The sequence below is a fragment of the Paraburkholderia sp. DHOC27 genome, from assembly GCF_003429005.1.
In the GTDB taxonomy this organism is placed as follows: Bacteria; Pseudomonadota; Gammaproteobacteria; order Burkholderiales; family Burkholderiaceae; genus Paraburkholderia.
Window position 1 is genome coordinate 229,191 of sequence record NZ_QVQV01000009.1, and the last position, 57,671, is coordinate 286,861.

The 57,671-nt window shown below is 63.7% G+C and carries 49 protein-coding genes and 1 pseudogene (2 of these 50 cut by a window edge); 27 read left to right on the forward strand and 23 right to left on the reverse strand.

The window, feature by feature from the left end:
• On the forward strand, positions 1-610 hold the 3' portion of the coding sequence (locus tag D0B32_RS26975; protein ID WP_117337478.1) for a CDP-diacylglycerol diphosphatase. The gene continues 131 nt to the left of window position 1, outside the view; the window shows 610 of its 741 coding nt (coding positions 132-741); its start codon lies off the left edge, out of view; its stop codon occupies positions 608-610.
• 43 nt (positions 611-653) lie between these two features.
• On the opposite strand, the gene D0B32_RS26980 is transcribed toward D0B32_RS26975, so the two are convergent.
• The gene (locus D0B32_RS26980) at positions 654-1,166 is read right to left on the reverse strand and encodes a MarR family winged helix-turn-helix transcriptional regulator (protein ID WP_117337376.1); all 513 of its coding nucleotides are present in this window, start codon (positions 1,164-1,166) and stop codon (positions 654-656) included.
• Between the two features lie 196 nt (positions 1,167-1,362).
• On the opposite strand from D0B32_RS26980, the gene D0B32_RS26985 reads away from it, so the two are divergent.
• A complete protein-coding gene (locus tag D0B32_RS26985) occupies positions 1,363-2,424 on the forward strand; it encodes a fatty acid desaturase (protein ID WP_117337377.1) in 1,062 nt (353 codons plus the stop codon).
• Positions 2,425-2,429: 5 nt separating this feature from the next.
• Here D0B32_RS26985 and D0B32_RS26990 read toward each other — a convergent pair whose 3' ends face one another.
• Complete coding sequence (locus D0B32_RS26990; protein ID WP_117337378.1) at positions 2,430-3,350, reverse strand: CHAD domain-containing protein; 921 nt, start codon at positions 3,348-3,350, stop codon at positions 2,430-2,432.
• 242 nt (positions 3,351-3,592) lie between these two features.
• On the opposite strand from D0B32_RS26990, the gene D0B32_RS26995 reads away from it, so the two are divergent.
• Positions 3,593-3,961 (forward strand): NUDIX hydrolase, encoded by a 369-nt coding sequence (locus tag D0B32_RS26995; RefSeq protein WP_117337479.1) that lies wholly within the window; start codon positions 3,593-3,595, stop codon positions 3,959-3,961.
• 68 nt (positions 3,962-4,029) lie between these two features.
• Here the strand turns inward: D0B32_RS26995 and D0B32_RS27000 are convergent, their stop codons facing one another.
• The 4 genes from D0B32_RS27000 to D0B32_RS27015 all read right to left on the reverse strand — a co-directional run bounded on the left by D0B32_RS27000 (position 4,030) and on the right by D0B32_RS27015 (position 7,358).
• Positions 4,030-5,577: a methyl-accepting chemotaxis protein gene (locus tag D0B32_RS27000; RefSeq protein WP_117337379.1), complete on the reverse strand. Its 1,548-nt coding sequence runs from the start codon at positions 5,575-5,577 to the stop codon at positions 4,030-4,032.
• A 185-nt stretch (positions 5,578-5,762) separates the two neighbouring features.
• Complete coding sequence (locus D0B32_RS27005) at positions 5,763-6,296, reverse strand: cupin domain-containing protein (protein ID WP_117337380.1); 534 nt, start codon at positions 6,294-6,296, stop codon at positions 5,763-5,765.
• A gap of 64 nt (positions 6,297-6,360) precedes the next feature.
• Positions 6,361-6,675 carry a cyclic-phosphate processing receiver domain-containing protein gene (locus D0B32_RS27010; RefSeq protein WP_117337381.1) on the reverse strand — a complete coding sequence of 105 codons (315 nt, stop codon included), beginning with the start codon at positions 6,673-6,675 and terminating at the stop codon, positions 6,361-6,363.
• Between the two features lie 38 nt (positions 6,676-6,713).
• Positions 6,714-7,358, reverse strand: a complete 645-nt coding sequence (locus D0B32_RS27015; protein WP_117337382.1) for a hypothetical protein — start codon at positions 7,356-7,358, stop codon at positions 6,714-6,716.
• Between the two features lie 248 nt (positions 7,359-7,606).
• On the opposite strand from D0B32_RS27015, the gene D0B32_RS27020 reads away from it, so the two are divergent.
• Positions 7,607-8,749, forward strand: a complete 1,143-nt coding sequence (locus tag D0B32_RS27020) for a LysR substrate-binding domain-containing protein (protein ID WP_117337383.1) — start codon at positions 7,607-7,609, stop codon at positions 8,747-8,749.
• Here D0B32_RS27020 and D0B32_RS27025 read toward each other — a convergent pair.
• From D0B32_RS27025 to D0B32_RS27035, 3 genes are all read right to left on the reverse strand, one after another.
• Positions 8,636-9,940: an Nramp family divalent metal transporter gene (locus D0B32_RS27025; RefSeq protein ID WP_117337384.1), complete on the reverse strand. Its 1,305-nt coding sequence runs from the start codon at positions 9,938-9,940 to the stop codon at positions 8,636-8,638. The two genes, D0B32_RS27020 and D0B32_RS27025, sit on opposite strands and share 114 nt — an antisense overlap.
• Positions 9,941-10,110: 170 nt before the next feature.
• On the reverse strand, positions 10,111-11,367 hold the full coding sequence (locus tag D0B32_RS27030; protein ID WP_117337385.1) for a cupin domain-containing protein: 1,257 nt from the start codon (positions 11,365-11,367) through the stop codon (positions 10,111-10,113).
• 180 nt (positions 11,368-11,547) lie between these two features.
• Entirely contained in the window at positions 11,548-12,471 is a 924-nt protein-coding gene (locus D0B32_RS27035) for a LysR family transcriptional regulator (RefSeq protein WP_117337386.1), read from the reverse strand.
• A gap of 244 nt (positions 12,472-12,715) precedes the next feature.
• On the opposite strand from D0B32_RS27035, the gene D0B32_RS27040 reads away from it, so the two are divergent.
• From D0B32_RS27040 to D0B32_RS27060, 5 genes and pseudogenes are all read left to right on the forward strand, one after another.
• Positions 12,716-13,846, forward strand: a complete 1,131-nt coding sequence (locus D0B32_RS27040) for an alkene reductase (RefSeq protein ID WP_117337387.1) — start codon at positions 12,716-12,718, stop codon at positions 13,844-13,846.
• Between the two features lie 98 nt (positions 13,847-13,944).
• Entirely contained in the window at positions 13,945-14,655 is a 711-nt protein-coding gene (locus tag D0B32_RS27045; protein ID WP_117337388.1) for an SDR family NAD(P)-dependent oxidoreductase, read from the forward strand.
• Between the two features lie 75 nt (positions 14,656-14,730).
• A complete protein-coding gene (locus D0B32_RS27050; protein ID WP_117337389.1) occupies positions 14,731-15,447 on the forward strand; it encodes a carboxymuconolactone decarboxylase family protein in 717 nt (238 codons plus the stop codon).
• 50 nt (positions 15,448-15,497) lie between these two features.
• A pseudogene (locus D0B32_RS27055) lies at positions 15,498-15,668 on the forward strand (aldehyde dehydrogenase family protein); the annotation flags it as partial.
• A gap of 149 nt (positions 15,669-15,817) precedes the next feature.
• The gene (locus tag D0B32_RS27060) at positions 15,818-16,780 is read left to right on the forward strand and encodes a LysR family transcriptional regulator (RefSeq protein WP_117337390.1); all 963 of its coding nucleotides are present in this window, start codon (positions 15,818-15,820) and stop codon (positions 16,778-16,780) included.
• Between the two features lie 43 nt (positions 16,781-16,823).
• On the opposite strand, the gene D0B32_RS27065 is transcribed toward D0B32_RS27060, so the two are convergent.
• The 3 genes from D0B32_RS27065 to D0B32_RS27075 are packed head-to-tail and all read right to left on the reverse strand — an operon-like array spanning position 16,824 to position 18,702.
• Positions 16,824-17,183: a putative quinol monooxygenase gene (locus D0B32_RS27065; protein WP_117337391.1), complete on the reverse strand. Its 360-nt coding sequence runs from the start codon at positions 17,181-17,183 to the stop codon at positions 16,824-16,826.
• On the reverse strand, positions 17,180-18,106 hold the full coding sequence (locus D0B32_RS27070; protein WP_117337392.1) for a dioxygenase: 927 nt from the start codon (positions 18,104-18,106) through the stop codon (positions 17,180-17,182). The genes D0B32_RS27065 and D0B32_RS27070 overlap by 4 nt, the downstream gene beginning before the upstream one ends.
• A gap of 56 nt (positions 18,107-18,162) precedes the next feature.
• On the reverse strand, positions 18,163-18,702 hold the full coding sequence (locus D0B32_RS27075) for a cupin domain-containing protein (RefSeq protein WP_117337393.1): 540 nt from the start codon (positions 18,700-18,702) through the stop codon (positions 18,163-18,165).
• Between the two features lie 298 nt (positions 18,703-19,000).
• On the opposite strand from D0B32_RS27075, the gene D0B32_RS27080 reads away from it, so the two are divergent.
• From D0B32_RS27080 to D0B32_RS27095, 4 genes are all read left to right on the forward strand, one after another.
• Positions 19,001-19,939 carry an NAD(P)-dependent oxidoreductase gene (locus tag D0B32_RS27080; protein ID WP_117337394.1) on the forward strand — a complete coding sequence of 313 codons (939 nt, stop codon included), beginning with the start codon at positions 19,001-19,003 and terminating at the stop codon, positions 19,937-19,939.
• Positions 19,940-19,951: 12 nt separating this feature from the next.
• On the forward strand, positions 19,952-21,295 hold the full coding sequence (fucP, locus tag D0B32_RS27085) for an L-fucose:H+ symporter permease (RefSeq protein ID WP_117337395.1): 1,344 nt from the start codon (positions 19,952-19,954) through the stop codon (positions 21,293-21,295).
• Between the two features lie 70 nt (positions 21,296-21,365).
• Positions 21,366-21,737 carry a YciI family protein gene (locus tag D0B32_RS27090; RefSeq protein ID WP_181969917.1) on the forward strand — a complete coding sequence of 124 codons (372 nt, stop codon included), beginning with the start codon at positions 21,366-21,368 and terminating at the stop codon, positions 21,735-21,737.
• Positions 21,738-21,801: 64 nt separating this feature from the next.
• Positions 21,802-22,341, forward strand: a complete 540-nt coding sequence (locus D0B32_RS27095) for a VOC family protein (protein ID WP_181969918.1) — start codon at positions 21,802-21,804, stop codon at positions 22,339-22,341.
• 33 nt (positions 22,342-22,374) lie between these two features.
• Here D0B32_RS27095 and D0B32_RS27100 read toward each other — a convergent pair whose 3' ends face one another.
• Both D0B32_RS27100 and D0B32_RS27105 read right to left on the reverse strand, forming a co-directional pair.
• A complete protein-coding gene (locus D0B32_RS27100) occupies positions 22,375-23,679 on the reverse strand; it encodes an MFS transporter (RefSeq protein ID WP_117337398.1) in 1,305 nt (434 codons plus the stop codon).
• 419 nt (positions 23,680-24,098) lie between these two features.
• Complete coding sequence (locus D0B32_RS27105; RefSeq protein ID WP_117337399.1) at positions 24,099-25,673, reverse strand: UxaA family hydrolase; 1,575 nt, start codon at positions 25,671-25,673, stop codon at positions 24,099-24,101.
• Between the two features lie 194 nt (positions 25,674-25,867).
• Between D0B32_RS27105 and D0B32_RS27110 the strand changes: the two genes are divergently transcribed.
• Positions 25,868-26,887, forward strand: coding sequence for a LysR family transcriptional regulator (locus tag D0B32_RS27110; protein WP_117337400.1), 1,020 nt, complete (start codon positions 25,868-25,870; stop codon positions 26,885-26,887).
• Between the two features lie 28 nt (positions 26,888-26,915).
• On the opposite strand, the gene D0B32_RS27115 is transcribed toward D0B32_RS27110, so the two are convergent.
• The 5 genes from D0B32_RS27115 to D0B32_RS27135 form a co-directional block, all read right to left on the reverse strand.
• Positions 26,916-27,821, reverse strand: coding sequence for an SMP-30/gluconolactonase/LRE family protein (locus D0B32_RS27115; protein ID WP_117337401.1), 906 nt, complete (start codon positions 27,819-27,821; stop codon positions 26,916-26,918).
• 78 nt (positions 27,822-27,899) lie between these two features.
• Complete coding sequence (locus tag D0B32_RS27120; RefSeq protein WP_117337402.1) at positions 27,900-28,898, reverse strand: ABC transporter permease; 999 nt, start codon at positions 28,896-28,898, stop codon at positions 27,900-27,902.
• Entirely contained in the window at positions 28,895-29,851 is a 957-nt protein-coding gene (locus D0B32_RS27125) for an ABC transporter permease (protein WP_117337403.1), read from the reverse strand. Before D0B32_RS27125 ends, D0B32_RS27120 begins: the two co-directional genes overlap by 4 nt.
• A complete protein-coding gene (locus tag D0B32_RS27130; protein ID WP_117337404.1) occupies positions 29,848-31,350 on the reverse strand; it encodes a sugar ABC transporter ATP-binding protein in 1,503 nt (500 codons plus the stop codon). Before D0B32_RS27130 ends, D0B32_RS27125 begins: the two co-directional genes overlap by 4 nt.
• A gap of 69 nt (positions 31,351-31,419) precedes the next feature.
• A complete protein-coding gene (locus D0B32_RS27135; RefSeq protein WP_117337480.1) occupies positions 31,420-32,349 on the reverse strand; it encodes an ABC transporter substrate-binding protein in 930 nt (309 codons plus the stop codon).
• A 507-nt stretch (positions 32,350-32,856) separates the two neighbouring features.
• On the opposite strand from D0B32_RS27135, the gene D0B32_RS27140 reads away from it, so the two are divergent.
• From D0B32_RS27140 to D0B32_RS27165, 5 genes are all read left to right on the forward strand, one after another.
• Positions 32,857-33,384: a hypothetical protein gene (locus D0B32_RS27140; protein WP_117337405.1), complete on the forward strand. Its 528-nt coding sequence runs from the start codon at positions 32,857-32,859 to the stop codon at positions 33,382-33,384.
• Between the two features lie 108 nt (positions 33,385-33,492).
• Positions 33,493-34,083 carry a YSC84-related protein gene (locus tag D0B32_RS27145; protein WP_117337406.1) on the forward strand — a complete coding sequence of 197 codons (591 nt, stop codon included), beginning with the start codon at positions 33,493-33,495 and terminating at the stop codon, positions 34,081-34,083.
• Between the two features lie 145 nt (positions 34,084-34,228).
• On the forward strand, positions 34,229-35,020 hold the full coding sequence (locus D0B32_RS27150) for a DUF2092 domain-containing protein (protein WP_117337407.1): 792 nt from the start codon (positions 34,229-34,231) through the stop codon (positions 35,018-35,020).
• A gap of 3 nt (positions 35,021-35,023) precedes the next feature.
• Positions 35,024-35,605, forward strand: a complete 582-nt coding sequence (locus D0B32_RS32680) for a hypothetical protein (protein WP_181969919.1) — start codon at positions 35,024-35,026, stop codon at positions 35,603-35,605.
• A gap of 27 nt (positions 35,606-35,632) precedes the next feature.
• Complete coding sequence (locus D0B32_RS27165) at positions 35,633-36,403, forward strand: hypothetical protein (RefSeq protein ID WP_117337408.1); 771 nt, start codon at positions 35,633-35,635, stop codon at positions 36,401-36,403.
• A gap of 134 nt (positions 36,404-36,537) precedes the next feature.
• On the opposite strand, the gene D0B32_RS32365 is transcribed toward D0B32_RS27165, so the two are convergent.
• Complete coding sequence (locus D0B32_RS32365) at positions 36,538-36,855, reverse strand: hypothetical protein (RefSeq protein ID WP_147329567.1); 318 nt, start codon at positions 36,853-36,855, stop codon at positions 36,538-36,540.
• A 90-nt stretch (positions 36,856-36,945) separates the two neighbouring features.
• Here D0B32_RS32365 and D0B32_RS27170 point away from each other — a divergent pair, with 90 nt between their 5' ends.
• The 7 genes from D0B32_RS27170 (at position 36,946) to D0B32_RS27200 (ending at position 53,290) form a co-directional block, all read left to right on the forward strand.
• Positions 36,946-37,899 (forward strand): sensor histidine kinase, encoded by a 954-nt coding sequence (locus tag D0B32_RS27170; protein WP_117337409.1) that lies wholly within the window; start codon positions 36,946-36,948, stop codon positions 37,897-37,899.
• Positions 37,896-38,519 (forward strand): response regulator transcription factor, encoded by a 624-nt coding sequence (locus tag D0B32_RS27175; RefSeq protein ID WP_117337410.1) that lies wholly within the window; start codon positions 37,896-37,898, stop codon positions 38,517-38,519. The genes D0B32_RS27170 and D0B32_RS27175 overlap by 4 nt, the downstream gene beginning before the upstream one ends.
• A 98-nt stretch (positions 38,520-38,617) precedes the next feature.
• Positions 38,618-38,995 (forward strand): response regulator transcription factor, encoded by a 378-nt coding sequence (locus D0B32_RS27180; RefSeq protein WP_117337411.1) that lies wholly within the window; start codon positions 38,618-38,620, stop codon positions 38,993-38,995.
• A gap of 85 nt (positions 38,996-39,080) precedes the next feature.
• Positions 39,081-40,493: a DUF2252 domain-containing protein gene (locus D0B32_RS27185; protein WP_117337412.1), complete on the forward strand. Its 1,413-nt coding sequence runs from the start codon at positions 39,081-39,083 to the stop codon at positions 40,491-40,493.
• A 106-nt stretch (positions 40,494-40,599) separates the two neighbouring features.
• On the forward strand, positions 40,600-41,691 hold the full coding sequence (locus D0B32_RS27190; protein WP_181969920.1) for a transporter substrate-binding domain-containing protein: 1,092 nt from the start codon (positions 40,600-40,602) through the stop codon (positions 41,689-41,691).
• Positions 41,692-41,927: 236 nt separating this feature from the next.
• On the forward strand, positions 41,928-51,503 hold the full coding sequence (locus tag D0B32_RS27195) for a YDG domain-containing protein (protein ID WP_181969921.1): 9,576 nt from the start codon (positions 41,928-41,930) through the stop codon (positions 51,501-51,503).
• 80 nt (positions 51,504-51,583) lie between these two features.
• The gene (locus tag D0B32_RS27200) at positions 51,584-53,290 is read left to right on the forward strand and encodes a ShlB/FhaC/HecB family hemolysin secretion/activation protein (RefSeq protein ID WP_117337414.1); all 1,707 of its coding nucleotides are present in this window, start codon (positions 51,584-51,586) and stop codon (positions 53,288-53,290) included.
• An 80-nt stretch (positions 53,291-53,370) separates the two neighbouring features.
• On the opposite strand, the gene D0B32_RS27205 is transcribed toward D0B32_RS27200, so the two are convergent.
• On the reverse strand, positions 53,371-54,147 hold the full coding sequence (locus D0B32_RS27205; protein ID WP_259295164.1) for a MipA/OmpV family protein: 777 nt from the start codon (positions 54,145-54,147) through the stop codon (positions 53,371-53,373).
• 248 nt (positions 54,148-54,395) lie between these two features.
• On the opposite strand from D0B32_RS27205, the gene D0B32_RS27210 reads away from it, so the two are divergent.
• A complete protein-coding gene (locus tag D0B32_RS27210) occupies positions 54,396-55,049 on the forward strand; it encodes a VIT1/CCC1 transporter family protein (RefSeq protein ID WP_117337416.1) in 654 nt (217 codons plus the stop codon).
• Positions 55,050-55,151: 102 nt separating this feature from the next.
• On the opposite strand, the gene D0B32_RS27215 is transcribed toward D0B32_RS27210, so the two are convergent.
• Positions 55,152-56,600, reverse strand: a complete 1,449-nt coding sequence (locus tag D0B32_RS27215; protein ID WP_117337417.1) for an efflux transporter outer membrane subunit — start codon at positions 56,598-56,600, stop codon at positions 55,152-55,154.
• Positions 56,597-57,671, reverse strand: partial view of an HlyD family secretion protein gene (locus D0B32_RS27220; RefSeq protein ID WP_117337418.1) — the 3' portion only. 59 nt of this gene lie beyond the right edge of the window; the window shows 1,075 of its 1,134 coding nt (coding positions 60-1,134); its start codon lies off the right edge, out of view — the gene reads right to left on this strand; the stop codon is at positions 56,597-56,599. The genes D0B32_RS27215 and D0B32_RS27220 overlap by 4 nt, the downstream gene beginning before the upstream one ends.

A 57,671-nucleotide genomic window follows, 5' to 3' on the forward strand; every position in this document is an offset into this window, starting at 1 on the left:
CCGGCCAGGGCAATGCACGCTCGTCAATCTGAGCGAACACTATGCGATTCTGAAAGACATCAGCGGCGTCACGCAGCATCTGTTGATTCCGACCGACCGGATCACGGGCATCGAAAGTCCCGCCATCCTCACGCCGAATGCGCCGGACTATTGGGTCGATGGCTGGAACGAGCGCAAGGTGGTGTCGGATTCACTGGGCGAACCGCTCGCCGACAATCAGTTCGGACTGGAAATCAATTCGAAGTATCGCCGCACGCAGCAGCAATTGCACATCCACATGGACTGCATGCGCGCGGACGTCACGCAGACGCTGGCAGCATTTCGCCATGCACCGCCTGGCACGTGGCAGTGGGATACGCTCGACGGCGCGCGTTACCGCATCATGCGGGTGACGAGCCTCACGCAGAACGACAATCCCTTCCGGATCGTCGCGCGCGACCATCCTGATGCGCAGGCAATGGCAACCCAAACCATTCTGGTGACGGGCGCAGGACCTTCGACCGCGCAGGACGGCTGGCTCGTCGTCAACAGCGGCATGGATGTGGATGGCGGCAGCGGCACGGCCGAAGGGCTGCTCGATCACAAGTGCCGGCTCTTCGAGGCGCATTGAGGTGGCGCATTGAGGTGGCCCACCGAAGTGGCGCACTGAAGCGCTACTCCGCTGTGCCCGGCGCCCCCGCTTCGCCCGACGGTCTCTCCAGCGCCACGCTCACCAGCCAGCGGCGGATCACGTTCTCTTCTTCTGCGTCGAAGCCCGCCAGCATCTGCTGCTCGATAGCCTTGACGCGCGAGCGGCACTGCTTGAGCAGCGTCTTGCCCTGCTCCGTCACGTCGATATGCTGAATCCGGCCATGCACCGCGTGCGGCCGCCGCGCAATCGCGCCGGAGCGCAGCAGGTTCGCCACGATCACGCTGACGGTCTGCGGCGTCAGCATGGTGAGCCGTGCCACGTCGGCATTGGATAGCCCTGGATACGCGTTGAGCATGGTGAGCACCATGAATTGCGGCGGCGTCACGTTGAGATCCGTGAGCGCGCGTTCCAGACGCAACCGGTGCGCCGCACTCGCCTGACGCAGCAGATAGCCGACGTGCCCTTCCTCACCGCGCTTGCCTTCGCCGATGTTCGGGATGTCCGTGCGTTCCGGCGCGGTTGAAGTCGTGGGCATGTGTCAGAGGTCGGAGCAGGCGCCCGATGAATGTTCGTCCTCTGATATTAACCGCTAAGTCCACGGCTTTGCGCTTTTTCGACAATGCTTTGCGCAACAAATTGGTTCGCGCGGCAGAAGGCTTTCCGTAGTCTTGACAACAACCCACCTACGGCGCCAACGCGCCCTTTAATCCGCTCTGCCTGTGTAACGATTGATGGCGATCTACCTCGACGACACGCAACGCAAAGCCCTGGCCCGCCTCAGCGCGAGCTGGACCTGGCGCTCCGAATGGCCGACATGGGTGCTGATCGCCACGCTCTATAGCGGATGGTTCGGCGTCGCGACGCATGCCCGCCTGCTGGGCTTGCCGCTCACCATCGCGCTGCTCGCGCTGCTCAGTACGTGGTATCTGTCGTTGCAGCACGAACTGCTGCATGGGCATCCCACGCGGTCGCGCTTCATCAACGGACTGCTCGGCTTCGCGCCGCTCGCGTTCTGGTTCCCGTATGGCATCTATCGCGCGTCGCATTTGCGGCACCACGAGGACGAACATCTCACGCGCCCCGTCGCCGACCCCGAGAGCTATTTCGTCACGCACGCTATCTGGCAACGCGCAGGAACCGCGACGCGTGCGCTGCTGACGCTACGCAATACCTTCGTGGGCCGTCTGCTGCTCGGCCCCGCGTTTGCGATCGCCGCCACCACCTTCGACGCCGTGCGCAAACTCGCGCAAGGCGACTGGCGTGAACTGCCCGTGTGGCTCGCGCATTTCGCGGCCGTGGCCGCGCTGACGTGGTGGCTCGACAGCGCGTGCGGCATCCCCGCGTGGTGCTTCGTGCTGGGGGTGGGCTATACGGCGCTGTCGCTAAGTTCGATCCGTTCGTTTCATGAACATCGCGCCGTGGATACGGTCGAGCACCGCACGGTGCTGAACGAAGCTGGATGGTTCTGGCGACTACTGTTCCTGAACAACAACTACCACCTGGTGCATCACGATCTGCCGCATGTGCCGTGGTTCGCGCTGCGACAGGTCTACGAGGCGTCGCGCCAGCAGTACATCGAGCGCTCGGGGGGCTTTCTGGTGAGGGGTTACGGCGAATGGATGAAGCGCTATGCCTTCTCGGCGGTGACCGATCCGGTTCATGGGCACACTGCGGGACTCAAGCCGCTCACGTCGCCAGGTTCGCTTGAGCCACATGAGCCACATGAGCCACATGAGCCGCCAGCCGCAGTGAATCGCTTTGCGGCGAACCTGCGCTCTGCCAAGCGCGCCTGATCGCCTCAGTCCGCGCCGGCCATCGCGCGAACCTGGCGCGACGCCGCCAGCATGCGCCGATGCTTCTGCTGTTCCAGCCACTTCAGCGATTCGTGCACGACGCCCGCCGGCACATCGTTGAATGAAGCGTTGCGAATCAGCGTCTCGCTGGCTGCGATATCGTTGAAGGTGCCCAGCTTGTTTTGCACCGTCGTCAGATCCTTGATGGCGCGCTCGTGTCCGTTCTTGAGGACAGGCTGAAAGAACTCGAGCAGGTAGCGCAGTTTCTTGCCGGCCTTGCGAACGTCGTGCAGCGCTTCTTCGTGAGTGGCCTCGCTGCGTGCCGCGCGTCTGCTGCGCTTGCGCAATGCGCGCTGCGCGAGGCGCACGCGCTCACGTGCAAAGGCACGGATGGGCAGATCGCTGCAACTCGACTGCAATGTGGCTTGTGCGCGCAGCGAGACCTCCGTCAGGAACGTCTCGACATCCGCGCTCTGGATCACGGTCTGGCTATCCACGACGGCTGCCGCGCGCTTGCCTTCCACGGCTGCCACCAGCGGCGCGATGGATGCGTCCGATTCCTGCGCCGCTCTCAGCAGATCGCCGGCGATGTCCCAGTCGCGCGTCCCGCCGGCCGCGGCGGCGAGGCGCCGGAATTCCTCCGTTGCCTGCGTGGCCACTTCGTCGCCGAGGTAAGGCGCGTAGGCCCAGTAGAGCGCGCGCAGCTTTCGAAAGGCGACCCTGAGCTGGTGGTAGCCCTCGGCGTCGCTTTGTGTGGAGAGTGCCTTGACCCGTGACACCGCCTCGTCCACCAGCGGTGTGGCGAGGGAGGAGAACGTAGCGGCAATGGAGCTGGTCTTGAAGAGTGAGGCACCGGTCAGTTGCCGGTCGACGACCTTGAAACGAGTGTTTGGCCGTGGCAAGGGCCAGTCACCATCCAGATTCATTTCATCCCCTGGTCAGACGAAAATATGGTTCCGCCCAAGACCTTATCACACTGCACCTGACACACTCCGTTCTTTGTGACGATTTGATGAAGCGCCGCCAACTTGTCGCGCTCACACCGCTCTTATGCGCAAGATCACCGGATGCCGGCGGTTCTGTATTACGATGCAGGCTACGTCTATCGCAGACTGACATGCCGCCGCGTCAGCGCGTGTCGAACATATCTTTTGTGTTGGAGTGCGATTTGAAAAAACGCGCCACCGTGATCTGTCGCAGGGGTAAGCGAATCCTCCTGGTCACACGCCGTCAGTCGAAGTGGGCTCTGCCGGGCGGCATTCTGAAGCGCGGAGAACATCTGTCGGATGCCGCGCTTCGGGAACTCAAGGAAGAAACGCAGCTTTCCGGAAAATCGGCCAAGTATCTCTTCGATCTGCGTGGCAAGCAGAAACACCATCACGTGTTCACCTGCGAAATCCCCAACCGCGCCAAAGCTCGCCCGAGCAATGAAATCGCCAAATGCCGCTGGGTTCACCTCGACGACATTCCCGATCTGCTCACCAGCCGGCCGACCACCGACATCGTCAAGCTGATGAACCAGCGTCGCCGGAAGTAGCACGAACAGTAGCGGGACGACGCGAGCTTGACGCGCGCAGCGTTACGTCTGCGCGTCGGGGGCTACGTTCAGAGCTGGAAGGCCCGCACTGCCGCGCGCAGTGACTGCGCCTGCGTTTCGAGCGCACTCGCCGCCTGCACGCCGTCCTGGGCAAACGAGGCGTTTTTCTGCGTCGTGTGATCCATCGTGGTGACGGCGGCATTGACCTGGTCGATGCCGACGCTTTGCTCACTCGACGCGCTCGCAATCGATTCGACCAGTTTCGACACACCGTTGACGGTCTCGATCAACTCGACGATGCTCACCCCTGCCTTGTTGACCGCGACGCCGCTCAGGTCGACCTCGGCCGTCATACCCTTGATCAGCCCGTCAATCTCGCGTGCCGCGCGCGAACTGCGTTCCGCCAGCGCACGAACCTCCTGCGCGACCACCGCAAAGCCACGGCCATGCGAACCTGCTCGCGCGGCTTCCACGGCAGCGTTCAGCGCCAGCAGGTTGGTCTGAAACGAGATGCCCTCGATGACGGAGGTGATTTCGCGCACACGGCCGGAGCGCTGCGTCAGCTCGCTCATGCGCTCCACGGCGTCCCGGGTTGCACGATTGCCGTCTTCGGCTTTGCTGGAGGCGACGCGCACGAGCGCGTGAGCCTGCTCGGCACGCTCGGCGTTTGCCTTGACGGTGGAAGCGAGCTGCTCCATCGTCGCGGAAGTCTGCTGGATGCCGGCCGCCTGGTCCTGGGTTCGCCCTGCCAGCAAGGTATTGCCCGCAGCGATGCCCGCCGAGGCCTCCGTGATGCTTTCGGTAGATGAGCGGATGTCGCCGATCATCGCCGCGAGCCGCTCCCGCATGGCTGCCATTGCGGACAGCACGCTGCGTTTGTCGTCGGGCGCGATCGGTACACGGATGGAGAGATCGCCGCCGGCCACGCGTCGCGCGACCTCCGCGGCCACGTGCGGCTCGCCGCCGAGTTCGCGGAAGAGACCACGGGCCAGCGCCGCGCAGATCAGCGCAACCACACCGAGTCCGCCCACCACGAAGAGCGCGATCACCACCTGCGCCACGTGACCGGATGCGCGGGCGTCGTCGTATTCCTGCTGCGCAACCGACAGTTCCAGATTGCGTAGCGCCGCGCCCTGCGCGCGCACCGATCTGGTCGCCGCTTCGATGGTCTGCGTCTCGACCCACTGGGCTTCGGAGAGGTTGTTCGCCGTCAGCAATTGCACAGCCGGACGGAGGCCCTTGTCGCGCAAGGCCGCCCAACTCGAAGAAAACTGCGTCGCCAGCCTGCTCTCATTACCATTCGATGTGTTGGCGAGGTATTGCGCCATCAGCGCATCCACCTGCTGCACGCGGCTCGCGGTGGCTTCGGTGACGAGCCGGGTTTTCTGCTCGGAAGGATCGAGAATCGCATCGCTGACGGAGAAGCGCGTGTCGGCCACCAGTTCGTCGATGGACGAGATGACCTGCAGGTCTTTCGCGCGACCTTCGAACATGCGTTGCAGTGCGTCGGTTCCCCGGGTTACGCCGATAAAGGCGGCGGCGCCGGTTACGAGCAGCACGAAGCCGACCGCTGCGGTGACAAAAACGAGGCGGCTTCTAACCGTGAGATTGCTCATCGAGGACCTACCAAAACCGAGCTCACACCACAACCCAAGGCTTGCAGAATGGCATCTATCAGGAACAAAACGCCGCGCATATCGCACAGCAAGGCGACTGGATTACGGCATCCTGAGCGGATTATTTAATGAAGGTTTTGTGACGGTGGGGTGTGGGTGGGGGTCCGCCCACCCTAGGCACGAAACTAAGCACGAAACCGCCGCGCCATCTGCAGCACCTTCGGCTCGTCCCCTTCCCCGTCCATATAAGGCACTTCAGCAATCCGCCCCACCGCTTGCAAACTGCGGATCAGGACCTTGCCGCTGTCCGGATACGTGCACACCTCATGTGGGTCGTTCAAGCCAACCGCGAAAAAGACCAGATCCTCATCGAACGGATTGGCCAGTTGATGGGCCACGCCCGTGCCCGCCGGGCACGAAATGCAGTCACCGGCACGAATCTCCTGAATGGTGTCACCGTAGCGAAACACGCCTCGCCCAGAGAGCACAAAGAAAATCTCGTCTTCGCGCGCATGCGTGTGAAACGGGCACGCCGTCCGCCCGGGCGGCACCCGCGAAACGTTGGCGCCGAGCCGGCCGGGCATGCCGTCCATGAGTGGCGTCAAGGGCTTCCACGCGCTGCCCCAATGCTCGCCATTCAGACGCTCGATTTCCTGCACGCTGTCCACGTTCACGACGTTGGGTGCAATGTCTTTTTCGGCTTTCTCCTCACGCTCCATGTTCGCTCCTCCGTGATCTGTTCATGAACAAGTACAACGCGTTTGATGTGCGCTGCCCAACCTGTTATGTCCGGCCGCGCACGACCAGATACTGATCGAGCAGTCCGCGAATGTTCTCACGCCCAACCGGATTCGCACTGTGAATCGAGTAGATGAAGTTGGGTGGGATAAAGCGGCCGCCCGAATCCAGATCCCTATCAATCAGCCACCTCACCACCACCATCGCCGTGTCGTCGCCTCCCAGATCATGATCAAAGGAGATTTCTCGTGGGCACCCGAGCTTCTCCAGCAAACCAATCGCTTCCGCCGACGTCCGTGCGATCTGCCAGTCGTCGCTCACAGGATCGCGGATGTCGTCGATGAACAGTCGATAAGGCATCAGATTCTTTCCCCACTCATAAGGGCCCTCAGGATCGTCTAGCTTTGCGCCGCGATGCAAGCCTTCGCCGCGTCCATCCAGTCCTTCCAGCGGCTCGAAGCGAAACGCCGGCTCGACGGATGCGCAACCGGAAAACAAGTAAATTCGTGCGACTCACTGGCATGTTGAGCGCGACCTGTCCAGAGGCTCAACTTTCGCGCGTTGGTTGGCATCGAGAGCGCCAGTTCGGGGCCCTTCGTCCATCCGTCACGCTCACCGGGCAGCACATCCCACAGCCTGATGCCCAGCACGAGCACGACCGTCGGCCTGAGTCTGCACACCACCTCGTTGAACGCTGCAAGAGACTGTCTGAACTGCAAGGTGGTCGGCCGGGCCTTCGCCCCCGCCATGCTATCCCGCACGTAGTTGTAGAAGGCGACCGTCTGCCAGAAATGCACCGGTGCAGGATCTTCACAGCCGGTGATCAGTCGCTCCGCCGCCGCACATACCCTGTACCGGCCTGTTTCGAATGTGCTGGTGGAGTCCCCGCAGTGCGCCCTGATCATGTGGGTGACAGCGTGCGTCTCGGTCAACTGCAATTCGTAGCTCGATTCGCCGAGAACCAGCCAGCGCTGTTGCTGTTTCGAATAGTGGTCCCCGACCCACGGGTAATAACGTACCTCGTCCGAATATCCCGTCGCCATCGTGCAGGTTCAGCCGTCTTCTTGATTGTGATTGGCAGCTAGTCTAACGGATACGAAAAACGCTGGTTCAACAGATCTACGCTCGACCCTCGACGCCCGCACCGTCAGCAATCCGTAACATCGCAGCCGCCAACGCCGATGATGCAGTGCACAGTATCGGCGACTGAAAAGCCACTACACTGCGACGAGGCGCTCTCCAAAGTTTGCGGACGCGCCACGGCGGTCCAACCCAGGAGACGCGACATCATATGAAAAATATAACGATTCGCCAGTTAAAGGCTTTTGAAAGCGTGGCGCGCAATTTGAGTTTCTCGCGCGCCGCCGAGGATCTGCACCTCACACAGCCGGCCGTATCCATGCAGGTAAAGCAAATGGAGGATCAGGCGGGCTTGCCGCTGTTTAGCCACATCGGCAGACGCATTCTGCTCACCGAAGCCGGCAAGCTGCTGCTGCGTCACAGCATGGTGATTCTGGCGGATCTAAAAGCTGCCGAGCAATCCATCGCGAACCTGCGCAGCGGCGAGGCACAACGTCTGCGCGTCGGGCTGATTACCTCCGGCAGCTATTTCTTTCCGCGTCTGATCAGCGCGTTCATGCACGACAGAAATCAGATCGACCTCGACATGACGGTGCGCAGTCGCGATCAGCTCATCGGCCTCTTGCGCAGCGACCAGATCGATCTCGCAGTGATGGTCCACGCGCCGGATGATCCCACGATCGTCGCCGAGACGTTCGCACCCAACGCGTTCGTGCTGGTCGCCGCCCCCACCCATCCGCTCGCTGACGAAGCGGACATCCCCTATGCGCGCATCGCGCTCGAATGCCTGCTCGTCAGAGAGAGCGGCACCGACACGCGCAGCGCGGCCAACGATACCTTCTGCAGCCGCGAATCCACACCGCGCTTCATGGAGATCGGCTGCTCCGAAGCCATCAAGCAATCGGTCATGGCCGGTATGGGTATCAGTCTGCTCGCGGCGCACACGGTTCAGTCCGAGGTGCGTGCGGGTCTGCTCAAGGTACTCGACGTGCAGGGTTTTCCGCTCAAACGCCACTGGTGCGTGGTCCATTGCGCGGACCGCCATCTGCCACCGGCAGCCCTTGATTTCCGGCAATTTCTTCTCACCGAGGGCGGCGCGCGGCTCGAACACTTCACGGGAATCGACAGCGTGCAGACGGGCATGATGGATTTTCCGGTTCCTGAGCACGCGGCGCGGGAAACGCAAGCCTTTGCTGCCCTCAGCGCGCGCCACGAAGTCGCCCTGCGCACTCGCGCACTGTTACGAAGCGACGGATTGCCAGATCAGCAGCACGTTCAGCACCAGAATCACAGCGGTGGCGACGACAGCGACGCCGATCAGCTTGCGGCTCGCCATAAAGCGGCCCATCACTGAACGTCGCGACGACAGGACGACGAGGGCGACGAGCGGTACCGGCAAGATGATGCTGAGCACGATCTGGCTATCGATCATGGCGGTCATTGGATTGCAGGTCATGCAGACAATGACCGCCGGTACCATCGTGATGAGGCGCCGCAACAGCACCGGCGTCCTGAAGCCGACAAAGCCCTGCATGATGTTCTGGCCCGCCATCGTGCCCACCACCGAACTGGAGATGCCCGAAGCCAGCAGCGACACCAGAAACAACGCGGCCGCGCCGGCACCCAGCACGGGCGTCAGCGTGTGATACGCCACCGCGATGTCCGAGATGCCTGGCGCTTTCTTGCTGAACACTGAAGCCGACATCGTCACCATCGCCAGATTCACGAGGCCGGCGAAGCCCAGTGCGATCACCACTTCGCGGTTCGAAAACCGCACCAGCCTGCTGCGTTGATAGTCGTTGCGGGCTGGCGCACGATTCTGTGTCAGGCCCGAGTGCAGATAAATCGTGTGCGGCATGATGGTGGCGCCCACGATGCCCACCGCGAGCATCAACGCGTCGTTGCCGTGCAGATGCGGCACGAAGGTATGAAAGAGCGCGGCGTGCCAGTTTGGCGGCGCGATGAAAAGCTCGCAGAGATAACTCAGACCGATTACCGTGATGAGCACGGCGATCACGATTTCCAGTGGACGGAAGCCCTTTTTGTCGAGCGTCAGGATGCCGATCGTCACCACCCCGGTGATCAGCAGACCCCAGCCCATCGCCAGATGGAACAGGAGCGAGATGCCGAGCGCCGCGCCCATGAATTCGGCCAGGTCGGTTGCCACAGCGGCGATTTCCGAACCGATCCACATGGCCACCACGACCGGACGCGGAAACTCGTCGCGGCACAGCTCCGCGAGACTGCGGCCGGTGACGATCCCGACTTTCGCGGACATGGCCTGAAACAGCATCGCCACGAGGCTCGCGAGCAGCACCACCCAGAGCAGTTCGTATCCATAGGTCGAACCCGCCTGGATGTTGGTCACGAAGTTGCCGGGGTCCATGTAGCCGACCGAGGCGATCACCGCAGGTCCGGCGAACGGAAGTAGCGCACGTATGCCACGGCGGTTGTTGTCGAGCGTGTCGCGCATCGCCGTTACGGTGTCGGCGGTCGCGTCCCCGGAAAGCGCGTAGCCAGCGGTTCGTTTAATTGCCATCAACATGATGAACGCCTCTTCTCAGTGTTGCGTGGTATCGGTGGGACTCGATACCCTGCTCCGTTACCGGCGCAGACAGCATCGAATCCTCTACGCGCCGTGGCCCGGCAGTTCTGATCGAACCCGCGGGCCCACGGCACCCGTTGCTACACGACGGTCGTGCTCATGCAGGCACGTTATGCCAGCACGTCCTGGCGCTGCTTCAGTTTATGGATCGCGTCCAGCGTTTCCTCATCGACGCGCAAATGTTCCTTGAGCATCTGACGCGGCACATTGGCAAGCCATTGCGACAGCGTCACTTCCGAGAAGTGGTCCGACTTGAATATCTCCAGAAACACGAGATCATCCTTGCCGGTGTTCTTGATGTAGTGACCGAGGTTTTTCTCGACGTAACCCACGTCACCCGGATTGAAGTCCACCGTCTGCGCCGCCGGCCCCGTGTTGAACACCGTCATGCGGCCGCTGCCCTTGATGTAGTACTGCCACTCGTCGTTGTCCGGGTGCCAGTGCAATTCGCGCAGACCACCTGGCCGGACTGTCACGAGCGCGGCTGCCACGGTTTTCGAAACCGGGAAGTTGTGACTGTCGACAATGCGCACTTCGCCGCCCGCGCTCGAGACGGTCGGCGTCATGGCACTCATGCGGAAAATGAACGGGTGATCCGGACGACCCGCCGGCGACGCGCAGTACGCCTGGTCCGCTACCAGTGGACCCGCCTTGGCGCCCTGATAGATCCACAACTGGTCGAGCGGGATGTCCTTGAATTTCTCGGCCGGCACGCCGAAGTTTTGCGCCAGAATTTCAGGCGGCGTATGCGCGAACCAGTCCGTCACCATCAGCGTGTTGAATTCACCCGCCGCGCCGTTATCGAAGGCCAGCACGAATTCGCCGCCGTTGTCGCCCACGCCCTGCAGCGAGTGCGGCAGCCCCGGCGGGAAATACCAGATGTCGCCGGACTGCACATCGGCAACCTCCGCGCGGCCTTTCGTATCAATGGTCGTGATACGAACGTCGCCGCTCACCATGATGGCCCACTCGGCCTGCTGGTGCCAGTGCAACTCCCGCACACCACCCGGCCCGAGGCGCATGTTCACGCCGGCAATATCCTTCGATACGGGAAACGCCTTGGTCGTGACTTCGCGCGCCCAGCCGCCCGACTGAATGCGCTTGTGCGCTTCGTTGAACGAGGCCCAGGGAATCGGCATACCGCCGACATCGGTAGCCGGTGGGTTGTTGAACGAGGGCAACACGTCTCGCAGTTGCGGATTCTGCGGCCCCGGCTCGGACAGCGCCGCGGGCGTCGAGTTGATGCTGCCTTGCGGCGGACTGTCGGGATTGCCGAACTCCGCAGCCTTGGCGACGGCCGAAGCGCCGAGCGCGACGACTCCGGCCGCGGCGCCGACCAATACGTTACGACGAGTCAGATCAGTCATGTCTACGTTCTCCTGATTAGTTTTTCTGCCGGGGTGTGGACCGCAGCCGCAGGACGGTATCCCGTTGCCGTGCCACACATGGTAGGAAGGCGGGACGCGAATGACTAATCAGGATTTATTGCGCAAACTATAAGAACGTTTGATACAGGCGCGACGCGAATGCCACTACGATAGACATCCCTACAGATCGTCCCAGTACGGCGGTGAGCCAATCGCATCGACGAGGAAAGCCGACACCTCGCGCACCTTGTGCGAGCGCAGGCGGTTCTCCGGTGAAAGGAGCTGGATGTACAACGCTTCGGCCGACGCGGAGATATCCCAGTCGGTCAGCAGGCTCACGAGTTGCCCCTGTCTGAAACTCTGCGGCGCGAACAGCCAGCTTGGAAACAGCACGATGCCCCGCCCTGCCAGGGTCGCCGACACCAGCACCTCCGCATTGTTGCTTCGCAAGGAGCCGCTCACGTCGAGCCACTCGAAGTGCTCCGCGGACGAGCGCCTGAAATACCATCGCTGCGACCCTTGCTGCCCCTTGTACAGCAGGCAGTTGTGCTGCATGAGGTCTGCGGGGTTCTGTGGAATGCCGCACCGCGCGAGGTATTCCGGACTCGCGGCAAGCCGGTAGCTGTGCGCACTGACCACCTTGCCGATCAGCCCGGAGTCCACCAGCCGCCCGACGCGAATCGTCACATCGGTGCCTTCCTGCACGGGATCGATGAACGCATCCGTCAGCGTGAGTTCAACCGACACGTCGGGGTACTGGTCCTGCAACTGGTTGACCAGCCGGGCAATGTGCAGCCTGCCGAGTGCTTCCGGCGCATTGATCCTGACCAGTCCGCGAATGCCGGCCGCGCCACTCGTAAGTTGTTCGGCAGCGCTATCGAGCAACTCGATTGCTTCACGCACCTGCGAGTAGTAGCGCTGTCCCTCTTCGGTGAGCCTGACCGCTCGCGTGCTCCGATAAAACAACTGCTGTCCCAGCTCTTTTTCCAATGAGGCAACAAAGCGCGACACTGATGACGCAGGGACTTCAAAGTGACGGGCCGTCGCGAGAAAACTGCCGGTCGTCACGACCATCAAAAAGTAGCGTAAGGCCTGGATGTTCATGGTTGTCTCCCCGGCCATGAGGCGGCCCGCGCGCTGAACACGCCTGCCGGGCGCAGCGGCAGCACCCGTCGTTGCGCGAGTTCGTGACATTCATGCGCGGGTGAAGCGCCGGGCAAATTGGAGCGGAATGCTGTTTCGACAAAATTGATTTGCTGCGCCAATGAATTGTTGCAGATAACACCTTCGCCTACCATCCTCTTCGTCGGCGTTCACGCCATCCAGCTCACCCGTTTCTCCCCATACGATGACCACCCTCTTCGAAACCTTCGACCTCCAGGGCATGACGCTCAGGAATCGCGTTGTCATGGCGCCGCTGACACGCTCGCGCGCTCCTGACGACATCGCGGACGAGCGCACCGCGCTCTACTACACGCAGCGCGCCACCGCCGGCCTGATCATTAGCGAGGGCACGCCCATCTCTCACGAGGGTCAAGGCTATCTGTTCAATCCCGGCATTTTCAGTGCGGAGCAGATCGCCGGATGGCGGCTGACCACGCAGTCCGTTCACGCAGTGGGCGGCAAGATCTTTGCGCAGATCTGGCATGTTGGCCGGGTCTCGCATCCGTCGATCTATAAGGACGGCCGCCTGCCCGTGAGTGGCTCGTCGAAGCGCCCGGTAGGTGCCGCCGCGTTCGGCTACGACGAAACCGGCAAGCCCGGTTTCGTGGAACCACCAGCGCCGCGTCAACTGGAAACCAGCGAGATTGCGCTCGTCGTGGAGGACTTTGCGCAGGCTGCCGACAACGCCGTCGAAGCCGGCTTCGACGGTGTCGAGATTCACGGTGCCAATGGCTATTTGCTGGAGCAGTTCATCAATCCGCTCGTCAATGACCGCACTGATCACTATGACGCCGGGACCGTCGAAAGCCGCTTGCGTTTCGTGCTCGAAGTGGTCGACGCCGTGGTGCAAAGGATCGGTGCGAAGCGCACAGGCATTCGCATCTCGCCGTATGGAAAGCTGTTCGACATGCCCCTCTATGACGAGATCGACACGACTTACACGGAACTCGCGAGGCAACTCGGGCAGCGGCAACTGGCCTATGTGCACGTCATGAATCAGTCGGGCTTCGCGCGGCTGGACAACGTCATCGAAACCGAGGGCGAAGCGGGATTCAATGGACTCCTGCGGAAAATGAAAGCGCATCTTCCACGTACCGCGCTCATGCTGGCGGGTGGCATGACGCGCGAACACGCCGAGCAGATGATCGAGAGTAATCTCATCGACCTCGCCGCGTTCGGTGCAAGTTTCGTTAGCAATCCCGATCTTGTCGCGCGGCTGCAAAACCGCTGGCCGCTGACGCCGCCCGATCCCGCGACGTTTTACGGCGGTGGTGCGGCAGGCTACATCGACTACACGCCCTATAGCGCGAGTTAGATTGCGCACGGGGCATCCCGTTTCTTCTTTCAACCGACGCCACCACGCATTGGTGCGAACGGCGTCAAAACCAGAGCCCTATTTTTTGGAGTAGCAGCATGAGCGCAGCACAAAAGGTTGTCATCGTAACTGGCGCGTCGCAAGGCATCGGCGCCGAAGTCGTCAAGGCGTTCCGCAAACTCGACTATCGCGTCGTGGCGACTTCACGTTCCATCAAGCCGTCGGAAGACCCCAACATCCTGACCGTCGCCGGCGATATTGGCGATCCTGGCACCGCCCGCCGCGTCATTTCGGAAGGTCTCGCGAAGTTCGGCCGCATCGACACGCTGGTGAACAACGCCGGCATTTACATCGGCAAACCGTTCACGGAGAACTCGCGTGAAGACTATGAAGCCGTGACGAACGTGAACATGGCGGGCTTCTACTACATTACGCAACTCGCCATCGCCGAAATGGAAAAGCAGGCGGGCGGTCACGTGGTGAGTGTGACCGCGAGCGTCGTGGATCAGGCCATCAGCGGCGTCTATTCGGTGCTGGCCGCGCTCACGAAAGGTGGCCTGAACGCCGCCACGAAATCACTCGCTATCGAGTACGCAAAGAAAGGCATTCGCGTCAACGCCGTAGCGCCTGGCGTGATCAAGACGCCGATGCACCCGGTGGAGTATCACGACATGCTGGATGGTCTGCACCCGCTGGGCCGTATGGGCGAAATGAGCGATATCACCAACGCCATCCTGTTCCTCGATTCGGCACCGTTCATTACCGGCGAGATTCTGCACGTCGACGGCGGGCAGAGCGCAGGCCGTTAAGCAGCACGATGCGCGCGGCGGTCGCGACATTCCCTTGTTGCTTCACCGCCGCGTGTCAATCGAATCAGGACAGGTATGAAACTCCCCTCTCGCGCCCCCTTTTTCGATGCGCTCGACGATGTCCGCGCCGTCTCGCCCGCACTCGAACGCTATACGACCGAGGTTCTGCTCGGCGGCCTGTGGAAGCGCCCGCAATTGTCGCCACGCGACCGCAGCATCGTGACGCTGTCGGTGATGATTGCGCGCCATCAGAGCACTGAGTTGCCGTATTACGTCGAACTCGCGCTCGATAGCGGCCTCGAACCTGGTGAGATTTCCGAGCTTATCGCGCACCTCGCGTTTTACTCGGGCTGGGGCAATGCGCTCGCAGCCGCGCAGGCAACGAGACCCGTGTTCGAACGACGCTCGATCGACGCCTCCCAACTGGCGCCTGCTTCCGTGGATCTGCTTCCCATCGACGCGGCAGCCGTCGCGCAACTCGAAACTGCCGCGGAGCATTTCGGCGCGGTGGCGCCCGGACTCGTGCAGTTTTCCACCGACACCCTCTTCGGCGACCTGTGGCTGCGTCCCGGCCTCGCGACGCGCGATCGCAGTCTTGCGACGGTGAGTACGGTGGTGGCCACCGGGCAGTTTCCGCAACTGGCCGGCTACGTCAGACGCGCACTCGACAACGGCGTGAGCCGCGAACAGATGTCGGAAGTGATGACGCAACTGGCGTTTTATGTGGGCTGGTCCAGTGCGTTTACGGCGCTGCCCATCGTGAAAGAGGTGTTGGAGCAGCGGTACAAATGAGTGCCCGGGACGACTTGCGCGTGAGATCAGCGTAACGCCGAAGAGCCACGGCCGTAGCCGCACAGATCCAGGCGGGCACCGTGTGGATCAACCAGCATGGCGCCATTCATCCAATGGTGCCGTTCGGCGGCGTGAAGCGCTCGGGATGGGGTGTCGAGTTCGGCATTGATGGCCTGAAGTCAGTGACGCAGCCGCATGTGCTCAGTATTGCCAAGGGTTGAGCGGGCGCCTCAAGAGCGCACCGCGGGAACGCAAAGCGTTTTCGAGCATTTTTGCGGCGCCACGCAGGGTTCTCGACTAAGATAGCTGCACCTTCCCAATCGCCAACCCGACGAGCGCCGGTGTCCACCACCCGGCCTCGCATACCGTGATGGATCTACGTCAACTGCGCTATTTCACCGTGCTCGCCGCCCATCAGCATTTTGGGCGGGCCGCTGCCGTGCTGCACATCGCGCAGCCGGCGCTCAGCCGTCAGGTGCAGTTGCTCGAAGCCGAACTCGGTGTGAAGCTCGTCGAACGTCATTCGCGTGGCGCATCGCTCACGCGCGAAGGCGAACTGCTGCTGGATCGCGCAACCTTTCTGCTGCGCTACGCGGACCAGATCCGCGTCGACATCATGGATCTTCAAGGCACGCCGCGCGGCACCGTCGCGCTCGGTTTGCCGCCCGCGTTCGCCGCGTTTTTCGTGGTGCCGCTCACACGTGTGCTGCGCGACCGTTATCCGGAAGTGCGGCTGCGCGTCAACGAAAGTTTTTCGCCCTCGCTCTCGGATGCGCTCGAACGCGGCACGCTGGACGTCGCCCTGCTCACCGGCCCGATCGCCGCGCCCGCACAGATTCATGCGGAGCCTTTGCTTATCGAAAAGCTGTGCGCAATCGGGCCTGCGAGCGACGCGCGGCTTGCAGGAGCGTCGCTGCCTGTCGAGGCGCTCGGCAACGTGCCGCTGGTGCTCGCCGGCCTGCAAAAATCCGGTGTGCGGCTCGCGGTCGAGCGTGGTGCCGCGAACGCGAACCTCGTGCTAAACGACGTGATGGAAGTCGAATCCGCCGACGTCGCCGCGCAACTCGTCGTGGACGGTGCCGGCTGGACGGTGCATGTCGCCTCCGCCGTGCGGCGCGAGATTCAGGCGGGACAACTGCGCGCGGTGCCCATCGACGGTCTGGTGCTGGAGCGTTTTCTCGCGCACGCGCGTCAGCGGCCGCCTTCGAGCGCGACCATCGCGCTGATGAGCACGATCCGCGCGCTCGTGGCGATGATGATCAGCGCCGGCGACTGGCCGATGGCGCAGGCGCATGAAACGCCCGTCGAGGAAACGGGTACACGTGACGAATAAAACGTGAGATGACGAGGTGCGGGGCGCGCACCTCGTCACTCGTTTACGGCATGTCCACGTGGCTCGCCGCATCGAGTGGCGCCATCGTCACCACGACGGGCGCCAATTCCAGCAACGGCATCACGGTCGCGCGATACGCGCGGTAATGGCCGGTCTCGCGATGCGCGTCCAGCGCCTGCTGGCTCGCAAAGATCTCGAACATCCGGAATGTCATGTCGGGTCCGCGGCCCACGTATAGATCGAAGCGCAGGCAGCCCGGCTCATCGCGCGTAGGCGGCACCACTGCCTGCAACGCGTGCTGCACCTCGGCTTCGCAACCTGGCTTCGGCACGAACGTGGCGAAGATCGTGATGGCCGTGACGACGGCCTCCTCGCCCTTAGCAGGCGCGAACGATGATGTCATGGCAGCGGACACATCGGCACGCGCATCGTGCCCGCTTCGAGTTTCAGATCGAGGTCGAGCCTGAAGCTCCCATCCGACTGCCGTTCGAACCGATGCAGCAGCGAACCGACCGCACCGAACACGACATCGCGATAGGCATTCGGATCGTCGGCATCGAAAATCTGCGTGGCGAGCGTCTTGTAGCCTTCCGCCATCACGATGAAATGCAGATGCGCGGGCCGCATGATCGCCCGTTGCTGCGCGTCGAGCAGTTCGCCGCACGGACCGTCGACGGGCACCGCATAGCCCGAAGGCCGCACGCTGTGAAACGAGAAGCGCCCATCGGCATCGGTCTGAAAACGGCCACGCAGATTCATTTCCTCCTGATGCGGGTCCTGGTTCTCGTAGAGGCCGCCAGGCGACGCCTGCCAGGTTTCGACCCGTGCATTGGCGATCGGCTCGCCATCGAGCGACAAAATCCGGCCACTCACGAACAGCCGCTCACCCGGCGTGCCCTCGGCGGCGATCGGCGCGCCATTCTCGCGCAGCGGTTGAGCGGCGCGCCAGAATGGGCCGATCAGCGCCGGCTCGGTGCCGCCCGCGGCGAGCGAACGCTTCGCGTCGATCAGACCCACGAGCGTGGCGAGGCCAAGAATGTCCGCGAGCAGAATGCCCTCGTGTTTTTCAGGGCCGGTCGCCTTGCCGATGCGCACGAGGAAGTCGAGCCCGACTTCCAGTTCCTGGTAGCTGAGATCGACTTCGACGGCGAACGCATGCAGATGACGAAGCAACGCGTCGAGTATCTGCTTGAGACGTGGATTCGTCGTGCCGCGGTTAGCGGCCAGCACGGCGTCGAGCAAAGCCTCGGGCGTGGCGGGGAGCGCCTCGCGGTGTTGCGCCGCTAACGGCGTCGCCGTTGCGGCGGCTTGTGCGGATGATTTCATAGGTACTTCGTCTCCTGCATGGGTTCGCGCGCAGGGTCTGGCTTCGTGAGTCCGCGTTAGCGGTCGGCCAGTTGCGCTTCGTTCTTCAGATAGCCGGTATCGTCATATTGAAGGCCGGTGCTTTCGGCGGCCTTCAATACGTCAGGGTGCCATTCGATTCGCCCCACTTCTTCATCCGTGCCGCCCACCACCGAATAGATCACGAGAGCGTGGTCGTTCGGATTGCGAAAGCCGCGCATGACGCCGGTTGGCATCGAGATGCAATCCCACTGGTTCAACTCGATCTGATGCTCGCCGTGCTCACCCCAGATCACGATCATCCTCCCATTGAGCGGAAAGAACACTTCTTCCGTCTTATGGGAATGCAGATTCGCGCCCTGGCCAACCGGCACTTCGATCAAGGTGACGCCGAAGCGATGCGCGCCTTCGATAGCGGGTTGCACGCCTTTGTTTTCGAGCACGCCACGGTTGATGATCTTGTAGAGGCGCTTTTCGAAGCCCGGCAGTCTGCTTTCGATGAAGGTCTCGCCGTACGGTTCGACCTTGCCCCAGCGCGCGATGCGCGTCGCTTCCATCTGCTCCGGTGTGATGTCCATGATCGGTGTTTCTCCATGAGTAGTGATTGAGCGTGACTGGCGTGTTGCCAGCCCACAACCCGATCGTATTCAGCGCGTCTCGCGAAATCCAACACCATTTTCTGACCGGCTCGATAACTTGCCGGCATCGGCGCTGCGCATTCGGCAGAGTCAGGCGCCGGGCCGTCGATAACAAACGGTTATCGGCTTCAGAAAGAATCGGTGTTGGACGCGAGCACGCGCCGCCGCCTACGATCGCTTCACAACGTCGGCATTCACACTCATGGCCGGCGGGATTCATGCGAACCAGGAGACATTCATGGACGACACCGCTTGCGCCTCGGTAGAACGCGATACGCGTTCTGCTAACGAGGACCTTCTCTTCGACATCGGCTTCGTGGGCGTCGGCAAGCTCGGCCTGCCGATGGCCGAGCATCTGCACCGGCATGGCCACCGTGTGTCAGCCTTCGACGCCAGCAGCGAACGCGCAGCGCTGGCGCGCGCAGCCGGCCTGCCCGTGCTGGACACGCTGGAGGCCGTGACCGATACGGCTGCGATCCTGATCACGTCGCTACCGCACGATGCCGCGTTCGAAGCGGTAGCTGGCGAGCTGGCCACGTGCGTCCGACCCGGCCAGCTCTACATCGACACCAGTACCGTCTCGACGAAGGTCTCGGCCCGCGTGGCACAGGTCTTCGCCGAAGCGGGCATCGACTATCTGCGGGTCACTGTGTCGGGCAATGCGCGGATGGCCGAGCACGCACAACTGACCACCATCGCGTCTGGCCCCTTCGCCCTTTATCAGCGCGTGCTGCCGCTGCTGCGCTTGCTGGGGCCGTCGCAGTTCTATGTGGGCGAGGCGGAGCAGGCCCGCGTGATGAAGCTCGTGATCAATTCGATGGTGGCAAACACAGTCGGCATGCTCGCTGAAGCGCTCGCCATCGGCAAGCAGGGCGGCCTCGACTGGAGCGACATGTGGCAGGTGCTGTGCGCGAGCGCGGTGGCCTCACCAATCGTGAAGGCCAAGGCGCAACAACTGGTTTCGCACGACTACTCGCCGACCTTCACCGTCGATCAGATGCGCAAGGACGTCGGGCTGATTCTGCAAGCCGGTGCCGACTCCCAAACGCCGTTGCCGATCACCTCCGTGGTCGCGCAGGCGCTGGAACATGCGGCGGCATTCGGCTTGGGCAGCGAGGATTACGCCGCGATGATCAAACTTTCGCTGCGGACCGCGCGTCCGCAGCACGACGCCTGAGCGAGGTGCGACATGCCTGCTTCCACTACCACGTCCCCGGATCTCGCAGCTTCCCCCGCTACGCTCGCGCCCGCTGCAACGGTGCGCCATGGCATCGCGCTCGCGCTGGTGATCAGCCTGTTCTTTGTGTGGGGTCTCACGTATGGTCTGCTCGATGTGCTGAACAAGCATTTCCAGCAGACCCTCGACGTCACGCGCATGCAGTCGGCGCTGCTGCAAACCTGCTACTTCGGCGCGTACTTCCTCGTGGCGATTCCGTCTGGCCTGTTCGTCAATCGTTATGGCTACAAGCGCGGCATCCTGCTCGGCCTCGTCGTCTTCGCGTTTGGCGCGCTGCTGTTCGCACCGGCTACCGCGCTGCATCGCTTCTATCCGTTCCTGATGGCGCTGTTCGTGCTCGCGTGTGGCGCGGCCTGCCTGGAGAGCGCAGCGAATCCGTACGTGACCGTGCTGGGCCGTCCGGATGGCGGCGCACGCCGGCTCAATCTCGCGCAGGCGTTCACCGGCTTCGGCGCGTTCGCGGGGCCGCTGATCGGTGGTCTGTTCTTCTTCCGGCATGGTGCGCCGGCCAGCGTGAATGCGGCATCGAATGCGGCCGTGAATGCAGCAACTACCGCAGCAACTACGGCGGCATCCAACGCGGCATCAGTGCGATCGACCTATATCGTGATCGCGGCAGTCGTCCTGCTGCTGGCACTGGTGTTCTGGCGCATCGCGTTGCCCGAACCGGGCAGAGAGGCCGCTGCAGAACCCCTTGCGCGCGCCGCGGACACGACGCCGCTGCGACACGAACGGCGCTTCGTGTTCAGCGTCGTCGCGCAGTTTTTCTATTTCTCCGCTCAGGTCGGCATCGCAGCGTTCTTCATCAACTTCGCCACCGAGCACTGGACGGCATTGCCTGTGAGCCAGGCGGCGTTCATGCTGTCGGGAGCGATGATCGCGTTCACCGGCGGGCGCTTCATTTCCACCGCGCTGATGCAGCGGTTCGACGCGGCGGCGATGCTCGCGGTGTACGCGGTCGTCTCGCTGGTGCTGTGCATCACCGCCTGTGTCACCGAAGGTCCGCTTGCGGTGCTCGCGCTGAGCGCGGTGTTCCTGTTCGAGTCGATCATGTTTCCGACCATCTTCGCGCTCGGCGTCAAAGGGCTCGGCGTGCGTACGGGGCGCGCCGGCTCGTTCCACGTCATGGCGCTATTTGGCGGCGCGGTCGCGCCGTTGCTGATGGGTGCGATTGCAGACCGTTTCACCACCGGCGCAGCCTACTGGGTGCCCGTGCTCTGCTTCGCCATCGTGCTGGGCTTCGCGCTGTTCATTCGCGGTGAGGAGCGTCGCGTGCCAGCGCGGGTGTTGGAATGAATCTCTGGAATGCTCATCAGCCCTGAAAACAGGCTTCGTTTGCATGCAGTCAACCATGAAGGAATTCATCATGTCAGAACTCCAGGCTGAAATTCAGCGTCTCGTCGAACCCAATCTGCGCAAGCGTCTCTACGTGGCGTTCAGCTATCCGGTGGCGTCCGTTGAAGAAACGATGCCGCACATTCCCGAGCACATCCACTATCTGCTCGAACACGAAGACAAGGTGTTCCTGTCCGGACCCTTCGTCAGCGAAGGCCATATTGTCGGCGAAGGCATGACGGTACTGTATGCCGCAACGGAACAAGAAGCGGCGGCGTTCATGGACAACGAGCCGTTCATCCGGCGCGGCTTGCGGCGCTACGAACTCAAGCTCTGGGAACTGCGCGAGGGTACGCTCTCCATCAGGACGCGTCTTTCGGCGACGCGCTTCGAACTCGACTAACGGCGCCGCTGCAATAGGGCGCTGCAATACGCAGCGCGCGATTTTTCAGGCGAGGAAGGTACGCATGAATCAACCCGCAGAACGGGCGCAACCGCTGCCGTTCAATCACATTGGCATGACGGTGCCCGACATCGACCGGGCGATTGAATGGTATGGCGCCGCACTCGGCTTCCGGCTCATTTTTCGCCGCACGCTCGAACGCAACCCCGACGTGCCGGAAGTGGCAGAAATATTCGGCCCCGCGTTTCGCTGGGCTTTTCAGGCGCATCTCGTGTCGGCCAACGGCGTGGGGCTCGAACTGTTCCAGTTCGTCGAGCCGGCGGTGGAGATGCCGCAGGACAACTTCCACTATCAGCGCGGCGGCGTATTTCATCTGTGCGTGACGGACCCGGATCTGCCGGGTCTCGTTGAACGCGTGATCGCGCACGGTGGACGGCAACGCACGAAAATCTGGCAGTTTCTGCCGGACCGTCCTTATCAGCTAGTGTATCTGGAAGACTGCTTCGGCAATGTGATCGAGGGACTGTCACATCACTACGCCGAGACGTTCTCCAATATGCCGGGATGGCACGCCGCCCAGGCACAGCATGCGCAAGCCAGTTAGCCGCGCAGTGCTGCCGCGCGGCGACGGCCACGCTCAGGTGCGAACCACACTGTCGGCGCGTTGACGTTGGACCTCGGCCGGCTCTTCTGCGGCGGGCGATGTCTTGTGGAGGTCGGTCCCGCTCGTCTCGGGCAGGAAGATGGCGGCACAGAATGCCACCGCGTAGGCGCACAGCGCACACGCGCCCATCGCCGTGCCGAGTGGCAGCGAAGCGGCCAGCACGCCGACCGTCGCGGGCACGATCGAACCAAAACCACGACCACCGCCGACGCAAAACCCCTGGCCGCTCGCGCGAATGTTGGTTGGGAAAAGTTCGGCGAACGTGGGCAGCATGCCCGAAGCCAACGCGGCCTGAAAGGCACCCAGAAAGAAACTCAGCACGATGGTCACGGTGGCCCCGATCGGCGCCAGCAGATAGACCGCGACATTGGCCGCCTGCAGCACCAGGAACGCCATGAACGCTGGTCGCCGGCCCACGCGGTCGGACATCCATCCGTAGAAGAACGGCCCGACGAGCGAGCCCACGATGTTGAAGGCAAGATAGCCCGCGCTCGTCCCAACCGAAAGGTGCAACGCACTGCGCAGATACGTAGGCAACCAGGTGATCATCACGTACGCACCGCCGTAGATGCCGGTGGCCATGACCACGGCAGCCAGCGTGCGACGCAGGTGGGCACGGGCGAAGATTTCCCAGAACGGCGTCGGTACAACACCTTTTTCACGTGCCGCCTTTGCGTCCGCGTAGGCGCCCGACTCGGGCACCAGTCGACGGATGAACAGGATCAAACCCGCGGGGAGAATGCCGAGCGCGAAGAACACGCGCCAGCCAATCTGCTCGGGGAACAGCGAGGCGATGACCGGCAACAGCGCAACGGATAGCGCGTAGCCGAGCGCATAGCCGCTCTGCACGGAAGCCGCCACGCGGCCACGCAGCGCGGGCCGTATGACTTCGCTGATCAGCACGCCACCCACGGCGGCTTCACCGCCATAGCCGAGGCCCTGCATGATGCGGATGCCGAACAGCACGGGAAACGAATTGGCGAATGCCGCGGCAACGGTGAAGACTCCCACCCACAGGATGGTGAACTGCAGGATCCGCACACGCCCGATCCGGTCGGCGAGTATGCCCGCGCCCCAACCGCCAATCGCCACACCGAGGAGTGCCGCGGTGGCCAGATAACCCACTTGCGGATGCGTCAGCCCGAGCGTTGCGATCAGGGCGGGGATCACCAGCGAGAAGATGGTGGCGTCCATCGAATCGAGGCCAAGGCCGGCGAAACACGCCCAATACGTGCGCCGCTCAACAGGCGTGAGATCAGAGTACCAGCCTAGCCGCATTTTTCTCCTCGTGGAAACAGCGCAAGTGCCGTCGATGCTTTGGGGAATGCGCGAGCCGCCTCATCGCCGCACACGTGCTCGAGAAGGTGGAAGGATTCCCCTGATGTGCACGTTAGCGAATAGAGACGTGCGCAAGAATCTCGGGTTAACCACGAGAGAGGCGGTACATGTCCGGTTTTTGCCTGGTTCCGTTACCCGTCTGGAAAGGCGTGGTTGTGCGGGAAGGCCCAGCCGCCATGACTTCATGCGATTTTTTCTGCGCGCGGCGCGCAATGGCCGCCAGCGTCTGCCGCGAAGCAACCGATAAGCAGATTAGATGGGATGGCAACGAAACAGATTCCTGCGTGAGCGCCCGCGCGCTTCGATCGGGCGCGCGGCGCTCCCCTTCCCTGCGTTTTTTCCAGCGCAGATCAAGCAGATCAGGTAATGGCACCGATCTGCCACGGCACGAACTCGTTCTGTCCATAACCGTGCAGTTCGCTTTTCGACATGGAACCGGACGCGGTAGCCAGCATCAGTTCGAAAATCTCCTGCCCCAACTCGTCGATGCTCTTTTCGCCATCGAGTATCGTGCCGCAGTTCAGGTCGATGTCTTCTTCCTGGCGGCGCCACAGCGCCGTGTTGGTCCCCAGCTTCAACGAAGGCGATGGCGCGCAGCCATAGGCCGAGCCCCGTCCGGTGGTGAAGCAGATCAGATTCGCGCCGCCCGCCACCTGTCCGGTTGCCGACACGGGATCGTAGCCGGGTGTATCCATGAACACGAGACCATGTGCGTGGACGGGCTCCGCGTAGCGATACACCTCGACGAGATTGGTCGTGCCGCCCTTCGCCACAGCCCCCAGCGACTTTTCCAGAATCGTCGTCAGTCCTCCCGCCTTGTTGCCCGCCGAAGGATTGTTGTTCAGATCGGCTTCCATGCGCGCGCAATACGCTTCCCACCAATGGATGCGCTCGATCAGCTTCTCGCCCACCGCAACGGATACCGCACGGCGCGTCAACAGATGCTCCGCGCCGTACACCTCCGGCGTCTCGGAGAGAATCGCCGTGCCGCCATGCGCCACCAGACGATCGACCGCCGCGCCCAGCGCCGGGTTGGCGGTGATGCCGGAATAGCCGTCGGAACCGCCGCATTGCAGCCCGATCATCAGATGGCTGGCGTCGACGGGTTCGCGCTTCACGCGATTGGCGTCGACCAGCAAGGCCTTGATCGTTTCGATGCCCGCGGCCACCGTGCGCGCCGTGCCGCCCGTGGCCTGGATCGTCATGGTCTTGAGCGCGGCGCCGGCCGTGAGGCCTTCGCTGCGCAACAGACCGTCGATCTGATTGGTCTCGCAGCCAAGGCCGACAATCACGACAGCGGCGAAGTTCGGATGCCGCGCGTAGCCGCCGAGTGTGCGGCGAATCAGACCCAATGCTTCGCCCTCCGAATCAATCGCACACCCTTGTCCATGCGTCAGGGCGACCACGCCATCCACATTCGGAAAGGCCGCCAGCGCCTCGGGATGGATATCGCGGCGGAAGTAGTCGGCAATCGCGCGCGCCGCCGTTGCTGAGCAGTTGACCGAGGTCAGAATGCCGATGTAGTTACGGGTCGCCACCCGGCCGTCGGCCCGCACGATCCCCATGAAACGCGCCGTCTTGCCCGCTTGCTCGACGGGCCTTGCGTCCACCCCGTAGGCGTAGTCGCGATCGAAATGGCCCATCGAGAGATTGTGTGTGTGAACATGCTCACCCGCTTCGATTGCACGGCTGGCAAAGCCGATGATCTGTCCGTAGCGGCGCACGGGCGCGCCCGTTTCGATGGCCCGCACCGCCAGCTTGTGGCCGGCCGGAATCAGGCCGCGCACGGTGAGCCCGTCACGCAACTGCACACCGGTGACGAGCTGATGCCGCGCAATCACCACATCGTCCTGTGGATGCAGACGCACGACCGGCTCCGTGGCCGGCACACCACCGGTGGACCCCGCTGCAATATCTCCAGTCTCAAACGTCATATTCACTTCTCCATTCCAAAGACGCCGCGTTCACACCGCGACGTCCGCATGCGCGCGGCGCGACCGGCTGACGGCCAAGCAATCCGACCAGACGCCACTGTAGGCGCGCGGCGGCCAAACATCCAATCGCAGCTTGAGTACAATCCATTCCAGATGGTTATGAGCCCACTGGGGCTTACCCTTACGTCCCGATCATGTCCAGACCACCCACTGTGCACGACACCACTGTGCTAGCCCGGCTGCGCTTCAAGCATCTGCAGTTGCTCGACATCCTCGGGCGCACCCACAATCTGCGCATCGCCGCCGAGCAGATGCACATGACCCAGCCCGCCGCGACCAAGATTCTGAGCGACATCGAGACCATGCTCGGCGCGCCGCTCTTCGAGCGCCTGCCGCGCGACATGCGGCCCACGGATCTCGGCGCGCTGTCCTTGCGCTATGCCAGCCGGGCCGTCGCCGATCTGGGCAAATTCGTCAGCGAGTTCTCCATGCTGAAGAACGGCGGCTACGGCCATCTCGCGATCGGCGCCATCACGGCGTCCACCGCGCAGGTCGTCACCGCCGCCATCAAGGAGATCCAGCAGCAGCGGCCCGCGCTGATTGTCCGGCTCATCGAACAGAGCAGCGATCAACTGGCGCTCTGGCTGGAAGAGAAAAAGCTCGACCTGATGGTGGGACGCCTGACCGAAGCACGCCAGCAGATCCTCTTCGACGTCGAAGATCTCTCGGCGGAACCCGTTTGGGTGGTGGTTGGACGGCACCACCCGTTGCTCAAATGCGCCAACCTCGAAATCGCCGATCTCGGCTCGTGGTCGTGGATTCTCTATCCGCCCGCCACGGCGATCCGTCACCTGTTCGACGAAACCTTCGCCGCCACGGGACTGCTGGCGCCGGTCGGCATCGTCGAAACGCCCTCCATCTTCTCGACGCTCGAACTGCTGCAAAGCACCGACATGATTTCGCTGCAACCGCGTGCCGCCGTCGAAAAGTACGTCGCGAACGGCCTGCTCGGCCAGCTTGTCGTGCCGATCCATCGCACCATGTCGAACTACGGCATCATCACCCGCAAGAACGAAATTCCCTCGCATGCGACCCAGGAGTTCATTGCGCTGCTGCGCGCCAGTGCCGCGCGGCACGGTCATCATCACGCCCATTCCGCCGACCGGCCAGGTGCGCAACCGGTCACAGCAGGCACGGCACACCGCCCAGATTGAGCCGCCGGCCCACACGGGCGCTGCGCGCTCACGTCGCGGCGCCGCGTACGGCCACATGAAGCGAATACAGCGACGTGTTTGCCGCGATGAACAAACGGTTGCGATGCAAGCCGCCAAACGTCAGATTGGCCACCACTTCGGGCAGCAGGATCTTGCCGAGCAAGGTGCCATCCGGCGCATAGCAATGCACGCCATCCAGCGCACTGGTCCAGACGTTGCCACCTTCATCCACGCGCATTCCGTCCGGCACGCCCTCGTGAATCTCGACGAATTCGCGGCTGTGGTTCAATTTGCCGTTTGCCACATCGAACACACGGATATGATGCGGCGCGCCCTCGATATGCGAGGCCGCGGAATCGGCGATGTACAGGCGGCTCTCGTCCGGTGAGAACGCCAACCCGTTAGGCTTGACGAAGTCGTCAGCCACCAGCGCAACTTCATCGCTGGCCGGCATCACACGGTACACATTGCAGCGGCCAATTTCGCTGTCGGCGCGGCCACCTTCGTAGTCGCTGAGAATGCCGTAGTCGGGATCGGTGAACCAGATCGAACCATCGGATTTGACGATCACGTCGTTGGGCGAATTGAGCCGCTTGCCCTGGTACGCCGAAGCCAGCACGGTAATCGTGCCGTCGTGCTCCGTGCGCGTCACGCGACGCAAGCCGTGTTCGCAGGTGACGAGACGTCCTTCGCGATCACGCGTATTGCCGTTGGAGAAATTCGAATTGGCGCGAAACGTCCCCACGCCCATGCCGGGCGCCCAGCGCAACATGCGGCTGTTCGGAATGTCGCTCCACACCAGATAGTCGCCGGCCGGGAAATACACCGGGCCTTCGGCCCACAAACATTCGCCGTAGAGTTTTTCGAGCGGCGCGTTGGGCTGAAGCATGGCGCGAAAACGCGCATCATGTACTTCGAATTCGTTTGGGTTCATGGTTGTTAGCGTTCCATTTCACTGCATCGAGATTGTTTTCACTGACGACTTGAAGCACGGCCATGCGTCACCGCAGGCCTAATAGCGCATCGAGCGGCCGCCCGACGCCACCACCACGACGATGATCAGCAGTCCGTACGCAATCGAGCGCACACCGGCGCCAGCACCCAATGCGTTGAGCACCGCATTGGTCAGGAAGAGAAACATCGAGGCGCCCCACACCCCGAGCACCGTCGCGCGACCGCCGGTGACCTGGGTGCCGCCGATCACCACCACCGCGATGGAGATCAGCATGTATTCGACGCCCATATCCAGCGTGGCGCCGCCCGACACTGCGGCAAGCAGCACGCCGGTGAGCGCCGCAATGCCACCGGAAAGCAGGTACACCTTGCAGCGCGTCCGCTCCACACCCACGCCGGCCAGCCACGCGGCGCGCGGATTCTGGCCCACCGCCGAGAGCCCGCGCCCGAACACCGTCAGATGCAGCAGCACCGCAATTGCCACCGACAGTACCAGCGCGATCCACGCCAGATGCGGCAAGCCGAGCAGATGACCGTTGGCGAACGTCTCCAGTGCGACCGGCGGCGCATTCATCCCCCGGCTTTGCGTGATCGCGACGGACTGGATGATGAAACTCGACGACAGCGTCGCAATGATGGGCGGGATGCGCAGCACGCGGATGAGCAGGTAATTGGCGAAGCCGACCAGAACACCAGACGCAATGGCAGCGGCAAAACCGGCCACCACGCCGTCCGCGGCCATGACGTGCACGCCGATCATGCCGGCGAGCGCGATCACGGATGGCACCGACAGGTCGATATTGCCCGGCCCCGAGGTAATGACGAGCATCTGTGCGAGACCCACCAGCACCATGAAGATGCCGAACACCAGCGCGGTCAGGACGACGTTGCCGGCAATCGCCAGCCCGAACACAAAGGCGATGACAATGGCGACGCCGACCGCCCCAACGAAGGACCAGGCCCACGGCGCGCGCAGCCCTTTGAGGCGTGCGCTGAGTGTTGCAGGTGGCTCGACGCTGGATGCCGTTGGCGAGCGCAGTTCGGAGGGCCGGTTCATCGACGCCCCCCACTACGTTGCAGCAGCACCCGCAGCGATAGCACCGCGATCAGGATCGCGCCCTGCATGCCGACCTGCCAGTCAGGTGAAATGTTCAGGAATGCCAGGAACGACGCCGCGACCGTCAAGGTGATGGCACCGAGCACGGCGCCCCATACCGAGACCCGTCCGCCGACGAACTCGCCGCCACCCAGGATCACCGAAGCAATCGAGAGCAGCGTGTAGCGCAACGCGAGGTTGGGATCGGCCGAGGTGGTGAGGCCCAGCAACGACAGGCCGGAGCACACACCGAAAAAGCCCGCCACGCCGTACAGGATCGCGCGGCTCTTCACCATCGACCAGCCGAAGCGGGTCATCGCGCGGGGATTGCCGCCCGCTGCCCGGACCCGCACCCCGGCCGACGAGCGCATCAGCAGCAGATGCCCGACCACCGCAATCACGATCGACCAGACGATGGGTGCCGCAATGAGCGGCGTCTGATAGGTCATCAGGCTGCCCAGCCACTCGGGACTGCTGCCGCCAGGCGACGGCAGCAGCAGCACCGCGAGCCCCGTCCATACGAACGACAGGCCGAGCGTGACCACGATGGAGGGAATCTGGCGGAATTCGATCAGCGCGCCAATCGCCGCGTACAGCAGCACGCAGCCGATGAGCGCCACCGCGCCGAGCCACGGTTCGCGCACCAGCAGGGTCGCGCCAATGCACGCGGTCAGACTGACGAACGCACCGATGGACAGATCCAGATCGTTCACGGTAATCACGGCCAGTTGCGCGAGCGTCGCGAACACGATCGGCACCGCGAGATTGAGCAGCAGTCCCAGACCGAAGTAACTGAACGTGGTGGGCTGCAAGATGAAAATGGGCACCAGAATCACGATCAGCGAAAACACCGGCAGCAATGCCCTAAGCCGTACGCTGCGCAGGTTGCCCGTCGACACGACACTCGGCGTCATGCGGCTTGCTCCTCGAAACTGGCGGCGAGCAAGGCCTCTTCCGTGCATTCGTCGGCGTGGAGCATGCGCGTGACGCGTCCCGAACGAAACACATAGGCGCGATCGCACCAGGCCAGTTCGCCGTTTTCCGTGGTGTACCAGATGAAGGTGCGGCCATTCGCGGCCTCGTTACGCACGAGTTCGTAGATGTCGCGCTTGGTGCCGATATCGACGCCGCGGGTGGGATCGTCCATCAGGATGAGATCGGCATCCGAAGCGAGCGCGCGGGCGAACAGCACCTTCTGCTGATTGCCGCCCGAGAGCGACAGGATGCCGGCACGCGTCGCGGCCCCGCGTATGCCGATCTTCGCGCGCCACTCCTGCACGAGCTTGCGTACGCCTTCGGCATGCACGAGCCCGTAGCGCCGCAGATCGTTCGAACTGCCAAACAGCGAACGGATGGAGAGATTCTCGCTGATCGACCACAGCGGGAAGACGCCGTCGTCAGCGCGATCGCCGGCCACGAACGCCACCCGCGCCGCCGCACCGCGACGGCTCGCATCGCGATAGATGGTCAGCAATGCTTCCGTCTGTCCTTGCCCTGCCAGGCCCGCAAAACAGACGATCTCGCCGCGCGTCGCATCAATGGTGGAACGCCGCGCCGGTGGACCGAGCTGCCAGGTGAAATGCGCGTCGTCGCGCTGCCGGCGCGCCGACGCCTGGGTTTGGCGTGCGGCTTCGACATGCTGCCCCATTGCCCGCACGATGGCGTCCTGATCGAGCGCGGCACGCGGCAAGACCGCCGCGGCCATGCCGTCGCGCATCACCAGCACGCGATCGGCCACCTGTTCGATCTCGCCGAGCATGTGGCTGATCAGAATGGAGGCGATGCCTCGCGCTGCGGCCTCGCGGATAAAACCAAGCAGTTGCCCGGCAGTATGGGCGTCGAGACTGGACGTCGGTTCATCGAGAATCACCAGTTTCACGGGCGCCTCGACCACCGTGAAGGCCCGCGCGATTTCGACCATCTGACGTTGCGTCAGGCTCAGGTCCGCGATGAGTTCATGACCCTTCAGACCGTGGCCCGGAAAGATCGCGTCGAGCTGCCCGAGCATCAGGGACGTGGCCTTCTTGCGCCAGCCGCGTCCCTTGAGCGTGGGGTGCAGGATGCACATGTTCTCGGCCACCGAGAGGTTCGAACACAGCGACAGCTCCTGGAACACGCAGCGCACGCCCGCTTGCCGCGCCACGTTGGCGTCGTAGTGACTGAGCGGCTGACCGGCCACCGAGAGCGTGCCCTGATCGGGCGCATACACGCCGGCCAGCACCGCCATCAGCGTGGACTTGCCCGCGCCGTTGTGACCCGCGACACCGACACACTCGCCGGTGCGAAAGGCAAAGTCGATGGCGCTCAACGCCTTCACCTGACCGAACGACTTGCCGATGCCGGCCAGTCCGATCAATACGTCCCCCGGCGCACTGCCGGATGATTCAGTGGCTTCAGTGGATAAGACCGTCATAAGATCCTTCGTCGTGCCGGGCATCGCTCGCGACGACGCCACATGGCGAGGCGTCGCGAGCCATGTGCCTTACTTCGAGTCGACGACCTTGAGCACCTCGTCGCGCGTGTAGTCCTTGTTGGCGAGCTGACCGGGCGGCGTTTTCGCAAGCACCGAGTCGAGTTCGTCAGCCTTCACCTGGAGCAGCGGCATCTGGATATCGTGCGGCAGTTTCTTGCCGGCCAGCAGTTGCTGGGTCACCCAGAAAGCGAAGGTCGAGCAGCCAGGTGGGATGGTCACGGAGAGCGTCTCGTAGTTGCCCTTCTTGCGCTGGTCGGCCCACCACGCCAGCTCTTCCTGACGGTTGCCGAGAATGATGATCGGCGTGGGACGCCCCGCCTCGGCGAAGGCCTTGGCCGCACCGAAACCGTCGCCGCCCTGATCCACTACGCCGTCGATTTTCGGCAGCGTGGGCAGCACACCGGCCACCTGTTTCTGCGCGACGGTCTGGGTCCAGTCGCCATGCACCGAGCCGACGATCTTCAGCCCCGGATACTTCTTGAGTTCGTCGACGATGCCCTGATGGATTTCGTCATCCACGGACACACCCGCAAGGCCACGGATCTCGAACAGGTTGCCGGTGCCGTTCAGGCGCCTGGCCATATAGTCCACCTGCATCGCGCCCAGCTGCCTGAAATCGACGGTGATGCGATAGGCGCAAGGCTCGGTGGCGATGCCGTCGAACGACACGACGGTCACGCCTGCGCCGCACGCCTGCTTGATGACGCCATTGAGGGCGGTGGGCGAAACGGCATCCACGGCAATGCCCTTGAAGCCTTGCAGAACCAGGTTCTGCATTTGCTGCACCTGCTCAGTGGCCTGATTCTCGGCGGTGGTAAAGGTGGGCGCGGCGGCGACGATCTTCTGCTTGACTGCATCGTCGGCGACATCCGACCAGCTCTTGAGCATCGACTGGCGCCAGCTGTTGCCTGCGTAGTTGTTGGAGAGTGCGACTTTCATCGAGGAGGTATTGCCCGTCGCCAGTTGCGCGCTGGCGGGGCCGGCAATGCTGACGCAAACCACGGCGGCAAGAATGCCGCAGGCCACTTTCGATCTCACGTGCTGTCTCCGTTTGATATTTGAAAGATTCAGATCTGAGGCATGCTGCCGAGCAGGTTCCGTCCTTACCGGTCGCTCCCCTTTGAGTCTAAAGAGGTGGGCATAGGCGATCCAATTGCGTATTTCGCGCGAGCCATTCCGGCTGGTTATTGCGTTGCCAACGTAAACCCGCATGGGCCGAGGATGTTAACCAGCGTGGCGCCGAACAATGCTGCAACGCGCCAGGCGCCGCCCGAAACGCCGATCCGCGCTCAATCCATCGAAGGCTGGTGCAAGCTGGATTGCCCCCGGGGGCAATTTCGTTGCCCCTTCTCCCGATAGCGAAACCTCGCTGCCCCGCCAATACTGGAAGCCGGTAAGCCACCACTCGTGTCGATCGAAATGGCAATCCGTGACTGGAGGTCAAAAATGAGTCGTGCGACGGAGAAGATCAAGGAAGAATTCCTGAAAGTCCTGCCGCCGACGCTTTTCTTCTTTGTCATCCTTCACATCGTCGTGCTGATCCGTTCGCTGATGGTGCGCGAAAGCGGCATCGCGCTGCCCACCACGGCGTCGGTGCTGGTGTCGTCGCTCATCCTCGGCAAATCCGTGCTGATCGCGGACATGCTGCCGTTCATCAATCGTTTCCCCGACAAGCCGCTCATCTGGAACGTCGGCTGGAAGACGCTGATGTATGCGATCGTCGCGCTGGTGCTCCACTATCTGGAGCAACTCTACGACTACTGGAAAGAAGCATCGGGCTTTGCCGCCGCCAACCATGAACTGCTCACCCATATCAGCTGGCCGCGCTTCTGGGCGATCCAGATCCTGCTCGTCACGCTCATCTTCAACTATTGCGTCGTCGCGGAACTCTCGCGCGCGCTCGGAAAGAACACGCTCAAGAGGATATTTTTTGGCCCGCTACCGGCCCCACCCGAGTTGCCAAAGCGTGCGTGACCGTGCGTGCTTGAGCGTGCGTTCCTTGCATGCATTAAAGGCGTGTGATTGGCCGTGTTGTTATTAGCAATCCTGTCGACTATCAATCAAGCGTACTGGAGACACACCATGCAACGACGCACCTTTCTTTCCACTGTCACGTATTCGGTTGCACTGAGCGCGCTGGCCGTTGCCGCCGGTTGCACGACCTCGTCCGGCTCATCGGACTCGGCCGCGACCGATATGTCGAAGCGCCAGTCCATCGATGCCAGCGTCGACGGCACCATGTCGAAACTGTATTCGAGCGTCAAGGGCTCGCGCGAACTGGTCTCGAAGGCGCGCGGCGTGCTGGTGTTCCCGTCCGTGCTGCAAGTCGGCTTCATCGTCGGCGGACAGTACGGTGAAGGCTCGCTGCGTGTGGCGGGCACCACTGCCGGGTACTACAGCACGGTGTCCGGTTCGTTCGGCCTGCAGGCGGGCGCGCAATCCAAGGCCATCATCTTCCTGTTCATGACGCAGGATGCACTGGATGACTTCCGCAATTCGAAGGGCTGGTCGGCTGGCGGCGACGCCTCGGTGGCGCTGGTGAAAATGGGCGCGAACGGCGCGGTCGATACGACCACGGCCACCGCCCCGGTCGAAGTGTTCGTGCTGACGAACGGCGGCCTGATGGCCGATGTCTCGCTGGCCGGCACCAAGGTCTCGCGGCTCAATATCTGATGGCGGGTGCGTGCGTGGCCGGGTGCGTGTGGCCCGGCTACCTTGCCTGCCCACGTCCCTGCCATACCGCTGTAAAGCACCGGCTGCCCATACCTGTCCAGTTTCGGATCGAGGCGGCGTTTCTCTTGCTCATTGGGAGAACAGAATGAAGAGAAGCGTGATATCTCTGTTCATGGCGGCCGGGACCTTCCTGACCGTGCTGGGCTTCGCACCCAGCGCGGGGGCCCAGGCCTCGGCGCCGGATGCGGCGAGCAGTCCTGCGAATCCGGTTGACCCGGCGGCCATCCAGGCACTGCAGAAAATGGGCGCGCATCTCCAGTCGCTAAAACGCTTTAACGTCTCGCTCGACCTGACGGGCGAGCGTGTGCTCGAAGACGGTCAGAAACTCCAGCACACCGCCACTGCTGAACTGCAGGTTGACCGGCCGAACCGGATCCGCGCCTTCATGCGCAGCGCCCGAAGCGAACGCGAGATCATTTATGACGGCAAGACCGCCGTGCTTTACGAACCGGAGCAAAAGTATTATTCGAGCGTCGCATTCGACGGCAACCTCGGGGCGTTGATCGCGCAGCTACGCGAGCACTACGGGGTGGAATTTCCGCTCGCCGACCTGTTCATCTGGGGCACGCCCGATGCCCCTGTCGACCAGTTCGAGTCCGCCATGTTCGCGGGCCAGGATTACATTGGCGCGGACATCTGCGATCACTACGCATTCCGGCAAAAAGACATCGACTGGCAGATCTGGATCACCACCGGCAGCAAACCCTTGCCGCGTAAGCTCGTAATCACGCGGCGCGACGACGATGCGCGTCCGCAATCCGTTTCCATCGTCGACTGGACGACGGCACCCACCTTCAAGGATTCCGTGTTCACGTTCCGGCCACCCGCGGGCGCGAAGAAGATCGAGCTCGTGCCCGTTGCCGAGCAAAAGGAGTAGGCCATGAGAACTGCATTTCAGCGGTATCAAAACCTGCTCCCGATTCTCCTGTGCGCGAGCGTGGCCGTGCTGTCACCTCTGGACGCAGTGGGACGCGGTGGCGGCGGTCACATGGAACGCGGCGGGCACGGTGGTGGAGGCGGTGGCGGCTTTCACGGCGGCGGCGGTGGCGGTGGCGGCGGCGGTGGCGGGCGCATGAACAACGCCAACGCCGATCCCCGTACGCGTAACGTGCGCAACACCAGCGTCAACAACGTGAACGTGAATGTCAGCGGGAACAATCGCGGCGGCAACGACCACGGCCATGACAATCACGGTGGCCATGATGACCACGGCCATGATTACGATCACGGTCACGGCTACGACCATCACGGCGGCTGGGACGACGATTACCATCCCATCGCCACCGCGGCGGCCGTCACGGCGACGGTCGCAGTGACCTCGGCGGTGGTCGGGTCGATCGTGCGCTCCGTGCCGCCGAACTGCGCGCCCGTGAACTACGGCGGCATGATCTACCAGCGCTGCGGAAGCACGTGGTATCAACCGCAGGGTGCGCAATACATTGTCGTCAACGCGCCCTATTAAGGATGGCCGGCCGCTACGGGAGGATGCATGCAGCAACTCATAAGACATCCGATCATTCTGTTCTTCGTGACGCTGCTGCTGACCGCGCTGGCTGGCTGGATCGGCGCCGTCGTGTTGCGACAGCGCGTGCCCATCAGTGAAGATTCGCGCGACGACTTCAAGCTGGTGCAGTCCGCCACCTTGACGCTGCTCGCCCTGATCATTGGCTTTAGCCTTTCGATGGCGGTGAGCCGCTACGATCAGCGCAAAAACTACGAGGAGGAAGAGGCCAATGCCATCGGCACCGAATTCCTGCGCGCCGATCTGCTGCCCGCCGCTGCTGGCGGCGAGATTCGCGCGGACCTGGCGCGCTATCTCGACCTACGCATCGAGTTCTATCAGACGCGTGACGGCCAGCGCCTCGAACAGATCAACGCCGCCACCGCCACGCTGCAAGGCAAGCTGTGGAACGCGACCACGAGCGGCGCCCAGACGCTGCCGAATCCCATTTCCGCCCTCGCGGTAGCCGGCATGAACGACGTGATCAATACCCAAGGCTATACGCAGGCCGCCTGGTGGAACCGCGTGCCGCTCGCTGCGTGGATCCTGCTGCTCGTCATTGGCGCGTTCGCCAATCTGCTGGTGGGCTACGGCGCGGAGAATGCGCACGGCAGCAAGGGCCGTCTTTTGTTCATCATGCCGCTCACCGTTTCTCTTTCGTTCATGCTGATCGCCGACATCGACAGTCCGCGCAACGGCATCATCCGCGTGGTGCCGCAAAATCTGATCAGCACGGCACTCTCCCTGCCCAAGCCGTAGTTCGCGTGCTGCCGCTTGTCACTTGCCACTTGCACCCGCTCTGCGTAGCAGAACTGAGCGATTGGAAACGAGTACGAGCACGGCCACCATTCCACCATTCAAAGCAGGAAATTCACGCGTTGCTATCGCCCTGATTAACCTGTCGCGAATCGAGGACAAAACCAATACAAAATACATTTCGTTTCGCTTACCGTTCTGGCATAGTGATCCAAGGCGTAATTCTTCGCGGACATCATGAACGAGGAACGCATTTCGAGGATCGCTGCTGCCGCATGCGCGCGCGCCATTTCGCTTTGCGCACGCTCGTGCCATTCATTTCTGCCACGCCGTTCATGGCCTTTGCCATCACACCCGGCATCGCACTCCCTTTCGCGCAGCGTATTACGTTGCATATTGCGCTTCAGTTGCGCAATTAATTCGCAATTCAGTTCATTATTCAATTCCGCATTCACGGCGCCATTCAATGGACGCCATTACTGGAATGGCACGGCGTTAAATGCGAACGCGCAGATCGGCGCGCACTGTTCGCCGTTGCATGTGGAATGCGATTCGCCGTCCAGCCACGCAGGCAGCGCGCGGCCATGCTGCTGATCGTCGTCACGGCCGTGTTACTGCAGGCGCTGACCGCCGCCGCGTGGCTATGGCAGCGCAGGCAACGCCAGATCGCCGAAGCCAGGATCACCCAGCAGCGCGCCGAACTGGCCCGCATGGGCCGCTTCGCGCTCGCGGGTGAATTAAGCGCATCAATCGCACATGAAGTCGCGCAGCCGCTCGGCGCCATCCTCAGTAACGCCGACGCCGCGGGCATGTTGCTGGCGGACCGGCCGCGCACCAGCGAGCTGGATTCCATTCTCACCGACATCCGACGCGATGCGCTGCGTGCGAATCAGGTGGTACAGCGTCTGCGCGCCCTGCTGCAAAAACACACGCCGACACGCGGCCCGCTCGACCTCAAGGCGATCTTCGACGAAACACTCGAACTGCTGCGTCCCGAGGCGCGCCGGCGGCAAATCACGCTGGAGTCGAGGCTCGCGGCAACCCACGCCCTGATCATGGGCGATCACGTGCAGATGCAGCAGGTGTTGCTCAATCTTGCGATCAACGCGATGGATGCGATGGAACACACCCCGCCCGCCCGCCGCACCCTTTTCCTGCGACTCGCTCTCGCCACGAAGCTGACCGGGGAAGGTTGCGAGCTTACCGTGGCCGATCGCGGACATGGCATCCCGGACGAAGCGAGCGAGCGTCTCTTCGATCCGCTCTACACCACGAAACCTCACGGCATGGGGCTTGGCCTTGCCATCGTGCGTAACATCGTGCTCGCTCACGGCGGCTTCGTCTCTGCCGCGAACCGCGAAGGCGGCGGCAGCGTGTTCACCGTATGGCTTCCTGCGCTGCCCGGTCAGAGCACGGCGCGCGCATTGCGCGAACTTGAAAACGCTGAAGAAAAGACTACATTCAAAGCCCGGCCTGCAACCCAGGGAGGACATCCATGAGCGAACGAGCGGGTGCTGTCATTCATGTGGTTGACGACGACGACGCCTTGCGCACCGCGTTGCTGCGGGTATTGCGCTATGCGGGCTACACGGCGAAGGGCTATGCGAGCGCCGGTGAATTTCTCGTCGCGCAGCCCGACGCCTCACCCGGATGTCTGCTGCTGGACCTCGACCTCCCCGGCCCAAGCGGACTCGATCTGCAACACGCGCTGCACCGGATGGGCAATCCCATGCCCATCGTCTTCATCAGCGCGCACCATGACATCCCGCGCACCGTCATGGCCATCAAGGCGGGCGCGTGCGATTTTCTCCTCAAGCCGGTCGACGCGCAGAAGCTGCTCGCGTCCATCGAAGAGGCGCTCGGCGCAGTGCGCCGCGCCGCCGACGCGGATCGCTTTGCTCTCGCGACCGAAGCTGCGGGCCTGAACGTGCGCGAGCAGGTGGTGCTGCGCGGCATCGTCTCAGGCCGGCTCAACAAGCAGATTGCAGCGGATCTGGACCTGAGCGAGCGCACCATCAAATCGTGCCGCGCCGATCTCATGCGCAAGCTGGATGCGCACTCCTTCGCGGACCTCGTCCGGCTCGCGGACCCGATCGTGCGCAATCAACCGCTGGCCTGACACCGCCTTGCCCCCGAGGGGCAATCGTGTTGCCCCAAACCCGAATAGCATCGAAGGTCGGCTCGCACGACACTTGCTGAAAGGGACCCCGGTGGGCAATGAACGATATCAGCCTCCTGATCGTGATCGTCGAAGACGACGCCGGCATGCGTCGCGCCTTGCAACGCCTGCTGCGTGTGTCCGGGTTCGACACGCAGGTGTACGAGAGCGCGGAAGCGTATGCCGGTGCCAACGATCTGCGCGTGCCGCACTGTCTCGTGCTCGACGTGCATCTGCCCGGCGCTTCGGGGCCGCAATTTTACGAGCAACTGGTACAGCCGAAACCGCCGGTCGTGTTCATCACCTCGCACGACAATCCGGTGACGCGCCATGCGGTAGCCAGCGCCGGCGGCACGGAACTGCTGATCAAGCCGTTTGTGGCGAGCGAACTGCTCGACACGATTTCCCGGGCCGTGCTGCGCGGCTCGTCCCCCTGACGATGCGTGTCGCGCGCACCCACGTCGCGAGACCTCGTTGCATGGTGCGCGCATCGCTACCTGAACGATATAAAAGGAGACCAACATGGCCACCGTCCAGACAATTGCCGAGCGGCAGGAGGCCGGCAGGCAGGCACGGCAACGTGCGGCGCGCTCACAGAATGCAGTGACCGGCAACGTCGATCGGGACCCCGTGCAATTGCTGCGCGAAAACAGCACAGGACGGGTGGAAGCGTTGGTGCCGCTGCGCTATGGCCGCATGTCCGTGTCGCCCTTCACGTTCTTTCGCGGCAGCGCCATCCTGCAGGCGCACGATCTCGCCGCCACAGAGAACACCGGGATCACGTTTCCGATCTGCGGTGACGCGCACCTGATGAACTTCGGCGGCTTCGCCACGCCCGAGCGGCAACTGGTGTTCGATCTCAACGACTTCGACGAAGTCGCACCCGGCCCGTGGGAATGGGACATCAAACGGCTCGCCGCGAGTCTCGCCATTGCCGGCGAGCATATGGGCGTCGAGCGCAGCAGCATAAAGGACATCGTCGCCACGGCCATGCAGGAGTATTGCGACCGCATGCATCGTTACGCCGAGTGCAGCGCGATGGAACTCTGGCACGAGATCGTCACGTTCGAGCGGATGCTCGAAGCCGCCGCCACCAGCGAAGGACGCCAGTTGATCAACCGGGCCATGGCGAAAGCGGCCGGCCGCACGCACGAGGGCATCCTCGGCAAGATGGCCGAGGAACACGACGGCCACTGGACGATTCGTGACGCGCCGCCCGCGCTGTTTCATCCCGGCGGTCCGAACTCACTGCTCGGCGAGGAGCAGAAATGGTCCAACACCGACGAATGGAAAGGCAAGCTCGCCACCGCGTTCGACAGTTATCTGCAAACCATTGCGCCCGACCGGCGTCTGCTGATCGCGCAGTTCGAGCTTCAGGATACGGCCTTCAAGGTGGTCGGCGTGGGCAGTGTCGGCACGTTCTGTCTGGTCATGCTGTTCATCGACAGTCATGGCAAGCCGCTTTTTCTGCAGGTGAAGGAAGCACGCCAGTCGGTGATCGCGCGATACTTCGAAGCCGACGCGCCGGCTCACGAGGGCGAGCGCGTGGTGACTGGCCAGCGTCTGCTGCAGGCCGCGAGTGATTCGTTCCTCGGCTGGACCTCGGGCCCTGCCGGGCGCTTTTTCTATTTTCGGCAGTTGCGCGACATGAAGATATCCGCCGAGGTCGAACGCATGAGCCCCACCATCCTGCAAGGCTACGCGCGCATCTGCGGCTGGGCGCTCGCGCGTGCGCACGCCAAGGCGGGCGGCAAGGCCGTGGAAATCGCCGCGTATCTGGGCAACGGCGGCCGTTTCGCAGAAGCGCTCACGCAATATGCGCTCGCTTATGCGGTGCAAAACAACAAGGACTACGACGTGTTCATGCGGGCCTGCCGCTCGGGCAAGCTCGAAGCGCGCAGTGACGAAGACATGGCGGCGGATTTCCGCGTCTGAAGGCGCAAGACAAAAGACGACAGCCCGCGCGGCCAGGCATCATGCCGCGCCACAGGTTTGCCGCTCACACGCAGACAAACCAAAAACCGGGGTCCGGAGAGACGCGATGATCAGGAGCGCTGTGCGACGCATCGCGCCGTGTCTTGCTTTATTGCTTGCGCTCGCAGCGCTGACGATGCGTGTCACACCCGCGCTTGCCGCCGCCCCGCTACGGGTCGCGATTGCGCCGGTTGCACCCTTCGTGCTGCCGCAAACCGCGACGCCCGAGGGCTTCAGCATCGACCTCTGGAACGAGATCGCGCGCCGCATGCACGTCGATTTCACGTGGACGGTGCTGCCGCAACAGAGCGCGCTGTTGGCCGCCGTTGCGCGCGGCGACGCGGATGTGGCGATCGCCGCGATCACCATGACGCCCGCACGGGAACAGACGGTGGATTTCTCGCTGCCCTACTTCGACTCCGGCTTGCAGATCATGGTGCGCACCCAGAGCGAAAGCTCGTTCATGGCCACCTTCTGGTCGATACCCTGGCTCGCGCTGGCTCAACTCGTGGGCATCACGGTTGCCATCGTGTTCGTGCTGGCGAATCTGGTGTGGCTCACCGAGCGCCGGCGCGACCCCGGGTTTCAGAAGCCCTATTGGCGCGCGCTCGGTGAAGGCTTGTGGGTGACCATGCTCATCATCGCCACGGGTGAGCATGGCGAACGCGACGCGCCGGGTGTATGGAAGCGCATCCTCGTTCCCGCGATGTGGCTGATCGGCGTAGTGCTGATCGCGCAATTGACGGCGACGGTCACGTCCTCACAGACGGTTGCGCGCCTTCAGTCGAACATACGCGGGCCCGACGATCTTCCCGGCAAGACCATCGGCACGGCACCGGGCACCACCGCCGCGGACTACCTCACGCAACGCGGCCTGCCGTTCGTCGACGTGCACAGCGCCGCCGAAGGCATCCAGATGCTCACGCAAGGCGACGTGCAAGCCATCGTCTATGACGCGCCAACCTTGCAGTACTGGGCCGCGAAACGCGGCAACGGCGTGCTGGCCGTCGTGGGTCCGATATTCCGCCCCGAAAAATACGGCATCGCCGTGGCTAACGGTAGTGCGCTGCGCAAATCCATCAACGAGACCTTGCTCGCCATGTACGAGGACGGCACCTACGAACAGATCTACAGCAAGTGGTTTGCGGCGAACAAGTAGGCCTCCAGACCGTCTCTTCCAGCGCGTTCGTATCGGCGAAGCAACACGATTGCCCTTTATCCCTATGGTAGTACGGTTGAGTTGAACTAACACTTACGTGGTGAGCCGCTGGGCATGGTGGCTCGAACGCAGCGAACGGATCGGCATGGGCGTATGCCTCGCTAGCGAGGCGCTCGCACTTGCCGGATACAACACCGCGGCTGTCGTGTCCGTTTCTACCGATGATGGACGATGCCATGAACCACATTTACCGGTTGTGCTGGAGCCGTTCTCTCAAGCAATGGGTCGTCGCATCCGAGTTCGCGAGGCGACGCTCCGGCAAAGGAAGCGGACGGCTCCGCAACGGCGCACGACGCGCCGTCATCCTGCTCGCGAGTTCCGCATCCTTGATATGGCTCGGCATCCCGTATGCGGCCGGCGCGCCGAGCGGCGGCCAGATCACCGCGGGCAGCGGCACGATCAGCCAGGCGGGTGCGACCACCACCATCCAGCAAGGCAGCCCGACCCTGCAGGTGAACTGGCGCAGCTTCGACATCGGCGCGGGCCAGACTGTGAATTTCGTGCAACCCGGCAGCAACGCGCTCGCGGTGAACCGCATCTCCAGCAGCACGGCCAGCCAGATCTTCGGACACCTGAATGCCAACGGCCAGGTCTGGCTCATCAATCCCAATGGGGTGCTGTTCGGGCCGTCCGCGCAGGTGAATGTGGGCGGCATTGTCGCCTCCACGCTCGACCTCGATAACGGCACGCTCGGCGGCAACAGCCGCGTGTTTTCCGGCAACGGCAAAGGCGCGATCGTCAATCAGGGGAGCATTGTCGCGGCGGACGGCGGTTACGTCGCGCTGCTCGGCAATCACGTGTCGAATCGGGGCATTGTCAGCGCGCGGCTCGGCACCATCGCGCTGGCCGGCGGGCGCGCTGCCACGCTTACGTTCGACGGCTCGCAACTCGTCCATATCCAGGTGGATGCCAGCACGCTCGGCAACCTGGCCGAGAACCGGCAACTGCTGGTGGCCGACGGTGGCCAGGTCATCATGACGGCCGGCGCGAAAGACGTACTGCTCGCCAGCGCCGTGAACAACACGGGCAAAATCCGCGCCCAGACCGTTGGCGAGCAACAGGGCAAGATTGTTTTGCTGGGCGGTATGACGGCGGGCCAGGTGAACGTAGGTGGAACACTGGATGCGAGCGCGCCGAACGGCGGCAACGGCGGCTCGATCGAAACCTCGGCGGCGCATTTCAGCATCACGCCGGACGCGCACATCACCGCAGCCGCACCGTCTGGACGCGCGGGCACCTGGCTCGTCGACCCGACCGACCTCACCATCGACACCACCGCCGCCAGCCAGATTTCAGGCACGCTGAACGGCGGCACCAACGTGGTCGAACAGACCACGGCGGCAGGCGCCACCGGCGCGGGCGTGCAGACAGCCGGTGCGGGCGACATCAACGTCGATGCCGCAATTGGCTGGACCAATGCGGCCGCGAGCCTCACGCTCGAAGCGCTCAACGCGATCAACGTGAATGCGCCGGTGAGCGGCGCGGGCGCGGTGACGATGCAGGCCGGCACCGGCAACCTGACCATCGCGGCGGGCGCGTCGATCACGGGTGGCGCGGGTGTCACGCTCGCCACCGCCGCCAATTTCGTCAACAACGCGGGTGCCGCGGCAGTGAGTACAGGAACGGCCGCGCCCTGGCTGATCTACTCCAGCGACCCGCGGCTTGATACAGCGGGCGGCCTCACGCCCTCGTTCATCCAGTACAACGCCGCTTATGGGACCACGCCCGCTGCTTCCGGCAACGGCTTTCTGTACAGCCTCGCGCCCACCATCACCCTGACGGGGCTGACCGGCAGCGTGACCAAGGTGTACGACGGCACGACCACCGCGGATCTGACCAGCGCCAATCTGCAGACAACCGGGCTCGTGAACGGCGATGTGGTGGCGAGCGCAACCGGCAGCTACGCGAGTGCCAACGCCGGCACGGATGTGCTGGTGAATTCGCCGACTACGTTCGCCGGGGTCGTCATCAAGACCTCGACCGGTATCACGGCGTATGGCTACCAGGCGAGGGGGCAGGTGTCGGCCGACATCGGCACCATCACGCCCGCCCCGCTCACCGCGAGCATCGTCAACGATCCGACCAAGGTGTACGACGGCACCGCCTCGGCGCCACTCACGGCCAGCAACTACAGCTTCACGGGCTTCGTTGCGGGCCAGGGCGCCAGCGTGAATCAGGCCAGTTCGGTCTCCTACGCGAGTGCCGATGCCGGCGCCGCGGTGCCGGTCAACGCTACCTTCACGTCGAGCAATTTCGTTGCGACCAGCGGCACGAACCTCGCCAACTACACGCTGCCCACCACGGCCACCGGCACCGGCACCATTACGCCTGCCCCCTTGCTCATCAGTGGTCTGATTGCCAGCAACAAGGTCTACGACGGCACCCGCGCCGCCACGCTCAACACCACGGGTGCAGCGCTGTTCGGCGTGGTCAGCGCGGACAGCGGGCAAGTTGCGCTGCAAAGCGGCGGCGCAACCGGCACCTTCGTTTCGCCCAACGTGGGCAACAACATCTCTGTCATTCCTTCGGGCTTCACGCTGACGGGCGCCAAAGCGGGCGACTATCAGATTTCGGTGCCGGCCTACCTCACTGCCAACATCACGCCCAAGTCGATCACGATCACCGGCATCACCGCCAGTGACAAGGTGTACGACGCGACCACCGCCGCCACGCTCAACCTGAGCAACGCCACGGTCTCAGGACTGGTGGCCTCGGATGCAGGCAACGTCACGCTCGCCACCGGCGGGGTCGCCGCCAACTTTAGCCAGTCGAACGTGGGCAATGCCCTGCCCGTTTCGGTAAATGGCCTGACGCTGAGCGGATCGGCGGCGGGCAATTATTCCGTGGCTAGCATCAGCGGTCTTGCCGCCAACATCACGCCCGCGCCCCTCACCATCACCTTTGTCGGTTCGCCCACCAAGGTTTATGACGGCAGCGCCAACGCCACCCTGACGCAGTCGAACTACACGATCACGGGTTTCGTCGGTGGACAGAGTGCCGCCATCGGACAAAATTCGGCATCCTATGCAACGCCGAATGCGGGCAACGATATCACGGTGACCGCCGCGCTCAGGCCATCGGATTTCGTTCCTGCGGCCGGCACCTCGATGTCGAACTACACGTTCCCGACCAGCGTATCGACGCCGAGCGGCATCATCACGCCCGCGCCGGTCGAAGTGAACATCATCAACAACCCCACCAAGGTGTACGACGGCAACGCCACCGCTTCGCTTGGCGCTGGCAACTATCAGGTGCTCGGCGCAATTCCAGGTGAATCTATCGCCCTGAATCCGTACCCGCCCACCGGCGCCTATGCGACGCCCAATGTCGGCTACCAGGGTGTGAGCGCGACGCTTGGCATCGGCAATTTTCAGGCGGGCCCGAACACGCTACTGTCCAACTACGCCCTGCCCGCCACCGCCACCGGCATGGGCACGATCGTGAAGCGGCCCATCGACGGCGAAGTGACGGCCGCGATCACGGACAACCCGTCGAAAACCTACGACGGCAACACGATCGCCACCATCCCCGCCAGCGATTTCACCTTCAGCGGTTTCGTCGGCACGGACAGCGCGACGGTCGCGCATCCCATCACCGGTCAGTACGCCACCAAAAACGCCGGATCGCAGGCCGTGTCCGCCTCGCTGACGCAACCCGATCTCACGCCGGGCCCGGGCACGAACCTCAACAACTATTCTTTCCCGATCTCGGCGTACGGCACCGGCACAATCCTGCCGGCCCAGTTGATCGTCACGATCATCGGCAATCCGAGCAAGGTCTATAACGGCGACAGCGTCGCCCGTGTCACGAGCGGCAATCTGCAGATCAACGGTTTTGTCAGCGGCGAAGGCGCGACCATTACGCCGAGCGCGCAGTTCAATTACAGCCAAGCGAACGCGGGCAACTGGACCATCAGCGGCTCGCTCGTGCCGGGCAACTACACGGCCGCGAGCGGCACGCTTCTCACCAACTATCTGCTGCCCACCACGGCCCAGGGGCCGGGCACGATTTCGCCCGCGCCGCTCTACATCCTCAACACCTACGCGACCAACAAGGTCTACGACACGACGACCGCCGACACGCTCAATGTGAGCAGCGCCGCCCTCTCCGGCGTGATTCCGGCGGATACCGGCAACGTCACGCTCAACACGTCCACGGCAGGTACGTTCGCGCAGTCCAACGTGGGTAACAACCTCGCCGTCACGGCGAATGGCTTCAGCATCTCGGGCAGCGCGGCGGGCAACTACACCTTGCAGCCGCTCACGGGACTCACCGCCAGCATAACGCCCGCGCAGTTGCTCGTGAGCGGCGCCGTGGCCAACAACAAACCGTACGACAGCACCACCCTCGCCACCATCAACACCAGTAACGCGAGCGTCTCGGGCGTGCTTGGCAACGACCGGGTCACGCTGGCGACGGGCGGCGCTACCGGGCAGTTTTCCACCGCGAATGCGGGCACGAACCTGGAAGTGACCGCGAGCGGTTTCACGCTGAGTGGCGCCCAGGCGGGTAACTATGCGGTGGTGCAGCCGTCGAACCTGTTCGCGGATATCACACCGGCGCCACTCACGGTGACGATCACCGGCAACCCCATCAAGCAATACGACGGCACGAAGTCCGTGACGCTCGGCGCGTCCGACTTCACGATCACGGGCTTCGTCGGCAATCAGAGCGCCACCATCACGCAGACCGCCGCGAGCGGCTACCTCTCGCCGAATGTCGGCACCCGCGTCGGCATCGGCGCGACGCTGGAGCCGTCGGACTACTCGTCGGTGCTGGGCACGAACCTCTCGAACTACAACCTGCCCACCCAGGCGAGCGGCACCCTCGGCGAGATTACCGCGAAGGTCATCAATCTCACCGGCACGCGTGTCTACGACGCGACCACCAACGCCTACGCCAACCTGTTTTCGAGCGCCGGCCAGGTGGCGGGCGTGAACGGCGAAACGCTGACCCTGAGCGGCGTGGGCACGCTGTCGACGAAAAACGTCGGCAAGCAGCTGCCGTTCGCGAGTCTCGGCACGCTGACGCTGGGCAACGGCACCGGGCTCGCGAGCAACTACACGCTCGCAAGCGGCACCGACTGGGTGACCATCACCCCGGCCATGCTCACTGTCCTCAATACGATCGCGCTCGACAAGACCTACGACGCCACCACCACCGCGACCTTGCAGAATGCCTTGCTGAGCGGCGTGCTGGGCAGCGACAACGTCGTGCTCGGCAACGACACCTCCGGCAACTTCAACAACAAGAACGTGGGCACCAACAAGCCGGTCACGACCAGCATGACGATCTCCGGCACGGACGCGGGCAACTACACGCTCACGCAGCCCACCGGTCTCACGGCCGACATCACCGCGGCGCTGATCCGCGTGACGGCGACCGGCATCGACAAGCAATATGACGGCACGACCGCCGCGCAGGTCGATCTCGCCAGCGCCGGCATCAAGTCCGGCGACAACGTGAGCTTTGCCGGCTACTCGGCCAACTTCTCGCAGGCCAACGTGGGCACGGATCTGCCCGTGGCGGTGATGGGCATCGGCCTCGCCGGCGCCGACGCGGGCAACTACACACTGATCAATTCGACCGCGAATACCGCTGCGAACATCACGCCGCGCGTGCTGAGCCTGCAGGGCACGCGCGTCTACGACACCACCACCACGGCCGACGCCAGCCTGTTCTCGACGAGCGGTGCGATCAACGGCGTGAACGGCGAATCGCTGACCCTGAGCGGCGCGGGCACGCTGCCCAGCAAGAATGTGGGCACCCAGGTGCCGCTCGCCAGCTTCGGCACGCTCGCGCTCAGCAACGGCACCGGCCTCGCCAGCAACTACACGCTCACCGGCGGCACGGACTGGGTCACGGTCACGCCGGCCACGCTCACCGTGACGGGCACGCTCGCACACGACAAGCAGTACGACGGCAACACCAACGCCGCATTGACGGGCGCGACCCTGCAAGGGGTACTGGGCTCGGACGGCGTGACGCTCGCCACCGACACAGTAGGCCAGTTCAACGACAAGAACGTCGGCGCCAACAAGCCCGTCACGACCAGCATGACCGTTACGGGCACCGACGCCGGCAACTACCTGCTGGTGCAACCAGTGGGCCTGACGGCCAGCATCACGGCGCTGCCCATCATCGTGGCCACGGCCACCGGCAGCAACAAGGTGTACGACGGCACGACCACGGCCACGGTCGCGCTCGGCAGTGCCACGGTGGTGCCCGGCGACAACGTGACCTTCAACGACAGCGCCGCCAATTTCGCCACCAAAAACGTTGGCACGGCGATCAACATAACCGTGTCGGGCATCAGCCTGAGCGGCCCCGATGCAAACAACTACGTACTGCAGAACACGTCCGCGACGACGAGCGCCGACATCACGCCGTTCGTCCTGAACCTGCAGGGCACACGGGTCTATGACTCGACGCCCAACGCCAACGCGGCGCTGTTCGGCAACGGCGGCGTACTGACGGGCGCCGGTGGCGAAACGCTGACGCTGTCCGGCACCGGCACGCTCGCCAGCAAGAACGTGAACACCGCGCAGCCGTTCGCTGCCAACGGACTCGCGGGCTTCACACTGGCGGGCAACAACGGCGCCTCGACCGGCAACTACACCTTCGCGGGCGGCACCGACTGGGTCGCCATTACGCCCGCCACGCTGAGCGTAACCGGCACCACCGTCAACCCGAAGGTCTACGACAGCACGACAGCGGCAACCCTCAGCGGCGCGACCCTCTCGGGCGTCTTCGCGGGCGACGACGTGCTGCTTGGCAACGACACCACCGGCACCTTCGCCGACAAGAACGTCGGCACCGGCAAGGCCGTCACGCCGGCGACGATGGGCATCAGCGGCACCGACGCCAGCAATTACGTGCTGACGCAGCCCACCGGCCTCACGGGCACCATCACGCCGCTCGGCATCACGGTGAACGCCACCGCGCAGAACAAGACTTACGACGGCACCACGGCCGCCACGGCGAGCGTCGCCACCACCGGCGTGCTGCCCGGCGACGCGGTCAGCTTCAGCTTCACGCCGGGCGACGCGAACTTCGCCACGCCGAACGCGGGCAACGGCATCCGGGTGACGGTCGGCAACATTGCCGTCAGCGGCGCCGACGCGGGCAACTACACCTATAACGCCACGGCGACGACCACGGCGAACATCCTGCCCTTCGTGCTCGATCTCACCGCGACGCGCACCTACGACGGCACCGCAGGCGCCAATGCGAGCCTGTTCGGTACGAATGGCGTCCTGACCGGCACGCATGGCGAAACGCTCACGCTCTCCGGCACCGGCACGCTGGCCTCGAAAAATGCGGGCACGCAGGTGCCGTTCGCGGCCAACGGACTCAGCGGCTTCACGCTCGCAGGCAACAACGGCGCCTTGCCCGGCAATTACACGTTCGCGGGCGGCACCGACTGGGTGACCATCAACCCGCTCGCGATCACCGTCACGGCAACCGCTGCGAGCCGGTACTACAACGGCACGAGCATCGCCACGGCGGCGATCGGCACCACGGGCGTGCTGCCCGGCGACAGCGTGAGCTTCAGCTTCGCGCCAGGCGACGCGACATTCGCCACGCCGAACGCGGGCAACGCCATCCCCGTGACGGTGAGCGGCATCACGGCGAGCGGCGCAGACGCCACGAACTACCGCTTCAACACGACCGCGACCACCGCCGCCAACATCCTGCAATACGTGCTGAGCCTGCAAGGCACGCGCGTGTACGACGGCACCACCAACGCCAACGCGGCCCTGTTCGGCAACGACGGCGTGCTGAGCGGCGTGAACGGCGAAACGCTGACCCTCTCCGGCAGCGGCACGCTGGCGGGCAAGAACGTGAACAGCCAGCAGCCGTTCGCCGCGAACGGGATTGCGGGCTTTACGCTCTCCGGCAACAATGGCGCGCTCTCCAGCAACTACACGCTCGGCAACGGCGTGGGCGACTCGGTCAACATCACCCCCAGGCCGGTGACGATCACGGCCGTGGGCGACAACAAGGTCTACGACAGCACCACCGCCGCGCAACTCGCCAGCTTTACCGTGAGCGGACTCGTGGCGGGCGATAACGCCTCGGTCGGCTACACGTCCGCGAATTTCGTCACGCCCAATGTGGGAACGGCCATCCCCATCATGGTCGGTCTGTACGGCAACGGGACCGACATCAGCAATTACACGTTTGGCAGTTCGGTGGTGGTGACGAGCGCGAACATCACGCCGCGTGCCTTGACGATCTCGGTCAGCGCGCAGAACAAGACCTACGACGCCACCACCACCGCGCTGCTCAGCGGCTACACCGTGAACGGCCTGTTGGGGGGCGACGCCGTGAGCTTCACCGCCAGCGGCGCGAACTTCGTCACCGCCAACGCGGGCAACGGCATCGAGGTGGACGTGACGGGTATCACGGGCCTCGGCAGCGGCCTCGGCAACTACACCTACAACCGCACGGCGGTCACCTCCGCGGATATCCTGCCGGCCGTGCTGAACCTGACCGGCAGCCGCGTCTACGACGGCACCAGTCAGGCGGGCGCGAGCCTGTTCGGCAATGGCGGACAACTCGCGGGGGTCGCGGGCCAGACGCTCACGCTGTCCGGCACGGGCACACTGGCGAGCCGCAACGCCGGCACGCAGCAGCCGTTCGCGGCGGGCGGTCTCGCGGGCTATACGCTGAGCGGCAACGGCGCGGCGCTGGCGAGCAATTACACGCTGGCGGGTGGCGTCGACTGGGTCACCATCACGCCGCTCGCCGTCACCGTGACCGCGAGCGGCGCCAACAAGGTCTATGACGGCACGCGCACGGCTGCGGTCGCGCTGGGCAGCAATGGTGTGCTCAGCGGTGACAGCGTCAGCTTTAGCGCGCAGTCGGCCAATTTCCTTTCGCCGAATGCCGGCAGTGGCATCCCGATTCTGGTGACGGGTATTACGGGCAGCGGCGCGGACGCGGGCAACTACACGTTCAACAGCGTGGCGACCACGTCCGCTGCCATCACGCCGTTCGCGCTGAACCTGACGGGCAACCGCACGTATGACGCGCAACCCGACGCGGCGGCCAACCTGTTCGGCGCGCATGGCGTGTTGCAGGGCGTGAACGGCGAGACCCTGACGCTGTCCGGCAGCGGCACGTTAGCCACGAAGAACGTGGGCAGCGAGGTGGGCTTCGCGCCCGGCGGTCTTGGCGGCTATACGCTCACGGGCAACGGCGCGGCGCTGGCGGGCAATTACACGCTGGCGGGCGGCGTGGACTGGGTCACCCTCACCCCCGCGACGCTCACGGTGCAGGGCACCCACACCACCAACCGGACCTACAACGGCACCGTCGACGACACCCTCTACGGCGACCGGCTCGCCGGCGTGCTGGGCAGCGACAGCGTGGCGCTCGGCGACGGCAGCGTGGGCTATTTCAAGGATCCGAACGTCGGCCTCAACAAGCCCGTGAGCACGGCGATGCTGGCCGAAGGTCCCGACGCGGGCAATTACGTGCTGGTCCAGCCATCCGGCCTGACCGCCGATATCGTCGCGCCGGTCGCGCCAGTGCCGCCGGGCACGCTCGCCAACGTGCAGGCGCCGCTTGCGCCGAACGGCGTGGAGACTCCGTACGGCACCGCGCCGGACTCCGCGCAAGGTCACTACCTCGGCAACCAGATGCAGGAGGACGTGCCCGACCAACGCAACGTCTCCCGCTCCGACTTCCGTCCGGGCCTTGCGTTGACCGTATTCAACGGCGGGGTTCACCTGCCCGACCACTGACCTTCGAACGGATGGAACCACGCGAAACCACTGCCTCGCGCGCACGCCCGCGCGCCCCACGATATCTTCGGACCGAAGCCATGACCGAGACTCGCTCGCACTGCCTGCGCCGAACCCGAAGCTGTCTCGCCGTCGCGTTGGCCGTGGCGACGCTTGCCGCGCACGCCCAGGTGCGCGCGACGGCACCGCCCAACAGCGGCGGCGGGCAACTGCTCCAGCAGGTGCCGCAGCGGCCGCTGCAGCCGCCGCCCTCCAACCTCGATCTCACGATCCAGCCGCAGAATGCGGCGCCAACCGACAGCACGAAGACCTTCCCCGTGCGCCAGATCGAGATCACGGGCAACACGGAACTGCCCGCCGAACTGCTGCATCAGGTGGTGGCCGCGAGCGAGGGCAAGGACCTCACGCTCAGCGATCTGAATACGCTCGCCGACCGCATCAGCGACGTGTATCACGAGCACGGTTTTCCGCTCGCCACTGCCTATGTGCCCGCGCAGACCATCGACAACGGCGTGGTGCGCATCGACGTGGCCGAGGCGCGTTATGGCGGCGTTTCGCTGGACAATCAGAGCCAGGTATCGAGCCGCGTGTTGAACAACACGCTCGCGGCGCTGCAACCCGGACAGCCTGTGAGCGAAGTCACGCTCGAACGGACCTTGCTGTTGATGCAGGACATTCCGGGGGCGGTGGTGAACTCGACGCTGCGGCCCGGCGCGGCTGTGGGCACCTCCGATCTGCTCGTCGACGTCACGCCGCAGCAGCGCGTGACGGGCGACGCGGGGATCGACAACTTCGGCGACCCGTATAGCGGCCGCGTGCGCGGCAGCGCGAATCTGAATATCAACGGACCGTTCAATCAGGGCGACCTGCTCGACTTCAGCGCGCTGACCTCGGGGCCCGGCATGACCTACGGGCGCATGGATTATCGTTACCTGCTCAACGGTCAGGGCACGACGCTCGGCGCCACGGTGTCGGGGCTCAACTACCATCTGCGCAATGACCTGTCCGATCTGGATGCGCATGGCTCGGCATTCGTGGGCGGCGTGGTGCTCGCGCAGCCGCTGATCCGCAACACGCACGGCAATCTCTACGGCCAGGTGGAGTACGACTTCAGGCGTCTGAACGACAACATCGACGTGATCGGTCTGCAGAACGACCGCCACACGAATAGCGTGACCACCACGCTGGCCGGCGACGAACTCGATGCGAACGGCGTCTTCAACGGCAACATGGCGGTGACCTATGGCGTGCTGGCCGCGAACAATCTTCAGACCGACATCGTCGACCAGCTCGGCGCGAATACCGCCGGCCACTACATGAAGCTCGCGCTGTCATTGTCGCGACTCCAGCAACTCACGCGCAGCGACGCCCTTTACCTCGGTCTCTCGGGACAACTCTTGAGCACGAACCTCGATACCTCGGAGCAGTTCTACCTGGGCGGCCCCGATAGCGTGCGCGGCTACGACGTTGGCGTGCTGTCGGGGTCACGCGGTTATCTGGCGACCTTCGAATACCGCCACGACATGACGTTCCAGCAGATACCCGGCGCCTGGCAGTTTTCCGCCTTCGTCGATACGGGCTGGGTGGAGGAGTACAAGAACACCTTCGTGCCCGGACCCAACAGCGGTCAGTTGAGCAGCGCGGGTTTCGGTGTGCAGTGGAACGGACCGTACAAGCTGCTGGTGACGGCGAGCGTCGCGTTCCCGTTCGGGCGCACGCCGGATATTCTCAGCGCGAGCGCCAACACATCCGTGCATTGCTGGTTGCAGGCGCGCAAGTCGTTTTAGGTGGCACTCCATCGTGACTGCGCGTGCTTGGGCGTAGCTGCGCATGTCTTTGAAAAAATTCGGCGCGCAAGCCGCACGGCCTAGCGAAACGCGTACGCTACCCCTGCACCAAACGTGAGCTGGTTTCTCGTGCCGCGCTGAACCACGATCGGGCTGTCGCCCGCCGGACCCGTCAACCGTTGATAGAAAACCATCGCACCCGCATACCAGCTCGGGTTGATCTGGTAGATACAGGCGAGCCAGCTGGTGATCTGTTCGATTCCCGGTGACGCGCTGTAGACAGGCAGACCGCTGCGCGCGGAGTCTTCTCCGGTGACGCCGAAGTAAGTGTCGTTAAAGCCACCGCTTGCCCAGCTCGCGCCCAGTCCGGCACCCGTAAACACGCGGGTGGACAAGGGCACCCAAGCGCTGCCGTTCAGCGACACGCGCGAGCCCGTATAAACGTAGCCGGCATTGGTCGTCACCGTCAGCTCGCCGCGCAGACGGTAAGGGATCGTGCCGCCGTGCAGATATTCGTAGCCGACGAAGCCGCCGCCTTCGACGGTGGTGGGAATGGTGTGGATCTGCGCAACCACTGGATCGTCGACGTCATGCCGGCCGAGCCGCAAGGAGATGGCCGGCCCCCACTCGAAGCCGCTGCTGCCGCCGAAATCGAATTGCGCATACGGGCCGTACCATTCGAACAGTTGACCGGACGCGGTCGTATAGCGCAGCCCGGGGATGGCGCCAACCATGCGCTCGTTGCCGCCCGCATACTCGGTGGTGGTGCCGAGGCCGCCGCCGATCATGTTCGGCAGCACGCTGGGCAAGTCGACCGGGCCGGCCAGCGCGCGCGGCGCCACGCAGATGCTCAGCATGATCGACGCGAGGCACGACCCGCGACATGCAAAAACGCGTCCCCTATGCTTCATAGATCCTCGCACAACGATGGCAGCTCGCCGTAAAGTCCCATGAATACAGGCTTTTTTGTCACTGCGATACTGCGCAGAACGAATCAAGGCGCCAATGCGACATTGCCCCAAATACCTATGGTCCTGCGAATCCTGGATGCCTCACAATGCCCGACGGGTTACCGCGCGCTCCGGCTCGGCGCGCTATCACGGCCATGAAAGATGAATCACCCCGCCGCGTTGCCGTTCTCGATCCGGTGGACCGGGTCTCGGAGATCATTTTCGGCGTGCTCATGGCGCTCACGTTCAGCGGCACCTTGAGCGTCGCGACCGCCGGCCGTCACGAGGTCCGCACGATGATGCTGACCGCGCTCGGCTGCAACATTGCATGGGGGCTCACCGACGCGGTGATGTACCTGGTGCGTACCTTCAGCGAACGGCACCGCAAGGTCCGCTTGCTGCGACGCCTGCACGCCACGCAGGACCGCGCCAAAGTGCACGCGCTGCTGACGGATGCTCTCCCGCCGCTGTTTGCGGCCGACCCGCCGGCGGATCTGCTCGACGGATTGCATCGCAGGCTGCTCACTTATCCGATCCCGGGCGATCGTCTCGTCGCGAGCGACTACTACGCTGCGCTCGGCGTTTTCGTGCTCGTAGTGCTCGCGACTTTTCCGGTGGTGCTGCCGTTCATCTTCATCTCGAAGACAGCGCTCGCGCTGCGCGTCTCGAACCTGCTCGCGCTCGCCACGCTGTTCGTCTGCGGCTGCGCGCTTGGCCGGTACACCACCGAAAAAGCGTGGCCTTATGGACTGGCCATGACCGCCATTGGCGCGATTCTGGTCGTCATCATCATTGCGCTGGGCGGTTGATGTGTCGCTGCACGCGTTTCAGCCCGCGCCGTGCTCACGCATGATCCGCGCGGTGATGGTGCGGCCCTTCCACATGATGTTCCCGGAACAATGGGCCGCGCGTCACTGCGCGGATTTCACGGACGAGGCGGGCATATCGGGAGTTGGCTGGGCGGTATCGGGCCCGGCGTCGAAACTGCCGCCCGCCGCGAGATAGAGGTTGGCAAGCTGCATGCGTTGCTCGCTTTGCACGCGCAGCAGCGTCGAGCGTGACGACGCATACACGAGTTCCTGCTGCGCGACCGCCCGCAGATCACCTGAGCCGACCCGATAGCGGACCTTTTGCAGCGCGAACAGGTTTTGATTCTCGGCGACTGCATTCGAGATCAACGTCTCGCGCTCCCGCAACGCCGCTTCCGCCGACAGCGCGTTTTCCACTTCGCCGAACGCCTGCAACGCGACCTGCCCGTAACTAGCCAGGGCCTGGTTCTGTTCGGCAGACCGCAGGTCCGCCTGCGCCTTCAGCGCGCCGCCCTGAAACAGCGGCAGCATGATGCCGGCGCCCGCGCTCCACGTCGGATTGTCGCGATCAGCCAGCAGGAACAATTCGCTCGATACGCTCAGCAAACCCGCGGTCAACGTCACGCGCGGCAGCCGCGCGGCGTTGGCCTGTTGCTGCAGATCGAAGGCTGCCGAGATGCGGCGTTGCGCGGCGATTACATCCGGGCGCCGCTCCAGCAGTTGCGCCGGCACACCCACCGAGAGCGTGTCCGGCAGCGCGCCGAACTGCGAGGGCACGGCGAGTTCCGCTGCGGGATAGCGTCCCAGCAGCAATTCGAGCGCCCGCACCGACTGGTCTCTGGCCTGGCGAAGCTGCCGCGCGCTGTCCCGGTAGGTTTGCGTCGCCACCTCGGCGCTGCCGACATCGATCTCGGTGCCGCGGCCAATCCGCAAGCGCTGTTGCGCCAGTTCGTGAAGCTCATCGGCGTAGCGAATCATCTCGAGCGCGAGGTCGTACTGCATCTGCGCTTCGATCGCGCCAAACCACGCTTTCACCACCAGCGCCGCAATGGATTGCCGCGCGTATTCGGCGTCCGCCAGTGCCGACGCATACTGGTCCTGCGCAGCCCGTGCGCCATAGCGCACGCGTCCCCACAGATCGACTTCCCATGACGCGGTGACGAGCCATCCCCTGAGACCGGACCCATCGCCGCCGAGCTTGCCGCCGGGCCGGGCGAGAAAACTGGCCGCGGGATACAGCTCGCCGCCCGCCACTCGCACGGAGGCTGTGGCCTCCTCGACCCGCGCCGCGGCGACGCGCAGATTCGCGTTATAGGTAATCGCTTCCGCAACCAGCGCGTTTAACTGCGGGTCGTTGAAGGAAGCCAGCCAGTTGGGTTGCAGCTCGCCAGCGGTCATGCCATCTGCGGTCCAGGCTGCCGGCACGCGCGCGTTGGCGAGGCTCGACTTCTGGATATCCGCCGCTCCTGGCGGATCCTTGAGCGCGCACCCGTACACCGCAAGGAGCACCCATGCGATGAGAGCAGCGTGTTTGCGCGCGTGCAGAGTCATATCTTCAGCACGAGGTAGTTGATATACGAGCCCACCCGAATGATCACCTTGCGAAGAATCTGGATTTCCTCCAGATGATCGGTATAGATGGCCGCATGTCCGCGCGCGCCTGCCGCCAGAAACATGTCGCGATCTTCGGGCAGGATTTCCAGCCTCACGGCGAAACGCCCCGGCGGCGTGGGCTCGGTGCCGGTCAACGGCAACAGGCCGCCAGGGGTGAGCTGGCCCTGCCCCTGGGCCCAGACAATCGACACCACCTGGGCCTTGAGGACCTTGCCGGGAATCGTCCTGAGCGCGATCTCCGCCTCGTCGCCGGGCGCCACCATGCGCAATTCGTTTTGATCGAACAGCGCCACCACCTGGTAGTCGTTCTCGACAAAACTCATGGCCGGATTCTGCAACAGCGGCGTCACGATCGAGCCCGGACGCAGTTGCAGATTGATGACGGTGCCATCGGCGGGCGCGACCACCGTGGTTTGCGACAGGTCCCACTTCGCGGATTCGAGTTGCGCGCGAATCTGCGCGACTTCGGCCTGATCGTTGTCCACCGTGGCGCCTAACAGCGCGCGCACCTGCGCTTCCTGGGCCTTCGCGCCAGCCAGATCGGCCTGCAGGGATTTGAGGTCGGTCTGCGCCTGCTCGAGTGCGAAGCGGTCACCGGCACCATGCGCGACCAGTTCCTTGTTTTCCTGCACGCGCCTCATGGCCAGATCGATTTGCGAGCGCACGGCGGTGCTCTTCGCACTTGCCGCCGCCAGATCTTCCGTACGCTTGCGTGCCGAGCCCTGCGCGTTGACCAGTTGCGCTTCGAGCGCCTTCACCTGCAACTGGAACGGCGTCGGATCGATCCTGAAGAGGACGTCGCCTTTGTGGATGGCGGTATTGCCCGTAATCGGCACGTCGATCACACGGCCGCGCACCTGCGGCACCACCTGTACCACGTAGCGGATCACGCGCACGTCTTCGGAAGACGGCGCCACCACGTTGAGTGTCAGGACAAGCACGGTCAGCGCGATGATGGGCAGAACGATCGTGATCGACCCGGTGACGATGTTCCACGGCAGCAGTTTG

Excerpts from the sequence above, each read along its gene's own strand:
- D0B32_RS27095 (WP_181969918.1), top strand. The coding sequence starts at position 21,802 with ATGAATCAACCCGCAGAACGGGCGCAACCGCTGCCGTTCAATCACATT.
- D0B32_RS27100 (WP_117337398.1), bottom strand. The coding sequence starts at position 23,679 with ATGCGGCTAGGCTGGTACTCTGATCTCACGCCTGTTGAGCGGCGCACG.
- D0B32_RS27210 (WP_117337416.1), top strand. The coding sequence starts at position 54,396 with ATGAAAGATGAATCACCCCGCCGCGTTGCCGTTCTCGATCCGGTGGAC.
- D0B32_RS27000 (WP_117337379.1), bottom strand. The coding sequence starts at position 5,577 with ATGAGCAATCTCACGGTTAGAAGCCGCCTCGTTTTTGTCACCGCAGCG.
- D0B32_RS26985 (WP_117337377.1), top strand. The coding sequence starts at position 1,363 with ATGGCGATCTACCTCGACGACACGCAACGCAAAGCCCTGGCCCGCCTC.
- D0B32_RS27135 (WP_117337480.1), bottom strand. The coding sequence starts at position 32,349 with ATGAAAGTCGCACTCTCCAACAACTACGCAGGCAACAGCTGGCGCCAG.
- D0B32_RS27195 (WP_181969921.1), top strand. The coding sequence starts at position 41,928 with ATGAACCACATTTACCGGTTGTGCTGGAGCCGTTCTCTCAAGCAATGG.
- D0B32_RS26980 (WP_117337376.1), bottom strand. The coding sequence starts at position 1,166 with ATGCCCACGACTTCAACCGCGCCGGAACGCACGGACATCCCGAACATC.
- D0B32_RS27115 (WP_117337401.1), bottom strand. The coding sequence starts at position 27,821 with ATGAACCCAAACGAATTCGAAGTACATGATGCGCGTTTTCGCGCCATG.
- D0B32_RS27015 (WP_117337382.1), bottom strand. The coding sequence starts at position 7,358 with ATGGCGACGGGATATTCGGACGAGGTACGTTATTACCCGTGGGTCGGG.
- D0B32_RS32680 (WP_181969919.1), top strand. The coding sequence starts at position 35,024 with ATGAGAACTGCATTTCAGCGGTATCAAAACCTGCTCCCGATTCTCCTG.
- D0B32_RS27040 (WP_117337387.1), top strand. The coding sequence starts at position 12,716 with ATGACCACCCTCTTCGAAACCTTCGACCTCCAGGGCATGACGCTCAGG.
- D0B32_RS27165 (WP_117337408.1), top strand. The coding sequence starts at position 35,633 with ATGCAGCAACTCATAAGACATCCGATCATTCTGTTCTTCGTGACGCTG.
- D0B32_RS27060 (WP_117337390.1), top strand. The coding sequence starts at position 15,818 with ATGGATCTACGTCAACTGCGCTATTTCACCGTGCTCGCCGCCCATCAG.
- D0B32_RS27140 (WP_117337405.1), top strand. The coding sequence starts at position 32,857 with ATGAGTCGTGCGACGGAGAAGATCAAGGAAGAATTCCTGAAAGTCCTG.
- D0B32_RS27110 (WP_117337400.1), top strand. The coding sequence starts at position 25,868 with ATGTCCAGACCACCCACTGTGCACGACACCACTGTGCTAGCCCGGCTG.
- D0B32_RS27025 (WP_117337384.1), bottom strand. The coding sequence starts at position 9,940 with ATGTTGATGGCAATTAAACGAACCGCTGGCTACGCGCTTTCCGGGGAC.
- fucP (WP_117337395.1), top strand. The coding sequence starts at position 19,952 with ATGCCTGCTTCCACTACCACGTCCCCGGATCTCGCAGCTTCCCCCGCT.
- D0B32_RS27175 (WP_117337410.1), top strand. The coding sequence starts at position 37,896 with ATGAGCGAACGAGCGGGTGCTGTCATTCATGTGGTTGACGACGACGAC.
- D0B32_RS27130 (WP_117337404.1), bottom strand. The coding sequence starts at position 31,350 with ATGACGGTCTTATCCACTGAAGCCACTGAATCATCCGGCAGTGCGCCG.
- D0B32_RS27005 (WP_117337380.1), bottom strand. The coding sequence starts at position 6,296 with ATGGAGCGTGAGGAGAAAGCCGAAAAAGACATTGCACCCAACGTCGTG.
- D0B32_RS27020 (WP_117337383.1), top strand. The coding sequence starts at position 7,607 with ATGAAAAATATAACGATTCGCCAGTTAAAGGCTTTTGAAAGCGTGGCG.
- D0B32_RS27170 (WP_117337409.1), top strand. The coding sequence starts at position 36,946 with ATGCGATTCGCCGTCCAGCCACGCAGGCAGCGCGCGGCCATGCTGCTG.
- D0B32_RS27215 (WP_117337417.1), bottom strand. The coding sequence starts at position 56,600 with ATGACTCTGCACGCGCGCAAACACGCTGCTCTCATCGCATGGGTGCTC.
- D0B32_RS26990 (WP_117337378.1), bottom strand. The coding sequence starts at position 3,350 with ATGAATCTGGATGGTGACTGGCCCTTGCCACGGCCAAACACTCGTTTC.
- D0B32_RS27045 (WP_117337388.1), top strand. The coding sequence starts at position 13,945 with ATGAGCGCAGCACAAAAGGTTGTCATCGTAACTGGCGCGTCGCAAGGC.
- D0B32_RS27065 (WP_117337391.1), bottom strand. The coding sequence starts at position 17,183 with ATGACATCATCGTTCGCGCCTGCTAAGGGCGAGGAGGCCGTCGTCACG.
- D0B32_RS27035 (WP_117337386.1), bottom strand. The coding sequence starts at position 12,471 with ATGAACATCCAGGCCTTACGCTACTTTTTGATGGTCGTGACGACCGGC.
- D0B32_RS27010 (WP_117337381.1), bottom strand. The coding sequence starts at position 6,675 with ATGCCTTATCGACTGTTCATCGACGACATCCGCGATCCTGTGAGCGAC.
- D0B32_RS27050 (WP_117337389.1), top strand. The coding sequence starts at position 14,731 with ATGAAACTCCCCTCTCGCGCCCCCTTTTTCGATGCGCTCGACGATGTC.
- D0B32_RS27180 (WP_117337411.1), top strand. The coding sequence starts at position 38,618 with ATGAACGATATCAGCCTCCTGATCGTGATCGTCGAAGACGACGCCGGC.
- D0B32_RS27070 (WP_117337392.1), bottom strand. The coding sequence starts at position 18,106 with ATGAAATCATCCGCACAAGCCGCCGCAACGGCGACGCCGTTAGCGGCG.
- D0B32_RS27090 (WP_181969917.1), top strand. The coding sequence starts at position 21,366 with ATGTCAGAACTCCAGGCTGAAATTCAGCGTCTCGTCGAACCCAATCTG.
- D0B32_RS27125 (WP_117337403.1), bottom strand. The coding sequence starts at position 29,851 with ATGACGCCGAGTGTCGTGTCGACGGGCAACCTGCGCAGCGTACGGCTT.
- D0B32_RS27205 (WP_259295164.1), bottom strand. The coding sequence starts at position 54,147 with ATGCTGAGCATCTGCGTGGCGCCGCGCGCGCTGGCCGGCCCGGTCGAC.
- D0B32_RS27200 (WP_117337414.1), top strand. The coding sequence starts at position 51,584 with ATGACCGAGACTCGCTCGCACTGCCTGCGCCGAACCCGAAGCTGTCTC.
- D0B32_RS27145 (WP_117337406.1), top strand. The coding sequence starts at position 33,493 with ATGCAACGACGCACCTTTCTTTCCACTGTCACGTATTCGGTTGCACTG.
- D0B32_RS27080 (WP_117337394.1), top strand. The coding sequence starts at position 19,001 with ATGGACGACACCGCTTGCGCCTCGGTAGAACGCGATACGCGTTCTGCT.
- D0B32_RS27105 (WP_117337399.1), bottom strand. The coding sequence starts at position 25,673 with ATGACGTTTGAGACTGGAGATATTGCAGCGGGGTCCACCGGTGGTGTG.
- D0B32_RS27075 (WP_117337393.1), bottom strand. The coding sequence starts at position 18,702 with ATGGACATCACACCGGAGCAGATGGAAGCGACGCGCATCGCGCGCTGG.
- D0B32_RS27150 (WP_117337407.1), top strand. The coding sequence starts at position 34,229 with ATGAAGAGAAGCGTGATATCTCTGTTCATGGCGGCCGGGACCTTCCTG.
- D0B32_RS27185 (WP_117337412.1), top strand. The coding sequence starts at position 39,081 with ATGGCCACCGTCCAGACAATTGCCGAGCGGCAGGAGGCCGGCAGGCAG.
- D0B32_RS27030 (WP_117337385.1), bottom strand. The coding sequence starts at position 11,367 with ATGACTGATCTGACTCGTCGTAACGTATTGGTCGGCGCCGCGGCCGGA.
- D0B32_RS27120 (WP_117337402.1), bottom strand. The coding sequence starts at position 28,898 with ATGAACCGGCCCTCCGAACTGCGCTCGCCAACGGCATCCAGCGTCGAG.
- D0B32_RS27190 (WP_181969920.1), top strand. The coding sequence starts at position 40,600 with ATGATCAGGAGCGCTGTGCGACGCATCGCGCCGTGTCTTGCTTTATTG.